At 60.7% G+C, this 50623-nt stretch carries 40 protein-coding genes and 8 pseudogenes; 24 read left to right on the top strand and 24 right to left on the bottom strand.

From position 1 onward, the window contains the following. Positions 1-90: 90 nt before the first annotated feature. The 4 genes and pseudogenes from ATB1_RS05025 to ATB1_RS05010 form a co-directional block, all read right to left on the bottom strand. Entirely contained in the window at positions 91-1026 is a 936-nt protein-coding gene (locus ATB1_RS05025; protein ID WP_042662530.1) for an ABC transporter permease, read from the bottom strand. Continuing rightward, positions 1023-2042, bottom strand: coding sequence for an ABC transporter permease (locus ATB1_RS05020; RefSeq protein WP_042662529.1), 1020 nt, complete (start codon positions 2040-2042; stop codon positions 1023-1025). The genes ATB1_RS05025 and ATB1_RS05020 overlap by 4 nt, the downstream gene beginning before the upstream one ends. A 25-nt stretch (positions 2043-2067) precedes the next feature. Continuing rightward, positions 2068-3793 (bottom strand): annotated as a pseudogene (locus ATB1_RS05015) (ABC transporter substrate-binding protein). A gap of 148 nt (positions 3794-3941) precedes the next feature. Continuing rightward, a complete protein-coding gene (locus ATB1_RS05010) occupies positions 3942-6644 on the bottom strand; it encodes an ABC transporter ATP-binding protein (protein WP_042662528.1) in 2703 nt (900 codons plus the stop codon). Positions 6645-6811: 167 nt separating this feature from the next. Here ATB1_RS05010 and ATB1_RS05005 point away from each other — a divergent pair, with 167 nt between their 5' ends. Then, positions 6812-7321 (top strand): hypothetical protein, encoded by a 510-nt coding sequence (locus ATB1_RS05005; protein WP_042662527.1) that lies wholly within the window; start codon positions 6812-6814, stop codon positions 7319-7321. 55 nt (positions 7322-7376) lie between these two features. Here the strand turns inward: ATB1_RS05005 and ATB1_RS05000 are convergent, their stop codons facing one another. Together ATB1_RS05000 and ATB1_RS04995 are read right to left on the bottom strand one after the other, a co-directional pair. After that, positions 7377-7832 carry a BBE domain-containing protein gene (locus ATB1_RS05000; RefSeq protein ID WP_052367739.1) on the bottom strand — a complete coding sequence of 152 codons (456 nt, stop codon included), beginning with the start codon at positions 7830-7832 and terminating at the stop codon, positions 7377-7379. Between the two features lie 96 nt (positions 7833-7928). Then, positions 7929-9185, bottom strand: a complete 1257-nt coding sequence (locus ATB1_RS04995; protein ID WP_042662526.1) for an RNA-guided endonuclease TnpB family protein — start codon at positions 9183-9185, stop codon at positions 7929-7931. A 338-nt stretch (positions 9186-9523) separates the two neighbouring features. Here ATB1_RS04995 and ATB1_RS04990 point away from each other — a divergent pair, with 338 nt between their 5' ends. Next, entirely contained in the window at positions 9524-9835 is a 312-nt protein-coding gene (locus ATB1_RS04990; RefSeq protein WP_042662525.1) for a YdhR family protein, read from the top strand. Positions 9836-10004: 169 nt separating this feature from the next. On the opposite strand, the gene ATB1_RS04985 is transcribed toward ATB1_RS04990, so the two are convergent. The 5 genes and pseudogenes from ATB1_RS04985 to ATB1_RS04965 all read right to left on the bottom strand — a co-directional run bounded on the left by ATB1_RS04985 (position 10005) and on the right by ATB1_RS04965 (position 14500). Further along, on the bottom strand, positions 10005-10376 hold the full coding sequence (locus tag ATB1_RS04985) for a type II toxin-antitoxin system VapC family toxin (RefSeq protein WP_042662524.1): 372 nt from the start codon (positions 10374-10376) through the stop codon (positions 10005-10007). 54 nt (positions 10377-10430) lie between these two features. Continuing rightward, positions 10431-11651: an RNA-guided endonuclease TnpB family protein gene (locus ATB1_RS04980; protein WP_042662523.1), complete on the bottom strand. Its 1221-nt coding sequence runs from the start codon at positions 11649-11651 to the stop codon at positions 10431-10433. A gap of 153 nt (positions 11652-11804) precedes the next feature. After that, positions 11805-12004 (bottom strand): annotated as a pseudogene (locus ATB1_RS24295) (antitoxin VapB family protein). A 185-nt stretch (positions 12005-12189) separates the two neighbouring features. Next, positions 12190-12666, bottom strand: a complete 477-nt coding sequence (locus ATB1_RS04970) for a maltose:maltodextrin transporter permease (protein ID WP_042662522.1) — start codon at positions 12664-12666, stop codon at positions 12190-12192. A gap of 133 nt (positions 12667-12799) precedes the next feature. Continuing rightward, positions 12800-14500 (bottom strand): alpha-glucosidase, encoded by a 1701-nt coding sequence (locus tag ATB1_RS04965; protein ID WP_042662521.1) that lies wholly within the window; start codon positions 14498-14500, stop codon positions 12800-12802. 270 nt (positions 14501-14770) lie between these two features. Between ATB1_RS04965 and ATB1_RS04960 the strand changes: the two genes are divergently transcribed. The 6 genes and pseudogenes from ATB1_RS04960 to ATB1_RS04935 all read left to right on the top strand — a co-directional run bounded on the left by ATB1_RS04960 (position 14771) and on the right by ATB1_RS04935 (position 20709). After that, positions 14771-16249 (top strand): extracellular solute-binding protein, encoded by a 1479-nt coding sequence (locus ATB1_RS04960; protein WP_042662520.1) that lies wholly within the window; start codon positions 14771-14773, stop codon positions 16247-16249. 6 nt (positions 16250-16255) lie between these two features. Further along, entirely contained in the window at positions 16256-17218 is a 963-nt protein-coding gene (locus tag ATB1_RS04955) for a carbohydrate ABC transporter permease (protein ID WP_042662519.1), read from the top strand. Beyond that, a pseudogene (locus ATB1_RS04950) lies at positions 17219-18149 on the top strand (carbohydrate ABC transporter permease). Positions 18150-18155: 6 nt separating this feature from the next. Beyond that, positions 18156-19338, top strand: a pseudogene (locus tag ATB1_RS04945) (ABC transporter ATP-binding protein). 2 nt (positions 19339-19340) lie between these two features. Then, entirely contained in the window at positions 19341-19541 is a 201-nt protein-coding gene (locus ATB1_RS04940) for a hypothetical protein (protein ID WP_042662518.1), read from the top strand. Between the two features lie 88 nt (positions 19542-19629). Next, positions 19630-20709 (top strand): TrmB family transcriptional regulator, encoded by a 1080-nt coding sequence (locus ATB1_RS04935; protein WP_082256277.1) that lies wholly within the window; start codon positions 19630-19632, stop codon positions 20707-20709. A 105-nt stretch (positions 20710-20814) separates the two neighbouring features. Here the strand turns inward: ATB1_RS04935 and ATB1_RS04930 are convergent, their stop codons facing one another. After that, entirely contained in the window at positions 20815-21291 is a 477-nt protein-coding gene (locus ATB1_RS04930; protein WP_241768066.1) for a pterin cluster protein, read from the bottom strand. A 132-nt stretch (positions 21292-21423) separates the two neighbouring features. Here ATB1_RS04930 and ATB1_RS04925 point away from each other — a divergent pair, with 132 nt between their 5' ends. From ATB1_RS04925 to ATB1_RS04875, 12 genes and pseudogenes are all read left to right on the top strand, one after another. After that, positions 21424-22317 (top strand): UbiA family prenyltransferase, encoded by an 894-nt coding sequence (locus ATB1_RS04925; RefSeq protein WP_052367737.1) that lies wholly within the window; start codon positions 21424-21426, stop codon positions 22315-22317. A 114-nt stretch (positions 22318-22431) separates the two neighbouring features. Beyond that, entirely contained in the window at positions 22432-24213 is a 1782-nt protein-coding gene (locus ATB1_RS04920) for a histidine kinase N-terminal 7TM domain-containing protein (RefSeq protein WP_042662517.1), read from the top strand. A 227-nt stretch (positions 24214-24440) separates the two neighbouring features. Further along, complete coding sequence (locus tag ATB1_RS04915; RefSeq protein ID WP_394324764.1) at positions 24441-24878, top strand: hypothetical protein; 438 nt, start codon at positions 24441-24443, stop codon at positions 24876-24878. A 34-nt stretch (positions 24879-24912) separates the two neighbouring features. Next, a complete protein-coding gene (locus ATB1_RS04910) occupies positions 24913-26553 on the top strand; it encodes a hypothetical protein (protein ID WP_042662515.1) in 1641 nt (546 codons plus the stop codon). A 111-nt stretch (positions 26554-26664) separates the two neighbouring features. Next, positions 26665-26748 (top strand): annotated as a pseudogene (locus ATB1_RS24485) (hypothetical protein); the annotation flags it as partial. A gap of 22 nt (positions 26749-26770) precedes the next feature. Beyond that, positions 26771-27778 carry a hypothetical protein gene (locus ATB1_RS04905; RefSeq protein WP_052367735.1) on the top strand — a complete coding sequence of 336 codons (1008 nt, stop codon included), beginning with the start codon at positions 26771-26773 and terminating at the stop codon, positions 27776-27778. A 2-nt stretch (positions 27779-27780) separates the two neighbouring features. Further along, positions 27781-28878, top strand: a complete 1098-nt coding sequence (locus ATB1_RS04900; protein ID WP_042662514.1) for a hypothetical protein — start codon at positions 27781-27783, stop codon at positions 28876-28878. Continuing rightward, positions 28865-30897, top strand: a pseudogene (locus ATB1_RS04895) (VirB4 family type IV secretion system protein). Before ATB1_RS04900 ends, ATB1_RS04895 begins: the two are co-directional and overlap by 14 nt. Before the next feature lie 44 nt (positions 30898-30941). Beyond that, complete coding sequence (locus ATB1_RS04890; RefSeq protein WP_042662513.1) at positions 30942-31532, top strand: Rrf2 family transcriptional regulator; 591 nt, start codon at positions 30942-30944, stop codon at positions 31530-31532. Between the two features lie 5 nt (positions 31533-31537). Beyond that, on the top strand, positions 31538-32017 hold the full coding sequence (locus ATB1_RS04885; protein WP_042662512.1) for a hypothetical protein: 480 nt from the start codon (positions 31538-31540) through the stop codon (positions 32015-32017). 151 nt (positions 32018-32168) lie between these two features. Further along, entirely contained in the window at positions 32169-33626 is a 1458-nt protein-coding gene (locus ATB1_RS04880; protein ID WP_042662511.1) for a lamin tail domain-containing protein, read from the top strand. Then, positions 33623-33919, top strand: coding sequence for a DUF3006 domain-containing protein (locus tag ATB1_RS04875; RefSeq protein WP_042662510.1), 297 nt, complete (start codon positions 33623-33625; stop codon positions 33917-33919). The genes ATB1_RS04880 and ATB1_RS04875 overlap by 4 nt, the downstream gene beginning before the upstream one ends. A 31-nt stretch (positions 33920-33950) precedes the next feature. Here ATB1_RS04875 and ATB1_RS04870 read toward each other — a convergent pair whose 3' ends face one another. From ATB1_RS04870 to ATB1_RS04835, 8 genes are all read right to left on the bottom strand, one after another. After that, the gene (locus ATB1_RS04870; protein WP_042662509.1) at positions 33951-34880 is read right to left on the bottom strand and encodes a transcription initiation factor IIB family protein; all 930 of its coding nucleotides are present in this window, start codon (positions 34878-34880) and stop codon (positions 33951-33953) included. A 112-nt stretch (positions 34881-34992) separates the two neighbouring features. Then, on the bottom strand, positions 34993-35217 hold the full coding sequence (locus ATB1_RS04865; protein WP_042662508.1) for a hypothetical protein: 225 nt from the start codon (positions 35215-35217) through the stop codon (positions 34993-34995). A gap of 48 nt (positions 35218-35265) precedes the next feature. Further along, positions 35266-35742 (bottom strand): SWIM zinc finger family protein, encoded by a 477-nt coding sequence (locus ATB1_RS04860; protein ID WP_042662507.1) that lies wholly within the window; start codon positions 35740-35742, stop codon positions 35266-35268. A gap of 213 nt (positions 35743-35955) precedes the next feature. Further along, complete coding sequence (locus ATB1_RS04855) at positions 35956-36828, bottom strand: ImmA/IrrE family metallo-endopeptidase (RefSeq protein ID WP_082256278.1); 873 nt, start codon at positions 36826-36828, stop codon at positions 35956-35958. A gap of 176 nt (positions 36829-37004) precedes the next feature. Next, a complete protein-coding gene (locus ATB1_RS20325) occupies positions 37005-37631 on the bottom strand; it encodes a metal-dependent hydrolase (RefSeq protein ID WP_082256276.1) in 627 nt (208 codons plus the stop codon). Positions 37632-37694: 63 nt separating this feature from the next. Then, positions 37695-37976, bottom strand: a complete 282-nt coding sequence (locus tag ATB1_RS21380) for a hypothetical protein (protein WP_128081393.1) — start codon at positions 37974-37976, stop codon at positions 37695-37697. A 515-nt stretch (positions 37977-38491) separates the two neighbouring features. Next, positions 38492-40960 carry a tubulin-like doman-containing protein gene (locus tag ATB1_RS04840; RefSeq protein WP_042662503.1) on the bottom strand — a complete coding sequence of 823 codons (2469 nt, stop codon included), beginning with the start codon at positions 40958-40960 and terminating at the stop codon, positions 38492-38494. A 176-nt stretch (positions 40961-41136) separates the two neighbouring features. After that, the gene (locus ATB1_RS04835) at positions 41137-41535 is read right to left on the bottom strand and encodes a hypothetical protein (RefSeq protein WP_128081392.1); all 399 of its coding nucleotides are present in this window, start codon (positions 41533-41535) and stop codon (positions 41137-41139) included. 389 nt (positions 41536-41924) lie between these two features. On the opposite strand from ATB1_RS04835, the gene ATB1_RS04830 reads away from it, so the two are divergent. Further along, entirely contained in the window at positions 41925-43679 is a 1755-nt protein-coding gene (locus ATB1_RS04830; protein ID WP_128081391.1) for a hypothetical protein, read from the top strand. 22 nt (positions 43680-43701) lie between these two features. Here ATB1_RS04830 and ATB1_RS21950 read toward each other — a convergent pair whose 3' ends face one another. Further along, positions 43702-44853, bottom strand: a complete 1152-nt coding sequence (locus ATB1_RS21950) for a M48 family metalloprotease (RefSeq protein ID WP_157837714.1) — start codon at positions 44851-44853, stop codon at positions 43702-43704. A 722-nt stretch (positions 44854-45575) separates the two neighbouring features. Beyond that, a pseudogene (locus ATB1_RS04820) lies at positions 45576-46962 on the bottom strand (ATP-binding protein). Between the two features lie 169 nt (positions 46963-47131). Between ATB1_RS04820 and ATB1_RS22895 the strand changes: the two are divergent. Further along, complete coding sequence (locus tag ATB1_RS22895) at positions 47132-47749, top strand: winged helix-turn-helix domain-containing protein (RefSeq protein WP_042662499.1); 618 nt, start codon at positions 47132-47134, stop codon at positions 47747-47749. Between the two features lie 355 nt (positions 47750-48104). Here ATB1_RS22895 and ATB1_RS04810 read toward each other — a convergent pair whose 3' ends face one another. After that, the gene (locus tag ATB1_RS04810; protein ID WP_042662498.1) at positions 48105-48956 is read right to left on the bottom strand and encodes a DNA-binding protein; all 852 of its coding nucleotides are present in this window, start codon (positions 48954-48956) and stop codon (positions 48105-48107) included. 478 nt (positions 48957-49434) lie between these two features. Here ATB1_RS04810 and ATB1_RS04805 point away from each other — a divergent pair, with 478 nt between their 5' ends. Further along, the gene (locus tag ATB1_RS04805) at positions 49435-50001 is read left to right on the top strand and encodes a helix-turn-helix domain-containing protein (protein ID WP_042662497.1); all 567 of its coding nucleotides are present in this window, start codon (positions 49435-49437) and stop codon (positions 49999-50001) included. Next, positions 50001-50201, top strand: a complete 201-nt coding sequence (locus tag ATB1_RS04800; protein ID WP_042662496.1) for a hypothetical protein — start codon at positions 50001-50003, stop codon at positions 50199-50201. The genes ATB1_RS04805 and ATB1_RS04800 overlap by 1 nt, the downstream gene beginning before the upstream one ends. On the opposite strand, the pseudogene ATB1_RS20320 reads toward ATB1_RS04800, so the two are convergent. Further along, positions 50195-50623 (bottom strand): annotated as a pseudogene (locus ATB1_RS20320) (zinc ribbon domain-containing protein); the annotation flags it as partial. The gene ATB1_RS04800 and the pseudogene ATB1_RS20320 sit on opposite strands and share 7 nt — an antisense overlap.

The raw sequence follows: 50623 nt of genomic DNA, 5'->3' as shown, positions 1-50623 counted from the left end.
GCGAACGCGAATCGCCGCCCGTTCGCGTATGGGGGGCGCGTCCGCGTCCGCGTCTGCGTCTCTCGGCTCCGGTGGCGCTGCCACGGTCGATTAATCGACCGCTTCGCGCATCCGCGGGTCGAGCGCGTCGCGCATGCCGTCGCCGAGGAGGTTGAACCCCAGCACGGTGAGCGCGAGGAAGAACCCGGGGAAGAACGACCACCACCAGACGCCCGTGAGCAGGCCCTGACTCACGCCGTTCGAGAGCATGAGCCCCCACGAGGGCGTGCCGGCCTCGGCACCGAAGCCGAGGAACGACAGCGCCGCGAGGTCGATGATGGCAAGCCCGAAGTTGAGCGTGCTCTGGACCGTGATGGGCGCGAGGCAGTTCGGCAGGACGTGCCGAACCAGCACCCGCGGGTCGGCCGCGCCGAGCGCGACCGTCGCGTCGATGTACTCGTTTTCGAGCACGGTCAGCGCGGCCCCGCGGACGACGCGGGCGAACCGCGGCGTGTAGACGAGCGTCAGCGCGGCGACCGCCCGCCACAGCCCGAGGTCGTCGGGGAAGATGGCGACGAGCGCCAGCGCCAACAGGAGCGACGGGAACGCGAGCAGCACGTCCATCGTCCGCATGATGACGTTGTCGGTCACGTCGCCGTAGTAGGCCGCGACGATGCCGAGGCCGACGCCGAGGACGGTCGAGGCGGCGACCGTGACGGTGCCGAACAGCATCGCGTACCACGCGCCGTACGCCACCCGCGGCAGGAGACTCCGGGCCTGTCCGTCGGTGCCGAACGGGAAGTCGAGACTCGGCGCGGCGCGGTTCGGGTTCGTCCCGAGTTGCGACTGCGTGATGACATCGAGGTCCAAGAACAGCCGCGCGTACAGCGCGATGACCACCATCGCGACGATGATGGCGATACCGGCGAGCGCGAGGCGGTTCGACAGCAGGCGGGAGACGAACGGCGACGCCGTGAGGCGGTCGATGAGCCCGCGCTGGTCGACGTCCGCCGCCGTCTCGTTCGTGGTCGTGGTTTCCGTGCTCATTGTTCGATCCTCGGGTCAAGGATGGAGTAGGTGATGTCGACACCGAGGTTGACCAGCGTGAACAGGAACGCGAACGTCAGGACCGTCCCCTGTACGATGGGGTAGTCGCCGACCTTGATGGCCTCGACCAGAAGCGTCCCGATGCCGCCGATAGCGAACACCGTCTCCGTCAGCACTGCGCCGCCGAGCAGGCCACCGAACTGGATGCCGATGACCGTGATGACGGGAATCATCGCGTTGCGGAAGCCGTGTTTCAGGACCGTTATCTTCGCGCCTTGGCCCTTCGCGCGGGCGGTGCGCATGTAGTCCTGCCGGATGACCTCCAGCATCGACGAGCGCATCATCCGGGAGATGAGCGCCATCGAGTAGACGCCGATGACCGACGCCGGGAGAATCATGTGGCGGACCGCGGAGACGAACATCTCCCAGTTGCCCGCGATGAGGGTGTCGACCGTGACGAGCCCCGTCACCCGGATGGCCTCGACGTTGTACAGCACCGAGATGCGGCCGCTCGTCGGGAGCCAGCCGAGCACCTGCGCGAACAGCAAGATGAGAAGCGGGCCGCTCCAGAAGATGGGCACGCTGATGCCGGCGAGCGCGCCGATGCGGGTCAGGTGGTCCGTGATACTGTCCTGCTTGACGGCGCTCAGGATGCCGAGCGGGATGCCCAGCGAGATGCCGATGAGCTGGCCGTAGATGGCGAGTTCGAGCGTGACCGGCAGCTTGTTGGCGAGCACCTCGCGGACCGCGGTGTTCCGCTGGATGATGAAGGACTCGCCGAACTGGAACTGCGCGGCGTCGAGGAGGAACCGCCCGTACTGCACCCAGATGGGGTCGTTCAGGCCGAGGCTCTCTTCGACCTGTCGGACGAACTCCTCGCTGGCGCGCTCGCCCGCGATGGTGAGCGCCGGGTCGCCCGGCGAGAGGTGCAGGATGGAGAAGACGAGCGACGCCACTCCCACCAACACGGGGACGAGCAACAGCAGCCGCTTGAGTACGAATCGTGTGGAAATCATGAAAGTCGAAGACGCGGTCAGTGCCTCAGTTCAGGCTGACCAGGTTGAGGTACGGACCGCTGATGGCGGCGATCTGGAACCCGCTGACGCGGTTGGAGACGCCGCGAAGCTCGTCCGCGTAGTCGAGGTAGACCCACGGGGCCTCGTCGTGTGCAATCTGGTTCGCCTCGTTGTACAGCGACTCGCGTTCGGCCTCGTCGTAGGTGCTCTGGCCCTGTTCGACGAGGTCCATGTAGTCGCGGTTCGCCCACGCCGAGCGGTTACTGGTGTTGTAGCCTTCGGCGTCGAAGCTGACCCAGTCCTGTCCCTCCGTGAGTTCGCCTTCCTCTACCTGCGGGTGCAGGAGGACGTACATGAAGTTGTCCGGGTCGGCGTTGTCGGTGTACCAGCCGAGGAAACACGCGTCGTGGCGGCCCTGGGCGGTGTATTCGAGGAACGGCCCGAACGACTGCTGGTTGATGTCGACTTCGATGCCGACGTCGCCGAGGTTGGACGCGACGGTCTCGGCGGTCTGAATCGGCGACGGGTTGTAGCCGCGGGGGTTCTGGAACGTCGCCAGTTCGAACGAGAAGCCGTCACCGTAGCCGGCCTCTTCGAGGAGGCGCTGGGCCTCCTCGGGGTCGTACGGGTACGGGTCGATGTCGTCGTTGTGACCGAGGACGTTCGGCGGAAGCGGCTGGCTCGCCTGCGTCGCGAAGCCCGAGTAAATCTCGTTGACGATGGCTTCGGTGTTGATGGCGTGGCTGACGGCCTGCCGGACGCGGCGGTCGCGGAACTCCTCGCGGCTCGCCATGTTGAACGCCATGTAGCCGATGTTGATACCCTCGGTGCGGACGAGGTTCGCGTTGCTGGCGTTTTCGACCTGGACGGACGACTGCGCGCCGAGTCCGTCGATGATGTCGAGTTCGCCCGACGCGAGCGACTGGGCGCGCGTCGAGTTCTGTCCGATAGTGACGAAGACGACCTCGTCCACGTTCGGCCCCTCGCCCCAGTACTCGGAGTTGGCTTCGAGGCGGATGAGCTCGTTCGCGTCGTCGAGGTTGCTCAGTTGGAACGGGCCCGTACCGACGGGGTTCGAACTGAGTTCCGTGCCGTACTCTTCGATGGCGGCGAGGGAGTGCACCGACGCCGCGAACATCGCCAGGTTACGCAGGAACGGCGCGTACGACTGGGTCAGCTGAATCGTCATCGAGTAGTCGCCGTCGACCTGAATCTCGTCGATCCACGAGCCGAGGGTGAACGGCCCGTACGCCGAGACGTAGTCGTCGCCGGCGTAGTACTCGTAGTCGCTGTCGACGAAGCGGCGATACGTCGCCACGAAGTCCTCCGCCGTGAACTCCTCGCCGTTGTGGAACATCACGCCCTCGCGGAGCGTGATGGAGGCCGACTGGCCCTCAAGGGAGTACTCGGTGGCGAGTCCCTGCGTCAGCGTGGACTGGCCCGGCTCGAAGTTGATGAGCGTGTCGTAGATCTGTTCGGTCACCTTCGCGACCTCGCCGCTCGTGCTGTTCTGGAAGTCGAGCGTCGGCGAGTGACTGCCGCGACCGTAGCGGAGGGTCGACGTCGAACCGTCGTCTTCGGTCTCCGTCTGGGTCTGGTCAGTCTCGCCGTCGCCGGTCGTCTCGCCGGACGTCGGTCGTGGTGTCTTCGCCACCGCCGCCGGAACAACCTGCGAGTCCGGCCGTCGCCGCAGCGGTCCCTGCAGCCGTCAGGAACCGACGACGCGAAAGTCCATTGCCATCTTGTGACATACGTGTACCTATCAATGGCCCCCTATAAAAATAACGAAGCGCTGAAAGCAGGAACGAGAGACACCGCCGACCTGTTCCGGTAAAAATACGAGACAATCAAAAAACGTCGGATCGGTGACGAGAGGCCGTATAGCCCCCGACGCGCCGTCTATTCGTCTACGAGGTGACACGCCGCGGGGTGCGTCTGCTCGCCCAGTTTGGGGGCGTCGCGCTCGCAGACGCTCTCGAATCGCTCGCGGAGTATCTCGCTCGCTTCGTCCCAGTCGTCGGCGACGACGCGTTCGAGCGCGCGGTCGACGACGCCCCGGAGTTCGGGCGACAGCGTGTGCGACAGGTGGGATTCGCGGAGTTCGTCCACGACGGCGTTCGCGTCGGCGGTGCCGCCGTCGGCGCTCACCGTCGCTTCGGCGCTCGGGTCGCTCGAATCGAGCGCCGCGTCGCGGGCGGTCTCGACGTCCAGCGACTCACGCTCGACGCGCTGGCGGAGGTCCATCACCTCGCGGTAGGCCGCCTGCTCGATGTCGAGGTCGTCCGGGGGGATGACTTGCGGGCACCGCGTCCGGAAGTGACAGCCCGACGGCGGGTTGATGGGGCTCGGCACGTCGCCTTCGAGGATGATGCGGTCGTCGGTCTCGGCGGCCGGGTCCGGCTCCGGAATCGCCGACAGCAACGCCTGCGTGTAGGGGTGTCGCGGGTCGTCGAACAGTTCGTCGGTCGCCGCGACCTCGACGATTTCGCCGAGGTACATCACGGCCACGCGGTCGGAGATGTGGCGAACCACCGAAAGGTCGTGGGCGATAAACAGGTACGTCAGCCCGAAGCGCTCCTGGAGGTCTTCGAGCAGGTTGAGAATCTGCGCTTGCACGGACACGTCGAGCGCCGAAACGGGTTCGTCGGCGACGATGAAGTCGGGATCGACCGCGAGCGCCCGAGCGATGCCGACGCGCTGGCGCTGGCCGCCCGAGAGTTCGTGCGGGTAGCGGTCGTACTGGCCGACTTCGAGGCCGACCGCGTCGAGCAGTTGGTGGACCCGGCGACGCCGGCGCTCGCTGGTGGAGTCGCCCGGCGTGACGCGGACGGTGACGCCCGAGACGACATCGCCCTCGCGCTCGACTTCGACCTCGGCGCGGAGGCGCTCTTCGACGGCCACGTCGACCTCGCCGTCGGCGACCGTGACAGTCACGGTGGCGGTGGCGACGCCGTTCGAGGAGCCGACGATGGCGTCGATTTCGTCGCTCGCGGTGACCGAAACGCGCCCGGCGTCGATGCCGGTCACGGTGACGTCGGTCTCGCCGCGCACGTCAGGGTCTGACTCGGGGAGGTCGTGGACGTCGAGCGGCTCGCGGATGGTCTGGCCGACGGTCATCCGCGGGTCGAGCGACGACAGCGGGTCCTGGAAAATCATCTGCATGTCGCGGCGCATCGCGCGGAGTTCGTCGCTGTCGAGCCCCGAGAGGTCCGTCCCCGAGAAGACGACGCGCCCGCCGGTCGGCGGCGTCAGATGCAGGAGGCTCCGCCCGGCGGTGGACTTCCCACAGCCCGACTCGCCGACCAAGCCGAGCGTCTCGCCCTCGTAGACCGTGAAGTCGATGCCGTCGACCGCCTTCACGCTCCGGTCGTCCGCCCCGAGGAACCGGTCGAGGATACCGTCGGCCTGTTCGTAGTATTTCTGCATGCCGTCGACTTCCAGCAGCGGCGTGTCGGAGGGCTCGGTGCCCGTCGAGGACTCGATGGCGTCGCCGCCGTACTCGTCGGTGTCGAAGTCGTCGAGGACGCACTTCGAGCGGTGGTCCACGGCGTCGTCGCCGTGTTGCTTGTACGGTATCTCGCCCGAGGTACACTCCGGCTGAGCCCACGGACACCGAGGCGCGAAGTGGCACCCCGCGGGCATGTCGATGAGGTCCGGCACGTTGCCCTCGATGGGCGTCAGGCGCTCTTTTTCCTCGCTCGGGAGCGATTCGAGGAGCGTGTACGTGTAGGGGTGCGAGGGGTTGTGGAAGATTTCCTCGACCGGCCCCTCCTCGACGATTTCGCCGGCGTACATGACCGCGACCCGGTCGCACGTCTCGGCGACGACGCCGAGGTCGTGGGTGATCATGAGCACCGACATGCCGAGGTCCTCCTGCAGGTCGTCGATGAGGTCGAGAATCTGCGCCTGAATGGTCACGTCGAGCGCGGTGGTCGGCTCGTCGGCGACGAGCACGCGCGGCTGGCAGGCGAGCGCGATGGCGATGAGAACGCGCTGGCGCATCCCGCCGGAGAACTCGTGGGGGTACTCGTCGACCCGCGCGCCGGGTTCGGGGATGCCGACCGATTCGAGCACCTCGATGGTCCGCTCGACGATTTCGTCGTCGATGTCGCGGCTGATGCGGGGGAGCAGTTCGCGGACCGCGTTGAACCACGAGTCCTTGCGGCGGCCGCCGTACTGGTGGAGTCGCAGGCTCTCTGCGACCTGCTCGCCGACCGTCAGCGAGGGGTTCAGCGAGGTCATCGGGTCCTGGAAGATCATCCCGAGTTCGCGCCCGCGGACGGCCCGCAGCGCCTCCTCGGGGGCGTCGACGAGGTTGACCACGTCGCCGTCGACGAAGGCGGGGTTGTTGTACTCCTCGCGGAACTCCTCGGCGAGCCGGGCGCTTTCGAGTTCGACCGACCCGGAGACGATTTCGCCGGGGTCGTCGACGAGTCCCATCGCCGACAACGCCGTCACACTCTTTCCGGACCCGGACTCACCGACCAGTCCGACCGTCTCGCCCTCGCCAACCGTGAGGTCGAGGCCGTCGACGGCCTTGACCTGACCCCGGCCGGTCGAGAACTGGGTGCGGAGGTCCGAAAGAGAGAGTAGATTCCTCATTGAATGGGAATGACCTGCATGGAGTGAAATACCTTTTCAATTTTTGCCAATTGATAGATAGCGGTCATAATGGTCATTGGCCTGCGGTCGCCCGCGTGACGCGCGAAAGCGGGCGACGGCGGCGGGAGAAGCCAAAGTTTAGGTAGCGGACTCCGACACCATGCCGCATGGAAGAACATCCGCTCTCGGACGAGTCGGGCACGTGGGAGACCGTGGTCGAAGAGTGCGAGGCGCTCGCCGACGACTATCGGGAGCGAGACTGGACCGTCGTCGTCGCCCTGCCGGGTGACGTGGTCCCGGTCCCCGGGACGGGCGATGAAGTGGTCGAGCACGTCGGCCTCGACGTGGTCGTCGGCGACGACGTGTACCCCGACCTCGAAGCCGCCGTCGAGGGCGCGACGTTCGACGAGTACGAGGCGTTCCGCGCGGTCACCGGCGGCCTCGTCTACCTCGCGCTCGTCGTCCGCGCCACCGACGACAAAGTCGCCGTCTGCCTCCCGCTGTACTACCGCCTCGCGGAGTCCGAACGCATGTTCTCGCTGCTCGACGCTGGCGAGACGATGCGCACGAAGGTCCACCCGCTCGACCCCGACAAGGGCGTCGAGTTCGTCCACGAAGACCCCGACCCGCTGCTCCCGCCGGACTGGGACGCCGACCTCTCCGACGAGTTCGCGTAGTCGTCGCGTCGCCGACGGTCGAAGACGCTTTTTGGCGCACTGGAATTCGGCGCTGTCAGGCCTGTGGCTCGATATTCTGATTCACCCGGAACAGGTTCTCCGGGTCGTACCGGCGTTTCAGTTCGACCAGCCGGTCGTAGTTGTCTCCGAAGGCGGCGCGAACGCGCTCGTTCCCCTCGCGACTGAGGAAGTTCACGTAGACGCCGTCGGAGAGGTGGGGCGCGATCGCCGCGAAGAACGCCCGCGTCCACGCGATGTGTTCGTCGTCCTCGTCGGCGTCCGCCCACCGCGTGAAGATGTTGAACGAGTAGCCCGCGTCGCGGTGGGGGTACGCGGACGCGTCCGAGTCGGGGCGCGAAATCGCGCCTCCCAGATGCTCGATGACGATGGACGTGTACGGCGACGTCACCGCGTTCGCGTACTCGACGAGCGTCTCGATGGCCTCGTCGGAGAGCCCGGCCTCGCCGACGAACTGTGATTTCCAGTAGTTCCGGTAGCCCGGCGGGTACACGTCGTCGAAGAGTCCGTAAACTACCCTACCCTACTTCGCTCACCCCATACGGGGTTCGCTCGTTGAGGGTAGGGCTTTGATGTGGACTCCCGGCAATCAGTCGCCAGCAATAGGCTGGTGACTCCTGCCGTTCAACGTTCCACCATTTATACGCACGTCTACTTGTGCGTCTCCGTTCTCCGACTTGGGCGATGAACGGAGTCTGTGTGTCCGCTTTCGAGCGTACCGGAGCCCGATGTTCTTCGCCGCGTTGTAATCCGCGTTCACTTCGTACCCGCACTTCTGGCACTCAAAGTGTTCTCCCTGGCGGTTGTTCGGGTGCGTAAACCCACAGTCTGTCCGAGAACAACGTTGGGACGTGTGGTTCGGCTCGACCTGTTCCACGGAGACACCCTGTTCAGGGGCTTTGTACGAGACATACTCAAACAGGCGTCGGAACGCCCAGACGTGGTGCCATTTAGCTTGCGGAAGCCCCTCTCGAATGTCGCTCAAGTCCTCAAACACAATTACGTCGCAGTCGTGTTCGACAGCTTCCGAAACGATCTCATTGGCGATCGTGTGGATGTACTGTTTGCGCCACGCTTCTTCGCGCTTCCCGAGGCGAAGAAGGGCCTTGTGTGCGGCTTGTGTCCCGCGCTGTTGCATCTCACCACGCCGCTTCTCGAACTCACGACACCAATGGTCGTAATCGTCTCCCTGCCAGAAGCGCCCCGTTGAGGAAACGGCGAGGCTGTTAACGCCGAGGTCGATACCGAGAACTGTTTGGTGCCCGGTATCTTCCGAAACCTCGGACGAAGCACTGTCTTCTTCGGAGTCGTCCTTCCGCGTGGTGATGTGGAAGTAGAACTCGTCGGTCGCCTTATCATATTGAAGCGTACTCGCCCGGTACTCAAACTCATCGGACAGCACGTACTGTTCGTAGGGCGTCGGGCTATCCGAGGGGAGTTCAAAATCGCACTCTACACGTCCGTTGATGGTTGAGAGAGAGACTTTGTTCCGATAGAATGTGGCGCTGCGCTTGTCGTAGAGCATACTCCACGAGGTAAACTCCGGTTGGCTCACTCGCTTCCCTTGTTCCCACCGTTCGGCGCATCCTTTCGTCGCTTGCACGGCGCGTCGGATGGCCTCTTGGACAAGGTTCGCGGTGAGATCGGTTTCCTCACGGAGTTCATCGTAGAGCGCGTCTCGTGCGGTCGTGTTGGCCGTGACACAATCAGTGTAGGAGTCGTCGGACCAACAGAACTCGGCAGCACGGTTGGCGCAGTGAAGGAACTGCCGGGCGGATTCGTGGAGGTCGTCGCGGCGCTCGTCGGGAACGACAAGTTTGACCGGTGCAGTACGTCGGACCTCCATATTTCAGATGTAGTTCTAACGCTTCTTAAACTCTTGGGAGTCAGGTAGTCGGAGTATGTCGGTTGTGTCGTACTATGTCGGTTTCCTCTCCGGCCTACTCACTCACTCCGTTCGCTCCTTGAGGCCGGAGGCTCCACCTCGAAAATGCTGAAGCCGCGACGGCACCGCTAGAAGACGTGCTCGCCCAGGTCTGCGGCTGAGCGCACCGACCGCTCGCGACCAGCGGTCTCGACTGTCCCGCAGCGAAACGCGAGTCGCAGTCGAGGATTTCACCTAGTGAGCACCGCTCAGCAGGAATCATGACAACTGTTCGCACCGAATAGACCGGTCGAAGCACCATGGAAATCGTCTTCGCCACGTTCGAATCCGAACTCAACCACGACGCAATCGAGGAGACCATGCGCCAGCGGGCACAAAAGTTCCGGGAGGTGCCCGGGCTCGTACAGAAGTACTTCGTGCACGACCGAGAGAACGACCGGTACGGCGCGTGTTTCATCTTCGATTCGGCGCAGTCCCGTGACGCGTACTTTGAATCGGACCTCAGCGCCGGCGTCGGAGCGGCCTACGCGGTGACGGGCGAGCCAGCGGTCACGAAAGCTCACCTCCTGTTCCCACTCCGCGAGGCCGACGGACTGCCAGACCCCGCGTGACTCGACTACGAGAGGCGACTCAACACAGAACGTGGCGTTGCGAGTCCACCCCGCCCGCCGAACTCGAATCCACCGTGGCCGCCGTCGGTTCCAAGGGATCTCGTGTACTCGCGAATCGGATTCTCGGTGCGCGTTGTCGCGTCGAAGCCGTCCGAATCAAACACCAAACTCAATACGGTCCGAGTTTCCGGACAGAGAGTAGTTCACGAAGTCCTTCTGTATCGAAGTCAGCGTCCGAGACGACCAGCTCTTTGCCTTCCGATCTAGCTGTCGCCGCAATCATGAGGTCACGTGGTGACATCGGGTCGCCTGATTCGAGAAGGCGGTTCTGCATCCGGGCCGCTTCAAATGCGGCCTCTTCGGTGAAGTCGAGCGCGGTGACTCGTCCGAAGTTCTCACGCGCTCCGACGAGATCTGTCCCACCTGCGGTAAACGCCTCTCCAGCGAGCACTTCGTAGACGCAAATACTGGAGGTGACTATGACCGGTTGTTCATCGACGAACTCAACGACTTCCTCGATACCATCGAGGTAATCGATGATAACCGGTCAACTGCCTCGGGGTCAAGCCCCGAGGCTTGTCAGTGGACTCCCGCTCTAACTGCGAAGGGCAGTAGGTCGGAATCGACCATTCGCGTTCAACGTCCCTGACTTCAGAGCCAGTTGACTCGTGGCTCGTCCAGCACCAGACTTGAGCCAGTGCTGAACAAGACGCCACCCGATATTCCGAGCGGCGTTATAATCGCTGTGCAACCGTTTCCCGCACTTCAGACACTCGAACTCGTCACCATCTCGATTATCTTCGTGGGTGAATCCACATTCACCATGACTGCATCGCTGAGAAGTGTACGCAGGGTTCACGTCGTCCACGTCGATACCGTATTCTTCGGCTTTGTATTCGACGTGCCGTTGGAGTTCCTTGAACGCCCACTGCTGAAACTTTGAAGCGTTCGAGATACGATTCCTGATGTGTTTCAGGTTCTCGAACGCGATTGCCGTACAATCGTTCTCCACGGCGTCCTGCACGATTTCTTTGGAGATGCAGTGAAGGTAATCGGCACTCCACCGAGCGAATCGGTCGCCAATCGACTGCATCGTGAGGTGGGCCGACCGAGTGCCTGTTTGTTGCAGGTTTCCACGCCGACGTTCGTACTCATCGCGTCGGTGGTTGAGGTAGTCTGCGTTACCGAGGAACGCTCCTGTACTGGTGACGGCGACGTACCCGTCCACGTTCAAGTCAACACCGAGAACCACTCCGTTCTCGGATTCTTCGTCGCAAGAGGTGTCAACGTCTTTCTTCACGGCGACGTGGAGGTAGTACGTGCCATCGCGTTTGTGGAGCGTTGCTTCGGCTTTCTCCCATTCATCCGTCCAGTAGTCCTCGAACGGCGTTCCTTCCTCGTTGACGGGCGTGACGTATTCAGCGGTCACGCGGTCGCCTACGGTGGCGAGAGATACGTGGTCGTCGTTGTACGTGATGGTTCGACCATTGTACACAACGACGCTTCCTCGGAACTCCGGCTTGCTTGCTCGTTCGCCGTCAAAGATTCTGTCTTTGCAGTTGCCGAGTGCGGTGGCCGCGAGGTTTCGGGCGGATTGGACGAGACTGGATTGCAGGGAGAGTTCATCACGAACATCAGAATACGTCTCTTTGTGGAGTGTGTTCTTGGTGTCCGTGATGTTGTAGGGGTTGTCGTCCCATCCGTGGTCTGCGACGTGTTGGGCCGCGTGTCGGAACTGCTCGAACGTCTCATCGAGGACTTCGGCGTCCTCTTTGGAAACGTCGAGTTTGACTTGGATGTTCCGAACAACCTCCATACTTCATTAGTATGGTGAGAGATACTTAAAACTACATAATTGAGTGGGGAGTCGGGCCTGCTATCGAGCGTGGTTTGTGAGGGGTAGTGTCGGCTTCCTCCCCGAGGTCAAGCCTCGGGGTATCCGCCTTGAAATCTGATGAATCGAGAAAGGTCACTTCTCGTAGCTCTCTCGAGAACGCTTGATCGCCTCGCGCGCCTGTTCGGCTTTGTCAGTTCCCTTCCACGCGCCAGCCTTCATCCCTGACCCTTCGTTCGCCAATCGGTCGAGAAACTCATCCCAACTCTCATCTTCACGCTTCAGCCTCGCCAGTTCTCTTTTGTCTCGTCAGAGACGCGAATTGACGTGCTCATGCGCATACATTGCGTATGCAATCGGAAGTAGTTTGAGGACCTTGGTCTCGATGGACCACGAAATCCGAGTTCAAGGCTGCTGAGTCCGTCAATTTCAGGGAGGACCACATCAGTTACTCCCACACTCTCGACGCCGCACGACGCCCAGAACAAAACCTTCCCAACGGACACTCGACTCTTCGCGTCTATCCCTCGTGTTCCTCGTGCTCGTCGTCCTGCTCCTCGCTGACCGAAATCTCCGTCTCGTGCTCTCGGTCGGCCTCGCGCTGTAACTCCTCGGCCCGGAGTTCGGCGCGGGTGTAGGCGTCGTACACCGCGTAGAGCCACACCGCGGGCGCGAGGAGGAAGCCGATGATGACCATCACCGAGACCGAGGCGACGATGAAGCCGACCGCGAAGACGAGGCCGCGTTCGAGTTCGCGGTTGTACAGCTGTCCGAGACCGGGGAAAATCGCCGACAGCACCGCCGCGACGAAGGGGTTACCGCCTTCGAGCAGGTCGTCGAGCGCGGAGTCGACCGACGACTTCGGCGGGTCGCGCTGGCGGACCCCGCATTCGGGGCAGATTTCTGCGCGCGCGTCGATGACCGCGCCGCAGTCGCGGCAGAACGCCTCGTCCGGGCCGCGCTCACGAGTCGAGTCGTCCGTAGAGGGCGATGACATACCTGTCTTCTGTCGGCCGAGGACGTTAGTCCTGCGGCGGTCGGACAGCGGGGTGGGACGACACGGTCGAACACCGAGGACCCGGCGCCGCATCACCCGCCAGACTGGGACGCCGACCTGTCGAGTGACTCCGTTACAGCCGATAGAGAACTGCTTCGTACGGCCGGAACTCCCGTTCGCGTGGGTTCTCCGGTGATTGTTCGTAGTTAGAACGCAGTATCTCAGCACGACTGGGGTCGATGTCCGCAGCGTCGAACGTCGCCGGTTCGTCCGACCAGTTGAGAACGACCAGTACTTCCTCGTCACCGAGCGTTCGCGTGTAGGCGAAGAGTTGCTCGTGGTCGGGCAGTAAGAGTTCGTACTCACCATAAACGAGCGTGTCCAGCTCGTGTCTGAGTGAAATGAGCGACTGATAGTGGCGCCAGATGGAGTTCTCATCAGCGAGTGCCGCATCGACGTTGATGTCGCGGTAGTTGTCGTTGACGCCAAACCACGGCTCACCGTCGGTGAACCCTGCGTGAGGGTCGTCGGACCACTGCATCGGTGTCCGTGCGTGGTCGCGGCTCAGGTAGTTGACCAGGCCACGTACCTCCTCGAACGAGTCGATAGCACCCGCGTCGATGAGTTCTTCGACCTTCCCGATAGTCATCACGTCGTCGAGTTCGTCGAGCGTGTCGAATTCGGCGTTCGTCATCCCGATCTCCTCGCCTTGGTAGATGTATGGCGTTCCACGCAGCGTCAGCAGGAAGGTAGCGATGAGTGCTGCGCTCTCCTCGTGATACTCTTCGTCATCGCCAAAGCGAGAGACGATTCGGGGAACATCGTGGTTCCCAAGGAACAGTGCCTCCCAGAATTCTGCGGCGAGTTCGTCTTGTGCGCGGGTGACGATTTCTTTGAAATCCGTGAGTTCCCACTCTCCCCACCCATCGAGACTCCATGGTCCGTTCGGTCCATCGTCGACGGCTAGGTGGTTGAACTGGAACATCATGTCCAACCCACTGTTTCCCTCACCGAGGTACTCGGCGATTTTGTCGATACTCGTCCCGCCCATCTCGCCGACGGTCATGGTGTCGTAGTTCGCGAGGGTATCGTCGTACACCGCTTGAAGGTATTCGTGGATGTGTGGGCCGTGAGCGTAGTGTTCGTGACCGACGAGTCGCGCGTCAGGATCGCCGTCCGGGAGACCCTCAGGTTTCGAGATGAAGTTGATCGCGTCCATGCGGAAGCCGTCGATTCCCTTCTCCAGCCACCACGTGATCATCTCTTTGACGTCTTCGCGGACATCGGGGTTGCGCCAGTTCAGGTCGGGTTGATTCTCGTCGAACAGGTGGAGATACCACTGCTCGCGCTCGTCGTCGTAGGACCATGCTGGCCCGCCGAAGATTGACTCCCAGTTGTTCGGTGGTTCGTTCGGTGAGCCGTCGCGCCAGTAGTAGTACTCCTCGTACTTCCCCTCGCGCCGTCGGGAGCGCTGGAACCACTCGTGTTCGCTGGAGGTGTGGTTGACCACGAGGTCCATGATGAGTCGCATGTCTCGTGCGTGGAGTTCGTCCAGCAGTTCCTCCCAGTCGGCCATCGTCCCGAACTCGTCCATGATGGCGCGGTAGTCGCGGATGTCGTACCCGTTGTCGTGGTTCGGCGAGTCGTACACCGGACAGAGCCAGACGACGTCCACACCGAGGTCGTCGAGGTACTCGACCTTCTCTGTGATGCCGGGGATATCGCCGATTCCATCGCCGTTTGAGTCGTTGAAACTGCGCGGGTATATCTGATAGACGACCGCTTCTTTCCACCACGATTGCGTGCTGTTTTCGACGACTGCGGCCCCGTTCATTGTCCCTCACCGGCATCAAACGACAGCTCGGCTGCAGCGCCGTCGGGCTGGTCTGTTCGCGGCGAGTTCCATGTGGACTTCGTCGGCGATGCTGTCTGCGGCTGTCGGCGTCGGGAGTGTCGTCTCATGATCGGGAGATCGGTCTGGAGCGAGTGTTGCTCTTGTTCGTCAAAGCCGAAGAGAGGCGACCACTTAATTCTAGCTAGAATCTTAATCAACTGCTTGATTCAGAATCTTTATTGTGCCATCTATCACAATCGTAGATGCACCATGGGAACCAATAGCAACGAGAACACAGCGCAGTCACCGGTTACGCGCCGCCGATTCGTCAAAGCGGTCGGCGCGGCGAGCGGCGTGACGGGGCTCGCGGGATGTCTCGGCGGCGGAAGTGGAGACAAGCCTGAGAAGGCGAGTTCGGACCAGACAGTCGTTCGCCAGTACGCTGGCGTGGGGTCCAACGAATCGCCAGCGGTCAAGGACCAACTTCGCGAGGCGCTGTGGAACGCGGGGCTCTCGGAAGATATCTACGTTGAAATCGTGGACGGTCCGTCGACAACAGACCAGTTGCTCAGTCAGTACCGCACGTGGCTCTCCGCAGGCCGAGAAGAACCGGACATCTTCACGATGGACTCCGGATGGACGATTCCGTTCATACAGCGGGGGCAAGTACAGAGTCTGGAAGAACTGTTGGACAGCAGTACGGTCAGTACCGTCAAGAACGACTTTTTCGAGGCGAGCGTCGCGTCCGCAAGTGCTCCTGACGGGACCCTGTACGGGGTGCCGGAGTTCCCGGATTTCCCGACGATACAGTACCGGAAGGACCTCGTCGAGGACGCTGGGTACGACACCGACGGCTGGCAAACCGAACCGATGAGCTGGCAGCGGTTTGCCGAGATTACTGCTGACGTCAAAGCGCAGAACGACATCAAGTACGGCTACACGTTCCAAGCGGACAGCTACGGGGGACTGGCCTGTTGTGACTTCAACGAATGGATGACGACGTGGGGTGGGGCCTACTTCGGTGGGTCCGAGAATCTATTCGGACCGGTAAACGAACGCCCGGTCACGGTCAACAAAAAGGGAGCCGTGGACGCGATCAAGATGGTTCGGTCGTTCATCCACGGCGAAGACGACAAACACGGGATGGACATTCCCGGAAACATCGCTCCAGCCGCGACACTCGGCTGGACCGAGGAAACGTCCCGGAAACCGTTCACCAACGGCAACGCGGTCATGCACCGCAACTGGCCATACGCGATTGCGATAAGCGGGGCAGAAGATGCGCTCGGTGACAAACTGGGCGTGATGCCGCTGCCGTACGGTGTCAAAGAGAGCGAGGCCGAGTACAACGGGACTGGCGGAACCGCATCCGCGCTCGGCGGGTGGAACTCCGTCGTGAACCCGAACTCACAGAAGAAAGACGCGGTGGTGGAAGTGCTGAAAGCGAAGATGTCCAAAGAGTTCACGCTGTGGCAGTTCGAGACGCTCGGACTCTTACCGCCGAATCCGGAGGTGTTCAACTCCGACGAAGCACGGAACGTCGACGTCATGGGACGCTACATGGACGCCTTGCAAACTGCGGGCAGCAATGCGGTCCCACGGCCGGTGACCACCGCCTGGCCAGACCAGTCTGGTGCGATTGCCAGCGCCGTCAACAAGGCCCTACAGAAGGGCAGCGGCGAGTCACCACAACAAGCGATGGACAAGCTCGCGGGCAAGCTGACAGAAATCGAGGAGCAGTCGGTCTGATCGCCTATGGCAACTGAAAACAAGCAATCGAGCGGCTTTCCACGCCCGGATTACGTCATCGCCAACAAACTCGAGGGCCTCCCCGAAGAGCTGTACGCGTACCTCCTGCTGGTGCCGGCGTTCTTCATGGTGGGCGCGGTTGCACTCTGGCCGCTGGTAGACACGTTCACCATGTCACTTCACGCAGACGCCCTCACCGGCGTTTCCGTCGGTGATTTCATCGGCATACAGAACTACGTGGACGTGCTGACCGGCCAACGCAACGCGGTGCTACCGGGGTCCTTCTGGTACGCCGTGGGCCTCACGGTCGCCTTCACAGTCGGGAGCGTCACGCTCGAGACAGTCGTTGGACTCGCACAAGCGTTAGTCCTCGACCAAGAGTTTCGTGGCCGTGCGTGGGTCCGGATGGCGATCATCCTTCCGTGGGCCGTCCCCGTCGTCGTTCAGGGGATGATGTTCTACCTCCTGTTCGAACCGAGCATCGGGTTTCTGGTCGCTCCGTTGCAGGAGCTTGGCCTCTTCTCGTCGACACCGCTGTCGAACACGCAAGATTCGCTCATCTTAATCACGCTCACGGACGCGTGGAAGACCTCCGCGTTCATGGCGCTCATCATCCTCGCCGGGATGCAGAGCATCGACCGGAGTCTCTACGACGTCAGCAAAGTCGCCGGGGCAACCGCCTGGCAACGATTCAAGCTGATCACGTTCCCGTTGGTGCTCCCGGCCGTGCTGGTCGGGATGCTCTTCCGCACGCTGGGTGCGCTGAAAGTGTACGGCGTCATCGAGGTGCTGTCGGGGTGTCGCACAGTTCCGTCGATGACCTGTCTCGTCATCTCGGCGTTCCGGTCGAACCGCTACGGGACGTCAGCAACGCTCGCCTTCCTTACTGCACTGATAATCAGCGCGTTCATTCTCGTGTACCTGATAAAGTTCGTGGACAGTCTCAGGGGAATCGGAGGGAGCGCATAGATGACGACCGCACAGAACACCGACGCCGAAGACGGTGGGGGGCCCTTCACCAACTGGGTCAAAAGCGCGATCGAGAACCCCGGGAAGGTACACAGAGCGATGTTCTACGTCGCGCTCATCTTCTTCATGTTCACGACGCTCTTCCCGATTTACTGGCTCGTGGTGTTGTCACTCACGCCGAATGACCTCATCGTGAACATGGGTCCGATTCCACGCGGGTTCAACTTCTCCGTCTTCGTCGAGATGTGGGAGACGGTACCCCTCCATCAGTACATGTTCAATAGCTTCGTGATTGCCATCACGACGACGGCCTACGTCCTGCTCGTCTCGAGTCTGGCGGGATACGGCGTTCGGACGGCTCGAATTCCGCGGGAAGGGTGGGCTCCTGCTGTTGCTGTTGATAATCTCGTTTTTCCCACCAGCGGCGTTCATCCTCCCGTTGTTCAAGCTCTTCACCGGGAACGTGGTGCTCTTCGGGCTTCACAGTCCGGACCTGTTCAACACGGTCGGCGCGATCATCGTTCCGTTCAGCGGGCTCTTCCTGCCGTTGTCAGTCTTCATCCTGACGACGTTCTACAGCCAGATTCCGGACGGACTCGAGGACGCAGCGCGCGTGGAAGGGACGACGCGTATCGGCGCTCTGTTTCGCGTCATCATGCCGCTCTCGGCACCCGGGTTGTCGACCGCCGGGATTCTGACGTTCATCGCCGTCTACAACGAGTTCTTCTTCTCGTTCCTGATGACGACGGGACAGCCCGAGAACGGAGCCCCACTCGTGTGGGGCATTCTGGCCTTCCAGAGCCAGTACACCAGTCTGTACAACTACATGGCGGCCGCGAGCCTCATCGGGATTCTCCCGGTCGCGCTCATCGTGGTCGTCGCACAAGAGAAAATTGTCAGCGGTCTCACCGCCGGCGCAGTCAAGGAGTGATCCACTATGGGAAATGTTACACTTGAACACGTGACGAAGCAGTACGACGACGTAACGGCAGTCAACGACATGAATTTGGACATCCAAGACGGCGAGTTCGTCTGTCTCGTCGGGCCATCGGGCTGTGGGAAGTCGACGACGATGGAGACGATTGCTGGTCTCACGCTCCCGACGGAGGGCGAGATTACGATCGCTGGAAAGGACGTCACGAAGCTCCCACCGAAAGACCGGGGCATCGCGATGGTCTTCCAGAACATCGCGCTGTTCCCGCACATGGACGTCTACGACAACGTGAGCTTCGGGTTGCGACTCCGTGACTTCGAGACAGAGGAGATCGACCGTCGAGTCGAACGAGCGGCGGACATCCTCCAGATCGGTGAGCTGTTGGACCGGCAACCCGCAGAACTGTCCGGTGGGCAGCGCCAACGCGTCGCCATCGGACGCGCGATCGTCCGAGAGCCAGAGGCGTTCCTCATGGACGAGCCGCTCGCGAACCTCGACGCGAAGCTCCGCGTCCACATGCGAACCGAACTCCAGCGCCTGCACAAGGAACTGGACACGACCATCATCTACGTCACCCACGACCAGGCGGAGGCGATGACGATGTCCGACCGCATCGCGGTCCTCAACAACGGTCAACTCCAGCAAATCGCACCACCGCTAACCTGTTACAACGAACCAGCGAACCGCTTTGTCGCCGGGTTCATCGGGTCGCCATCGATGAATTTCATCGAGGGTGAAGTCAGCCGCGACGGCTTCGAGTCGGCGTTCATTTCCGTCGAGTTCGACCCGACCGAGTTTGACGTCTCCGTCGGTGACGCGGTAACGCTCGGGGTTCGACCAGAAGATGTCCATCTCACCGGCGAAGCCGGTAGCATCGCTCACCCGACGAAATCAGTCGACACGGTTACTGACGTCATCGAGCCGATGGGGAACGAAATCTTCGTCTACCTTGACGCACGGCTCCCGTGAGCGCACGACCATGGACGAGGGGCAACGGAAGGGAGACCAGTTGCTGATGAGCGTCGACCCCGACGTCGAACTCTCGGAGGAAGAACCAGTCACGGTTCGCTTCGACCGTGCGAATCTCCATCTGTTCGACCGGCAGTCGGGCGACGCGCGCTGTCACGGCCTCGTGAGTTCCCGCAGTATAGCGACGGACGAACAGCGCACCACCGTCGAGGACTGACGATGCTCGAGACACTCACTATCGTGTACGTCAGCGCGGTTACGGTGCTGTTTTTCTTCTGGGTCTACGGCATCTACGCGTTCTTCCGCGACTGTCGACGGACGTACGTTCCGAAGAGTCGCCAGATCCTTCGCGGATGGCGTTCGATACGGACCGAAGCTGACGAACAGGAACTCGACGAACGCGAGAAACAGCTCCTCTAAACCGGCGAAACGGACATCCACAGACAGCCTCTCCGAACCTTGACAGATGAACAACCAAATAAATCGATGCCCCCAACCTACCACTATCATGTCTCAGCGCGGTGAGGAAAGCGACGCGATGCTCAGAGAGGAACTGGGTGACTTCGGATTCTCGGACAAAGAGGTCGATGTCTACCTCGCGTTGTTGTCCTTAGGCGAAGCGACGACAAGTGCGATTTCGGAAGCGGCGGATGTCTCTCAACAGGCGGTCTACACCATTACTGACCGACTCGAAGACCGAGGCCTAGTCCGTGTCAACGACCACGCCTCACCGAAGACGATTCGCGCAGTTCCCCCGAAAGAGTCGATGGCCGCGTTATCGAGTCGAATTGACTCGATTACGCCGGTTCTGAATACCCGGTTCAACGACACGAAGCCACAGACGCCTGAGCTCAAGATGGTGAAATCCCACGAGACGGCTCTCAAACGGCTTCAGGAGGCGATCGCACAAGCTCAACGCGAGGTCATCGTTGCGATTCCGGAGCGCGTCTATCCAGATATCGAACACGAGCTACAGGCTGCCAGAGAGCGGGGCGTGCTCATATTCCTGTTAGTGCAAGGTGTTGACGACCTCACGAAAGCAGGAGACCGTTTCAGCGGTGCCGCGGATATCGTTCGCTGTTGGAGCGAGAACATCTTGTTCATGTTCGCGACGGATACGCAGTCGACGAATCCGTCGGTCCACCAGTCGGCCTTAGTTGGCGACGCGCTCTTGCTGTCCGGCACACACGACGTTGGAGACGGTGTGGCGGTCTCTGAGAAACACCTTGCAGGTTCGATTCATGGCATGTTCTTCAGTGCCTACTGGCCGGCCGGAACGGAGGTGTTCATCACCGACCCGGACCCACTCCCGAAGACGTACGACTGGTTCCGACAAGCAGTCTTCCACGCGATGCTCCACGAGAAGGCTGGGACAGCTATCTGGGCAGACATCGAGACAGAGGACGGAGAGACGGTCTCCGGACGGGTCAGCAACATTAGCCAAGCGCTCGTCAACCCACCGACGAACGAATACACGTTGCAGACGAGTCTGACCCTCGAGACCGACGAGGGCGAGGTGAGCGTCGGCGGACAGAACGCGATTCTCGAAGACTACGAAGCGAAATCCGTCACGCTCCGAGCTGATTGACGCTGCTGTGCGAACGAGGGCAACGCTCTCGGTAACGCTACTCGGGCATCGGCCTGCGTTGCACCGTGAGGGCGGCTGCCGCGCCTGCATTTCGGCAACTCCCGCTCACACACAGTACAGAAACGGCTTCATGAGCGCGACGCGGTCGCCGTCTTCGAGTCGCGTATCGAAGCCGTCGAGGTTCTCGTTGAACACGCCGTTGACGAGGACGCGAGCGTAGGGGCGCGTCTGCTCCCCTTCGGGGTTCTTTCGCCACGTGCCCGGGGGTTGTTCCACTCGTGCCCACCCGCGCGTCGTCGCGTCCGCCTCGCGCTCTGCGATGACGAGGTCGCGCACGTCGTACGCCGCGAAGAACGCGTCGAGGAACGCCCGGAGCGTCTCGCCCGCGAAGGTGAACTCCACGCGATGAGTGCCTACGGCCGACCTGACGTGGCCGGTCAGTTTGACCTCGACCGTCGTTTGTGTCGTCTCTGTGGAGTCCGTTGTCTCCGCCGTCTCCGACGCCGCGTCTGTCGCTTCCTCTGCCGCTCCCGCCGCTCCCGTCTCTCTCCGCTCTGCCTGTTCGGCTATCCCTGTCTCCATAGGTCCCGCTACGCGCCGAAGCCGAATGAGCGGGGTCCCGAACACGTTCGACCGCGAGCGAAAACCAGATAACCGGAACAAACTGTTGTCTGGCGCACAACTAATCCACTCGCGCCACGACACGAAGGCGCAATGCGAATTCTTCCACCCCGCCTGTACGGTGCGGTCGTCCACAGTTCGGTGTTTCTCGGCGCGTCGACCATCGCCGAGGTGTTCGTCGCGTCCGCGCTCGCCGGCATCGCGCCGAACGCCGCCCTCGCCGTCGGCTTTCTCGTCACCGTCGGCGTGTACAACTTCGACAAACTCGCGGACCTCGACGCCGACGCCGAGAACTACGCGGAACGGACCGCCTTCGTGGCGTCCCACCCGCGACTGTACGCCGCCTGCTCGGTGGTCGCCGTCGCCGTCGCGATCTGGCTCGCCGTCCGGCACGGCGGCGTCTACGCCTTCGGGCTGACGCTGTTTCCGGGCGTCGTCGCCGCGTTCTACAGCGTCCCGCTCGTTCCCCTCACCTCTGTCGACCGCCTCAAGGACGTCTTTCTCGTCAACACCGCGACGGTGTCGCTCGCGTGGGCGGTGCCCGTGGCGTTCATCCCGCTCGCGGTCGCCGCGACCGCACCCGAGTACGCCGCCGGCGCGGCCGTCGCGGCGCTGTGGTTCTTCTTCCGCTCGGCCATCTCGGTCGAAGTCCACAACGTCCGCGACGTGACGGGCGACGCCCGGAACGGCGTCGAGACCCTGCCGACGGTCGTCGGCGTCCGCCGCACGCAACTGAGCCTCTACGGGTTAGAACTCGTCTCGCTCGGACTCGTCTGGGCGGCGTCGTGGGTCGGCGTCGTCCCCGCGTGGGCTCCGGTCGCGCTCCTTCCTTCGGTCGCCTATTCGACGTGGATTACCCACGCGCTCACCGGGTCGTCCCGGTCGGTCGAACGACTCTGTACGCTCCGCGACGGCGAGGGCGTGCTGATGGCCGTCGGCGTCGCGGTCGTCGCTTCGGTTGCCGGTCCCGCCGGCGCGTTCTTCTGACGCACACCGGACCGAACGCCCGTTCGGAGTGATGCCGGCGTCGCTGTCGACCCGAGGCGGTCACCCCGAATTCTCGAATACCCTTTTGTCACTCGATGAATAACTACCGGGATAGTGATTCCGAACATCGAGTGGCCCCCGTTCGAACAGTTGGTGTTCGGGGGAACCGCCGGTGCGCATTTCCTCACGCAACCGGTGCCGCTCGTCGTCGTCATCGTGGGGCTGATGATACTCACCGCAGTGATAAGTGGCTACGTCGTCCTGTTCGCGTGGCGGCGACGGCCGACGCCCGGTTCGACCGGGCTGGTCGCGTTCGGCCTCGCCAGCGGGTGGTGGTCGGCGGGCTACCTCTTGGAACTCCTCGTCGAAGACCTGACGCTCAAGCTCGCGCTCGCGAACCTCCAGTGGATCGGCGTCCTCGCAGCCCCGCTCGCGTGGGTTCTCTTTTCGTTTTCCTACGCCGGTCGAGACCGCTACACCGCACCGGCGTCGCTCCTCGCGCTCTCTGTGCTCCCGCTAGCTAGCCTCGTCGCCGTGTGGACCAACCCCCTGCACCACCTGATGTGGGGCAGCGTGACCGTCGTTCCCGCCGTCGGCCGGACGATTACCGTCCTCCAGACCGAGTGGGGTCCGCTCTACTGGGTCGTGTTGGGATACAGCTACCTGCTGTGGCTCGCCGGCTCGGGCGCCATCTTGCGGACGGCGCTCGACATGCCGACGATCTACCGACTGCAGGCCGCCACTCTCATCGTCGGGTCGGTGATGCCCGTCCTCGGAAACGCCGCCACGACGCTCCTCGAACTCTACGGCCCGGCCATCGACATGACGCCCGCGGCGTTCGCGTTCGCGGGACTCGCCTGTACCGTCGCCATCAGCCGCTACGAACTCCTCGAAGCCCGGCCGGTCCCTCGGTGGGTCGCCCGCGAACGCGTGGTCGAGACGATGGCCGACGCGGTGCTCATCACCGACACGAAGTGGCGCGTCACCGACGTGAACCAGTCGGCCGCGCGGATTCTCGGCGAGACCGCCGCCGAACTCAAAGGCAACCCCGTCAGCGACGTCATCGAGGAGTTCTCGGCCGACCAGCGGAACACGGACCAACTCACCGTCAGACTCGGATCGGGACAGCGCTACTTCGAACTCCGGACGAGCGCCTTTACCGACCACCACGGCCGCGACATCGGCCACGCGCTCGTCTTCCGCGACGTGACCGACCGCCGGCTAAACCTCCAGCAACTCGAGGTGATGAACCGCGTCCTCAGACACAACCTCCGGACCGAAGCGAACCTCCTCGAAGGCTACGCGAACCTCGTCTTGGACGACATCGACGCCGGCGAACTCGACGACGCGCGGGACCACGCCCAAACCCTCCACGACCACGCGTCGACGCTCGTCAACATCAGCCAGAAGGCGCGCAAACTCGGCGTGGCCCGCGATAACGACGGGAACGGGGACATCCGCCTGCTCCCCGCGGCCGTTCAGATACGGGCCGCCGCCGACGCCGTCCGAGCCGACTCCCCCGGTGCGAACATCCGGCTCTCGTCGCTTCCCGACGCCGAAGTCGTCTGTGCGCCCTCGCTCGAACCCATCATTCGCGAACTCGTCGAGAACGGAGTCCAGCACGACCCGGCGTCGACGCCGGTCGTCTCGGTGACGGCGACCGCAGACGAACGCGAACTCGTGATTCGCATCGAAGACGACGGCCCCGGCATCAACGCGAGCGAACTCGCCGCCATCGACGCCCACGGCGAGACGCAACTCAGACACGCCAGCGGCCTCGGTCTCTGGCTGGTGAAATGGGGCGTCGACCAACTCGGCGGCACCGTCGCCTTCCACCCCCGCGAGGAGGGCGGGACCGAAGTGGTGCTTCGGCTTCCGGCGTTGCGGGAGGAGTGAGGGGAGTTGACAATATCAGCTTTGAGTACGTACTGTAGTACTGCGCCAATAGCTCTTTTCACGGCTGTTCTGACCATTTATGAATATCATAGCTGATAACGCTGCGCTAGCTTTATAGCTAGCTATCGAGAAAAACGAGCGATAGTCTCCGACTCCTACCCAATCGGTGACAGTTCAGTGGCAGCTGCCACTCGAACGCGGTGAAAGCCCGTTCTTACCCAAGACCCATGACTCGACTATTCGCTCGGGTCCGAAGAGCAGCAGCACACGCTCGCGCTTCGGCCCACACGCACGCTGTACCGACGGTTAGATATCTCGCTCGACACGGGCTGATTGGGTTCGTCTTGCTCAGTCTCATTGCTGTCGACCCGGCACTCGCCCAAGAGAGCGTCATCTGTCAAACGGATCGAATCCCGACGATGATTTCTGGGTTCTTCCAGCTCACGACGACGATTGGACTCATCGGACTCGTCGTCGTCTGGCAGGGGAACTCGTTGTCCGAGATTTTCACGCTCAGCCCAGACCAACGAGAGAAGATTAAGCGACACAAGCGAACCGCACTCAAATCGACGCTCACACTCGTCTTACTCGGCCCGCTCTACACCGTCGCTGGTGGCACCATGGGCCTCCCGCTCGCGACGTGTATCGACCTCGTCCCCATCTAGCGGTCACGTGACGTCTCACGCTTCGGTCCGTAGTGTGACCTGCATCCTCGCCGCTGTGGCGCTCCTCGCTCTGGCTGGAGGTGGAGCAGCAGTACCCGAAAACGCCTCGCAACCGGGCCCTCACACAAATGCGACGCGCTGGTCGGACGACCCGGACGACTGTCTCACAGCAGATGGCTACCGCGAGCAGTACGGACGCGACCCGCGACCAGTCGAGTTGCTGGCAACCTGTACGGACTTCACCTACGAGACACCGCCCAATGTGACGGCGGCAAACGACCGCCTTCGGCAGTCGATTACGCCGGGTGACGAAACCACGTCGCTCGGCCCATCGTCGGCCCCTGTCGGCTCCGATGGCCGACTCCAAGACGTTCGGGTGTCGTTTCTGACGGTGTCGCCGTCGACGCTCGTCCACGAGACCGCGACGACGACGCGATTCGTTCGACCAACCGGGTCCGTCGTTGGCTATGTTGATTATCGAGTCGACACCACGCCGGTCACGACCGGCAACACGACCGTCTCCTGGCGACTGCGTTCACACCGTGTCGAATCAGTCTCGCTTGCGACTGACCGCGGCGTCCTCGGAACCGCGAGTCGCACACAGAAGCCGACGTTCACCTATCAACAGGTACCGACGGGGCGAACGCAGTTCCGGCTCACGGCAACCGTCACCGCCGCGTTCGAACGGACGGTCACAGTTACCGCAAACGGCACACGCGAGACGACGACCGACCGTGTTACTGCGAACGTCACCGTCACTCAGACACAGACTGTCGTCGTCACACGCCCGACTGCAGACACGGCCGTCCTCGCGTACCACGACGGCACCCGCCGAGTTATCCTCTCGAATCTGACGCCATGGAGTCGCTATGGACTTGCGGGGACATCCGACCATGCAGTCCAGAACGTCTGGCAGTTCTACACCGCCGAAGAGCCAGCGTGGCAGACGCTCGACAAGGCAACTGCGACGACAACGACGGTGGTTCGACCGACAGCACGACCACTCGTCGTTCACGCCGTTCCAACACGCTCGCGTCCGGAACCAGAGCTGCCGTGGGGGCCGCTCCAGATTGAAGACCGAACGGGCGCGAAGCACGCGCGCCCACAGTTCGACGACTCGAATCTCACGAGTACACCGACGGCGTACCAGCACGTCGATAGACTTCGCCTCCGGCAGCCGGCGGCCGCGTCGGTGACGCTCCACGGTCTGGTTGCCGGTCCGCCGACGACACGCTCGCTCCCAACGACGCCACAACGCGCTCGGAACGCTACCCTTACACTCACGACCGCATCACACTCGCTGACGAACGCGACACTGCTTGTAACCCTCACCGACGACGCAACGGGCGAACCGCTGTCGACGGGGGCAGCCGGCACAAACCACGCCGATGGCTCGGTCGTCGTCGCTGGAACCCCGGTGTCACTCAACGAAACCGGGCAGGCGACGGTCGTCGTTTCTGAACCCGGCGTCTATCGGGCGGCGTTCCGTCCAGCGGCGTGGCGACCGGGACAGCCTGCCTACGTCGCGACCGAAGCGACTGCCACCTGGCACCCGCTCACGACGTTCCACGGTCTGACCGATGCGTTCTGGGACCTCCTGAAACTCCTCCTCGCCGCCGGTACCGTGGTGTACGCGAGTCGCCAGCTTGCCCGCCTCAGATCTCCACACCCATGATACGACGCAGTACACAATCCGTTTCACAGTTGCATCGACGACGAGTCGCGACACCGACCCCGCTGGTGGGGATGGTTCGAAACCGACCCCGGCCTCGAACCCGGAGGCGGCATGGCTGACTCAACGCTGTCTGAACTCGGCAGCGAGTGGTTTGCCGACATTCTCGCCGCCATCACCGGCTGGTTTCAGCGCGGCATCACCGACGGGCTACGAGCAGTTGAGCACGGCCGCTTTCGGAACCCCAACCCCGAAGACGGGGAGCGTCCTCGGCATCGGCGTCCCGACGAACGAGCCGTGGCAGTCACTCCACGAGACGCTCGTCGCTGGCGAAACCACCTTCCTCGCGCTGTTGCTGCTCGTGATGGCCGTCCAAGCGAGGAACACGATTCGCGTCTTCAATCTCGGAAATCCCTTGGTTGCGAGAGCGACATCACGGTCTGCTTGGACAGGTGGCGTCCTCATCGTCTGCTGGTATTGGATTGCCGCGGCGTCGCTCACGCTCGTCGATGCGGTCACACTCCTCTTTTTGCCGCCGGTGACGAGTGTCGGCACGCTCCTGTCCGACCTGCTGGTCGTGACGATTACGAACCCGATTCTCGCGGTTGGGCTCAGCGGACTCGGGGCGCTCGGCATGTGGGGCCTGCAGGCGCTGTTTGTCGTTCGCGATCTCCTGTTGTTCGGGTACATCTTCGCGATGCCGTTCGGGCTCGCAGTCACGTACGCCAACCTCCCTGTCGTCTCGCGACTCACGGCGTCGCTGTGCCGACGGTTCATCCCGCTGTTGATTCTTCCCCTTCCGATTGCCCTGCTCTTTGGCGCATACGACCTCGTACTCACACCGCTCACGACAGTCGGGCTGTTGCCAGCGGGTGCGTTCGCCCGATATCTGCTTGCAATGTCACTCCCGCTCGTATCGGTCTACATCGCATGGCGGCTCTTCCGTGACGTCATTCCGCGAACGACGCGGGCAGTACAACGGACCGGACGACTCGCAACCACCGCTGGTACGGTTGTCGCTGCGGGTGCCGTCAGCGGACCGGGCGGGGCCGCCTCGGTTGCGAAACTCGGTGCGCGGTCCGCAGCGGCCCGCGCTGTCGAAAGCACACTCGAACCCTCGTCTCCCCCAGAGACGGCAACGCAACACGACCACGTCGCCGCCGACGCGAACGGGCAGCGCGGCGTCCCCACGTATCGCCGAACTGAGAACGACCCCGGCTACTACTAACCATGTCACAAGATACACCTGCAGAACGACGACTCTTGAAAACGCTCGGCGAAGAGGTTCGAATTCCGGTCCTCAACATCGAGGAAGGCGACCTCTACCCACTCGTTGGCTTCCCAATCGTGGGCGTCTTCATCGCTGGGCTGACCGGTATCGATTCGCTCCTCTGGCCGCTCGGCCTTGGCGGCTTGTGTTGCGGCTTGCTCACCGTCTACGCGACGCCATCACACCGAACGACGACCGCCTGGCTCGGCGACCTCGTCCACTACTATCTCGGCCGGCCGTCGCTCTCGACGGCGTACGCCGACGCCGAACCGACCGGGAGTGACGCACAGACGCTCGGCGATTACAACCCCTTCGTCCCCGCCGAGGAGACACAAGACCTCACCAACATCGCCGCAGCGTGGCCTGGTGCAGGCGCACTCGAACGGAGTGATGGGACGATGGTCGGGATGGTCGAACTCAACCCGTCGAACATGGATTTCGCGATGTCCGGCGACTGGGCCCAACGACAGCACGTCGCCGAGACGTTCGCGAACAACGAACTCGACTTTCCGCTCGTCCTCCACGCGACGACGCGACCGTTCCCCGTCGACCGACTCATCGACCGCATCGATGACCGACTCACCGACGAAGACGTGGCCGAAAGCCCGGCGTTCGAGCGACTCCTCTCCGAGTATCGCGACACGCGGCCCGAAGAGATGGCTGGGACACAGGAAATCTGCTACTACCTCGGCGTCGAAGTCGACCCGTTCGAGGTCTACAGCGATCTCAACGAAGAGGAGACACCGCTGCAGCGACTGACCGCGCTGCCGCTCGTGGGGGTGTTGTTGACGCCGTTCGTGACGCGGCGTGAGAAACTCACCGAGGCGGAGGTCCGCGCTCGCCTGTTCGACGCCGTCGACACACGCTGTCGGACGCTCGAAACGGAACTCATCGGGAAACAACGCGGCTGGGCAGCCCGCCGGCTCTCGACGACAGAGCAGTTCCTGCTTTCGGTCGAGTTCTGGAACGGAGCCGTCCACGAGTACGGCGACCCGGATGCGAGTCTCCGAACGGCACCAGCGCTCGGACACAGCCAACGGGAGGATGCCGATGTTTGAGGCGGCTGTGCTCCAGTCGGCACTCGCGTCGGCGTCGACGCCCCTCCTGTGGGCAGTTCTTGGGGGTGGCCTCGCGTTTCTCGCAGGTGTCGCGCTCACTGTCGGATGGCAACGTATGCACCACACAACCGAGGCGTTCGACCCAACGGCCGTCTTCGACGAGTCGGTGTTGGAGCAGGCGGCAGCCGACCGCTCGATTCTAGAGGCGATTGATGCTGCACACGCATCGATGGCCGCGCCCGCTGCAATCGAGTGGGACACCCGCGCCGCGCGTGTCGGCGAGCAATGGACGACGACGCTGTATCTGGCGTCCTACCCGGACTATCCCAAAGACGGCTATCTGAACGAGCTGTTCAACCTCACTGATATCGAGTTCGACTGTACGGTTCGCTTACAGCCGAAAAATCAAGCTCGGGCTCGCGACCAACTGCAGACGCTCGCCGATAACCTCCAAGTCGACGCGAAACTCGAACAGACCGTCCGTGGCTCGTATCTCCAGACGCGGGCTGACGAAGCAACGGCGACCTACACCGCCGTCGAAGAAGGCCAACACGTCTTCTCGCAGGCGATGTTTCTGACCGTTCGTGGCGACACTCGAAGTGAACTCCGCAAGGCAGTTCGAACCGTCAAGCGACGCCTTCGAGACCACCCTGCAAATCTCACACCGAAGACGGCGACGTGTGCACAGGACCGCGGCCTCCAAGCAGCCGCGCCGCTCGGTCCGAATCCGTTCGACGAGGACGTGGTTGCACTTGGTGGGGCTGTGGGGGCGTTGCTTGCGTCACCACACAACCCGACGATTCTCGAACCCGACGGCGTCGAAGTCGGGATTCACCGCCACAACGACAGCCCGGTCGTTATCGACGCATTCGCCCGCGAAAACGGGTATGCGATGTTCACCGTCGGCGACCCTGGCTCCGGAAAGTCGTTCGGCGCAAAGCAGAACTTCATCCGCTCGATTGCGAACTCGAAAGACCGCATCGGCATTATTCTCGAACCGCTCAACAACTGGGCCGGCGTCGCCGAAGCCTCAACGCCCATCGGATTACGGTGGGTGGGAAGATGGGACTCAACCCGCTCGAAATCAAACCGATCCCGCCGCGCGTCCAGCGAACACTTGGCGACGACGCCAGTCCGTTCAACGAGAAAATCGATAGCGTGCTGAGCTTCTTGACGAACTTCTTTTCGCTCCGCGGCATCCACCTCGGCGACCACCGAACGACGCTCGAACTGGCCATCACCGAAGCGTATCACGAACAGGGAATCACTGACGACGTGGCGACGCATGACAACGAGAGCCCGACGATGCGTGACGTCCTCGACGTGCTGACGACGATGTCCGAGACGCCCGAAGACTTTGTCGTTCGCAGCTCTGTCGAGACGGCGAAGCTCGAAGCCGACGCGGCGTGGCTCATCGACCAGCTTCGTCCGTTTGCGGCCGGTGGCCGATACGAGAATCTCGGCCGGGAGACCGAGTTCGAGATTCGCGACGAGAAGCTCATCTATCTCGACCTCGGCCAACAGGAAGGCACCGTCGGTGGGAGTACGAGCCTGCTCATGCAGTTGCTCATCGCCGCCGTCTACGAGCGAGCCAAAGAGACGGACAAGGAGGTTGTGTTCGTCATTGACGAAGCCCGCTACATCATGCAGGACACAGAGAGCCTGTCGTTCCTCGAGACGGTGTTCCGCCACCACCGTCACCACGACCTCTCGATTCGGCTCGTCACCCAGACTGTCGACGAATTCTTCCAACACCCGGAGTCGGAAGCGATTCTCGACCAATGCGCTATCAAGCAGTTCCACCATCTCGACGGGATGGACGAGACGTGGGCGAACGAGTTCGGCCTCAACTACGCCCAGATGCGATTCGTCCAAGACGCCGTCCCCGGCTCTGACCGACTCGGCTACTCACAGGCCCTCGTCGGCCTTGACGGCGAGTGGCGCGGGATTGAGGTGCGGGCGATGCCCGACGAGACCGAGGTCATCGATTACGACCCGGCTGATCAAAAAGTAATATAGAGTAGGTGGAAACTACTATATTCCTGTAGTCTGTTGGTGAGGATATGAGTGATCGTTTCCCACCGACTGAGTTCGAGGATATTAACGAGGCTGTGGGTGAAGAATGGGAAGCAGAGACGACACCCCACGAGCGTATTCGACGGGTTATTTCCCACACATATACGCCTGTCTCGGCAGAGACTGTCGCTAAGTACGCACGAACGGCTCCGAAAACGGCACGAAAGCATCTGAATGCACTCGCGGAAGAAGGATTCGTCAGTACTGAAACCGGCACCAATGGTGGAACTGTCTATCGTCGCTCACCTGAGTCGCTCGTTGTCGAACAGGCTGCAGATATCCTTGCACACGTCTCAACCGATGAACTCGTCACGCGAATTTCCGAGATGCGCGAGCAACTCAACACCTATCGGGCTGAGTACGACGTTGACTCTCTCGAAGAGTTGACTGTGTCCCAAGCAAACCAAACACTCGCTGAGTCCACGGCGGAGCAACAGGAGATTGATGCGGAGACGATTCAAACGTGGCAGACGACACGCCGAAACCTCGCATTTGCGAACGCAGCACTTTCAATCGCAAATGCCGAGCGATTTGTTGATGGCGACCGCCATTCGGCTGGTGGGAGTATCTCGGCATAAGACAGATGGAAACCATTGAAGCCAACGAAACCCACTCGCTTCGAGGAGCGATTGACCGAGGTGCCTTACTCGAAATTCGTGAGGTCATTGAGCGAGAAGAGCCACTTGCAACGCCGACACTAGACGACTTTCTCAATCCGACTGTTCTCGAAGTCACATTCGAGGATGGCTTCTGTGGTGCGGCTTCTAGCCGGATCGATATCCAGTGGACAGTCGATGGAGACTACAAATTCCACTACACCGATGCTGAAGGCGTGAATCTTCGGTGGGGGTCACATCCGCACGCTGGAGACTACGTGTCCGTTTCTGGGTGTGAGCACTACCATCCACCACCTGATGCGACTGCGGACCCGGAGGCTGTCGAAGACTCCTGCATTACGCAGTCACCACAAGTCCTTGTCACTCGCGCTGTGCTCAAACTCTGGCGAGTCGCGTATCACACCGGTTCGTACGAACCGCTCAACGCCGCGAGCAATCCGCCGTGACATCCTCGAAGGCAACTGGCTCGAGACGCAGATCGTATCGCCATCGTGAGATACCGTCGCTCTTTCAAACGACTCCGCTCACTCGTTGAACACGGGTCTTAGCGCCTACTTTCAAAAAAGCAATTAAACCACCTGCCGGCGATGTCGTCGTATGACGCTCCAGGTCCGGACGATTGCAGTCGTCCTCCTCGTTTTCATCGCCGGCTGTACTGGTGCCGGTGGCCCCGCACCCGACACAGGAACAACTGCGTCGCCGACAGCAACGCCCACGACAACACCGACTGCGACGACACAATCATCTCAGACTGTCACGTCGGTCAACGGCACATTCGACGTCCACTTCATCAACGTCGGCCAGTCAGTCAGTACACTCCTCGTCGCACCCAATGGTGAGACAATGCTCATCGACACCGGTGATTTCCGAGACGATGGCGAACACGTGCTTTCGTACCTCCAAGCACACGATATCGATCGCATCGACTATCTCGTGACCTCACATTCCGATGCGGACCACATCGGTGGGAACGCGGCCGTTATCGACTACTTCGAAACGCAGGCAGACGGTATCGGTGCGGTGTACGACCCCGGCATCACCTCTACCTCCCAGACGTACGAGGCGTATCTCGACGCCATCGAACAACACGACGTGCCGCTGTACCGCACGCAGGCCGGCGACGAAATCCAGATGGGTGCCGTGACCTCGCAGGTGCTGTCGCCGCCCGAGGGCTATCTGGCAAACGAAGACCGCAACGAGAACAGTATCGTCCTCATGACCCAGTTCGGAACGAGTCGGTTCCTGTTTACCGGGGACGCCGAACACGAAGCCGAAGAGTACCTCGTCGAGACGTACGGCTCGCAGTTGCACGCGACGGTGCTCAAGGCGGGCCACCACGGCTCGGGCGGCAGTACGACGGCCCCGTTCCTCGAAGCGGTCCAACCGAAGGTCGCCGTCGTCTCGAGCGCGTACGACTCCCAATACGGCCACCCGAACGAAGAGACGCTGTCCCGGCTGGCAGCGCAGTCCGTCCCGACGTACTGGACGGCAACCCACGGCACGATTGTCTTCGAAAGCGACGGCCAGCACGTCACCGTCCGCACCCAACGCGATGCACCGACCGAGCCGACACAACTCCGCGAGGGGACAGCGATTGAACCGGGGACGACCGGGGAGGTGACCGCCCGGTCGACCATCACGACGAACGGAACGGTCGCGACGCTCACACCGGTCGCAACCGACGGTGGGACTGAACCCGAGACTGAGACCGAGACGCCCACTTCGTCGCTCGCAGTCTCGGACGTCCACGCCGACGCCGCGGGAGACGACGCGGACAACCTGAACGACGAGTACATCGTCTTCGAGAACACGGGAAGTGATGCCCTCGATATCTCCGGGTGGACAGTCGCCGATGCCGCAGGCCGGACCTACACCTTCCCATCGGATACGACACTCGCCGCAGGTGCAACGCTCACCCTCCACACCGGAACGGGGACCGATACGTCGACAGACTACTACTGGGGCTCTGGCTCGGCCATCTGGAACAACGGTGGCGATACCATCACCGTGACGGATAATACCGGTGCGGTCGTACTCGAAGAGACGTACGCATGATTCCAGACGGGACATACACGGCGACAGTCGACCGATTCGAGGACGACCGCGCGGTGTTGCTCGTCGAAGCCGACGGTCGGGATATCGACCAACTCGTCGTCGACCGCGACGAACTGCCGTGGCGAGCGAGAACCCAAAACGCGGTCTTGACGATTACCGTCGCTGACGGCGCATACGACGGTGGCCAGTACGAACCCGACGAGACCGAGGCGCGAACCGAGGCCGCTCAGTCACGCTTCGACCGACTCTCGCGACGCCCGCCGTCTGCTCCCGACGCGGACGACGACACCTGAGCAGACAGCAGTCGACTGTCGCCGCCGTTTTTTACGCCAGTTCTGTCAGTTCGACATACCGCGCTCTGAGCGTTGGGACCGACACGTCTGCGAGTGCGGCGAGGTCGGTTTGTGTCGGGTCCACACCGAGTTCCGTTCCCGCGAGATAGAGACACGCTGCGGCGACGCCAGCCGGATTCCGCCCATTTGTAATCCCGCCCTCGTCGGCTCTCGTCGCGAGTTCGTACGCCCGCGACTGCACCTGCGAGGAGAGGCCGCTGTCCGACCCGAGCCGAGTGACGTACGTCCGCGCGGTGACGACCTGGGCATCGATTCCTAACTCGCTGTTGAGCGCCCGATAGCCCGTCTGGACTTGATCACACGAACAGCGCGCGACGCTCGCGATTTCATCACGTGGGCGCGGCAGGCCACGACGACGACACGTCGCATACAGGCTCCCCGCGGCAATCATCTCGACTGACCGCCCTCGGATGAGGTCCGCGTCCTGGGCGCGTCGGTAGAGCTGACTCGCCTCTTCGATGAGACTCCACGGAAGGTCGAGTGCGCTCCCCATCCGGCTGATTTCACCGAGCGCCGTCGCGAGGTTTCGCTCCGCTTTCGACTCGAAGCGTGCCCGCCGATGCTCGCGCCGAAGCCGGTAGAGTTGCCGTCGTTTCTTACTCGACACCGTCCGCCCGTTCGCATCTCGGTTGTAGCCGATTTCCGCGGAGACACCTCTGTCGTGTCGCGCCGGGGTGAGCTGGCCACCCGTTCGGGGAACTGAGTGGGGGTCCTCGTCGAACACGCGCGGTCCGTGCGTGTGGTCGAAATAATACTGGTCGACGATGAGGCCACATTCCTCGCAGGCCGTTTCACCGCCGTCCGTCGTGAGTCGCCCGTCACATTCGGGACACTCGCTGGCGTCGATGGATTTGCCGCACGATTCGTCGAAGGTTCGGTCGTAGATTTCTCTCAGAGACATTGTTGTCGGTCGTGAGGTGGCTGCTTCGCCACCCCGCACCCCTCAGGGGGGAATAAAATTGGCAGGCGGTGCGCCTCGGATTGTAGCGTGTCGTCGTCGCGGCGATCGCGACCTACACCGGTTGGTTCGGACAGCCCTGCTCGAACCCGGATGGCTCGTTCCGTTCGTCTCCGCAGTTCACACAGCGCCAGACGCGCCGCCGGCCCTGGTCGAACTGCGCGAGTGTTTCGAGCGACGGTGTTCCGTCGTCGTCCCACTCGGTGACGACGAGAATCTCGTGTCCGGTCGGTGTGCGCTCAGCGATGCCGCTGTCGTGTTTGGTATGATTCGTTGCCATTGGAACTACGAGGGAAGTTCCCCCGCACCCCTCAGGGGGAGATAACACTCACCGCGATTGCTCGAACGCACTCGTCTCTCGTCGCGACTCCGCCACACACCGTGCGAAGCGCCCGTCCGGCTGAGGCAGGATGCGCGTCCGGAGTTCGAACAACACCCGTCTCAGGTGCTTGCACTCGACACCGCGTTTCTGGTGGTCCGGGCAGCTACACGTCCCTGCCGCGATATCGACCTCGTAGGTGTTCCCGCTCGACGACTCGACGTCGTAGCGCGGGCCGACGGTCCCGAACCGGACCGTCATCGCTTCGATGAGTGCTTTCCATGTCCGCGAGTCTTCGACTGCGTAGCCGCCGTCGCTCACGAGCGGGCGGCCGGGTGTCGAACGACACGGTTCGCGGAACTCGTCGCGCCGGTTTCGCTCGTGACCGCAGTTCCGACAGCGCCAAAACCGCGTTCGATAGCCGTCGCCGTCGGAGAGTTCGAGAGCGTAGTCAGTTGGCTCGCTTCCCGGCAGCCACTCGGTCACACGGACGAGGTCGTGACCGCGGTGGGTCGATGTCGCTACGGACCGTCTGGTGGGTGGTCGTTTCGGAGTCATTGGAACGGCGAACGCTCGTGGTGAGCCCCCGCACCCTGTGTGGGGGCGATAAACTCTCTCGGCGATTGCTCACAGGCAGCGAGTCAGCGACGTCTCGGTCGTCGCTGAACGAGAGGCGACTGTCGCGCAATCGCAAGCGAGCTAGGGACGACCAGCCGAGTCACCAACCGCCCCAAGTATCGACACCGTCACCGACCGAATCCGGTTGAGACGTTCGAGAACCGACGCGGCGTCCTCGCCCGCCCAGGCAGCGAGGTAGAACGCTGAGTTACTGACATCCAACCCGAACTGTCGACCGACGAGATACGCGACTGCTTCTGCTTCGACTTCGCGCAGCGACCGCTCTGGCAGGCTCGTCCGGTCTGCATGCAACAGCCCATGAGCGAACTCGTGGACGAGCGTCGTCGCCATATCCGCCTCGTTCGGCCGCTGTCTGACTGCGACGCTCGGTCGGTGTCCCTGCGGGAACTCACACACGCCGCGCGCAGCGCCGTGGGTCCACTCACTCGGAGACACGAGCGACACGTCCACCCCGAGTGACTCCGCCGCGGCACAGAGCATGGGAACGAGGTCGCTCGCGTCACCGTGTGTGGCGGTCTCCAACGACGGCAGCGGCTCGCCCGTCGTCTGTGACACATCAAACACGGGAACCGGCTTGAACGAACGCAGTTGACTCGACCACTCCGAGTATGGCACACCGTCGCTCTCGCAGTCGTCGTCGTGGGTGGACTTCGGTTCGCCACAAGCCGGACACACTTTGGCCGTGATCGGAGCCCAGATCCAAATCGCCGACTCACCTTCCGAGACCTGTCTGTCGAACTCGGTTTGCCACGTCCGGTAGCCTGCGACGTGCGTCGCGTCCGGACATTGCAACGAAATGAGCAGGCTGTTCCGCGCTGAGTAGTCGTGAAACCGGCTCTGGACGTCAAGCCACCGCTGGAACGCCTCGCTTGCGTGTGCGGTGGTCATCTCGGCAAGGAGGTCTTCTAACCATTCCTCGACGGCAAGTTGCATCTCGTCGGCACGGGTGGGTGCGTCGCTGAACGTCGCTGTCTGCATGGCTGTGTCTGGCTGTGACATTTCGAATCAGCAGGGCGAGGTGCCGCCCCGCACCCGAAGGGGGCCGATAAAATAGTACAGTTAGCCGAGACAGGCGTGGAACGTGGGTCAGGCGAAATATCCGAGGAGATCTAATCTTCCTTCGTCTGTATACGTGCCACGATTGAGAATCCACGGTCGCTCAGTAGTCCGTCGGCTGCGAGGTGACTCACAACCCCAAGAAAGAACCCAAGCGAACAGACTGCAATGAGGACAAACTCTCCCTCGGTGAGCGTGCCATCACCGCCAACGAGTAAGCACACAGCTGTCGCGACACACATCGCGGCGACAATACCGGTCGAAAGACGGTGCGTGATCGTCCGATGTGGTGGCCGAAGCAGCGGAAACAATGTCCGTATCCCTTCCCACGATCCCCACGCAGCAGAAGCGACAAAAAACCCACTCACGAAGGCACCAGCGCCACGCGCATTAGTGTCGACGAGCGCTACTGCAATAGGGTGTCGGTAGCGGAGGCCGATCACCGTTACAAGAACAGCTATGAACACCGGTAGGTAGCGTTTTCCACACCGGTATGGGATCGAAGACGGATGGTCAAGATCTGGAAAGAGCGCACCAACAAGGGTTACTGGAAATACTGCGGCGGTGAGCGCAACCACACCAAGGTCCCACAGCCCAACCAGATACGCGAGTGTCGTTCCAACGACGAGCACCACGTGAGCGACGGACCCATATCTGAGATGGCGTTCGTATCCTGGCATTAGCTACTCCGGTGGTGACGCCACGGTGTGCATTGGCGCTGTGCAACTCTCGTCGAGAGACAATCACTCATCGAAATCGAAGAGTGGCTCTTCATCCGAGGTTTCGGGCGTCGTAGTGTCGAAGTCAGCCGTCGACGACGGTGGATCTCCTCCAAGCTTGGCGAGTGTTTTTTCGATGGCTCGCTTTGTGCCGCTACTAGCTGCTTGTTCGTGCGCGGACCGGAGGAGGCCACAGAGCGTCTGTCGCCGTTGTCGCCGGTAGACGAGAGCGATACCCAACGTACCGACAGCAGCGACTGTCGCACCGATCCCACCAGCTTGAACAGGTGAGATTGGCGGTGTCACAGCGTACCCCGCATCCGATCGATCCACAACGGGTACGACAGGCGTTGTTTCAGACGCGACACGCTGGGTCTGGGTAAACTGGGTTTGTGCGGAGACTGTTGCGAGCGTCTCTCCTGCAGGGAGTACTGCTTTCGGGTACACACGGAACGAGATTGTAACACGTTCCCCAGGCTCCATTCGGTCCAACTCGAACGCAGTAGGTCGACTCCGATTTTGTCGCAGGACCTGTGCACCTCCCGTCGTCTCGTTCGTCGAGATACTCGATGGGTCAATGAACGACGTATCCTCGGTGTTGATCGTGATGGCAGTATTGTTTATTGGACCGGTTTTGTCGGTCGGTGAAACGATAACCGTTACGACGACAGCGTGTTCGCTCGTCTCACTCGTTCCCACGAAGGTAGTGTCGACAGTCAGTGGCACGGCAGGACTACTCGAACCAACAGCCGCAACGGGTGCGGTGAGTGCAGCAACGAGTACAAGCGCCGCAACGGAGAGGACCCAAATAGGCGTTCGAGTCATCGGTCTTCACCCCACTTGGGGAGGTCGGCATTGTCGACCTGACTCTGCAGCGACACCGGATGATCTTCTGGCAGCAGTTCAGGATACGCGTAGCAGTCCGCGAGGTCGATGCGCTCTCCCCAGAGACTGGGCCGGCCACGGTGGAGCGAATCTCGGAGTTGGCCATGGTCGAAGTTATCGAGTGCAAGTTCACCATGAACTGCGAGGAGACCGATACGGTGGTCGTCAGTACACAGAACCGTCTCTGGTTGTTTGTCGAATTCGTCGCTTGCAATCGTCTTGGGCGACGTCCCAGACGGAGCATCCTCCCAGATCAACTCCCGAGCGGGCTCCGTACAGAACACGACTGGGCGGCTCTGGCTTGGTGCACGTGACTTCGCACGCGTTTCGAGACAAGCCCCGAGGACGCCGTCCTCGTAATCGTAGAGTGTCTCCTGGAGACGGTTCACAACCACCTCGCGGTCGAGAACACCGTCTTCGATGAGTTCCGTGATTCCCGGATTGTTCTCGAATCGTGATTCGCTCAGCTCAGCCCCTGATGCGACTGGCAGGGTAACGAACCGTCCAAGCGGAGAACTCTGGATGGCCTCCGTGTGACGGTCAAGAGAATGCTTCGATGCCCGCTTTCGCTGCTGGCTCGTGTTGAGTTTGCTTTCGGCGTGTTCTTTCGCAGCGACGAGTTCGCTTCGCGTTGATTCGAGTGCTTCATTTGCAGCGTCTCGCTCATTCTCGACCGATTCAGCGAGTTGCGCGATCTGGTCACGCTCATCGAGTGCATTCCGAAGTTCCGTGAGCGTCGACCGAAGTTGCTCAATCGTCTCTTTGGTAGAGGTGTACGTCTCTCGCTCTGTGAGCCGGCCAGTAAGGCCCATACTGTCGAGTTCAGACGAGAGCGCCTGAATACGGTTCGTGAGCATTGGCTCAATTGTCTGCAGGAACTGAGCTTTGGGATCTGCCGTCGACGTGAACGACGGGTCTGCCTTCTGGATCTGGCTATCGTGGCGCTCGACGAACTCGTGTACAAGCGTGTCGAAGCGGTGGCTCCGAAGTGACGATTTCACTTCTGTAAGGACGGCAGACATGAAGATTGCGCGTTGGACAGTATCTCCATCTAGCGACGCATGGAACGAGTACGTCCGACGGTCCTGGAACTCGCTCAGTTCGTCTTTGATCCCGTCGATTCGCGACGCCCGCGGTGAAAGGTTACTGGCGACTTGCTCAGCACGCTTGAATGCGGTCACCATCACTTCGGGCGCGACACGACCCTCATCGTCAGCCCCGCGAGCATCATGATCCGCAGCGACAAGATCACCACTTCGAATGAGTGACTCCGCATCAAGCGCGATATCGAGCTGTTCGAGTGCCGCTTCGATGTCACGTTGCTCGTCAGTAATCCGTGCAACGTCTTGGGTGGCAGTTTGGTACTGCTTTTTCACCTCCAAGAGTTCTCGAACACGCTCGTTGGGGACCTCGAAGCTGGCACCTCGAACCTCGTAGAACGTATTCGTGAGGTACTTTACCTCGTTTTCGAGGTCCTCGAATGGGTCTTGGTTTTTCCGCATCCACTCGACGACGAGTCGGGCAGTCGTGCGGCCAACTCCTTTGCGGTACGTACGGTCTTCAGCTTCGTCTTGATTGTAGCGGAGCAAGAACACCCCAGAGAAGGGGTTCTCATCGATGGAATATGCCGACCGGCGGTTGTTCGTTCGATCTTGAGACGACAGCAGCGGAATTCGTAGTGGGTAGTCGACGTCATCGTACCCAGTAATCGCCCGGAGTTCGTCAAGGAGTGCGAGTGAGTTCGCTGGGAACCGCCAATGGATGTCGGGTGCATCCCCCCCACCGTCGAAGTCTGACGTCGTCGCAAGGCTACAGACCGCCCAGTGTTCGAACCCGGGTTGGAGCGTATTCTCGAGTTCGTTGAGAATGTTATGGAGGAGCCCGGTGATGAGCGGCATGACGCCAGAACCAGTTCCACCACCTGCTCCAACGAGCTGGAAGATGTTCACGCCTTTTGGCCCGTCAACGTCGGGGTCGTTTTGGAACTGTTCGACAAACTCAACAATCGTCCGACGAATCTGATCGTGGTAACTCCCGACCCGCTCTGGATTATCGAAGTGGTACCGTCCGATGCGTCGAATGCGGCCACTCCCATGGGCTCCTGAGATGATGTCCGTTGGTTTGAGGTAGTGCCGCTGTTTCTTATCATGTTCGTGGAAGCGCCGCTCTGGCGTTCGTAAGGTGACCGTTTCGGCATCATCGGGAAGGTCGCCAAACTTTCCGGACCCCGAATTGATTGCAACCATCTTCACTCGGTCTTCGATTCCTTCTCGCTTGGCGAGCGCGAGAACTGCTTTTCCTTTTTCAATTCCGCCGTCCCCTTCACACACGATGAGCGTCGGCGTTTCAGTAAGTGCCGCATCATCGTTGTGCTCCGGCATCGTGACTGCATTCGTTTCGGTCATGGTGGGTTAGTGGACGATGTGATCCAACAGACCCAATCCGTCTGTCTTCACCATCCTCACCCACAACAACGCAGCACATGTATCAATAAGTTGGCAATTTTCATGCAGTAGAATGAGTCTCGACTGCTGGAACAGTTTCTACTCGTAGAAACAGGCCGTGAGAAGAGCAACGACCGCTAGAACGGCGAAGATGGCATGAACCCCGGATTCTTCGAGATCGCTGTACCCACGTCATCAGGGCCAGTACCGCCTGCACCAGGGAGAAGTGACGTAAACTGCGACCACGACAGGACCCATGCCGACGGATTCTCGTCAGTAAGCATCTCTGGGCTGGCAAGGTACACCATGTAGGTACCTTCGATTTCGAACCGCTCGCGGATTTGTACTGGAAGTGCCGCAGGTGCACGAATCTTCGGCCACTCACTCATCGGCTCTTCGACGACGTTCCGGTCTGCGTACGTATACCCTTCCTTGTATGCTGGTGCTTGAGAAACGAACACAAAGCCAGAATCCACATCGTAATTCCAGTGAACTGCGACACCGTCTTCGAACCCGACAAGATATTCTTGCGCCATCGACGGAAAGCGGAGCTTCCGATTGCTCAGAACTTCGCGTGGTTCCTGCAAGGGCCACGGCTTATCAAATTCATCTGCGCTCTGTTTTCGAGACACGGTCATTCAGCTAGTCGACACGTTCGCCACAATAGAATATAGCTTTGGGAGCAAGTTTCGTATCAATCAAATGATTTGAAACCCATCAAGAATAGTTGCTCGGACGAGAGTTGGAGTTTGTGCTCACAATAGACACATCACGCTGGGTCAAGTGGATTCGGTCGTCTGTAACATCGCCACACCGTGCGTACGAAGTACGATGGGCAACGCAGACCCCCACCCGAACTGCACTCGAGAACCAACTTGACGATGCGTATGAACGTGTTGTGTCTGAGAGCGGACGTATAGAGTGGGTGGCAAAAAATCGGTTCGTCCCAAACGAACGATTCTCCATAACTAACGAGAATGAAGTTCGTGTCGAGCGTTGGTTACACGGATCTATTCAGTCGCTATTCGTTGCGCTCGTCGTCTTCGCTCCCTTTTTGCTGACTACTGTTTGGTCGCTTCCGGGCTACCTCGCCGCACTTGTGCTTCTTGAAGGCAAACATAATACGGACGCACCAGTCAGCGTCTGTACCGAGATTGTATTCGAAAATAAGAGTGGGTTCGTCTCAGTAATGGGCTTGTTAGCGCTTGCAACCGTAATCAATCACCTGCTCAGTATTACCGACTACTGGCCTGTACTCGTATTCTGTGCCGTTGCAGTCGGTATCCAGTTAATGTTATTCTATTTGAGTGACGAGCTCCCGTTTGTTCGTCCGGATCTCGCAAAACGACCAATGGCGATTCCGTACTCAATGGCAATAACATCGTTTGGAACCACGCTACTGTTTTTTCCAGCGGTCCTTGCAGCAACGTATGTCGCGCGGCTTGGGGCGGTTCTGAGTACGTACGCAGTCGGTGAGACCAGCCGTGGGACAGCCTCGATACTTTCGGACTTCACGGGCGGACAAACAGCAGCACCTGAGACACTCTCTCCAGCAGTCGTCCGAGAAGCAGTCTTTCAGATTGCGACCCCGCTATTCACGCTCGTTTTTCTGTGTGCACTCGTCATGTTCGGACTCTGGGTTTGGGACTGCAGATATACTACGAGCGTCCTGCACGACTACCGGCTCACCCCATTTGAGTCAGCCACACAGCGATTCGGGACGTTTGTCGGGTTTGTTATATTCTCGGGCGTCATCTATGCAGTAACGGCTGTTGCGATCTCGATTCTTCTTTTCGGTATTACGGGGACGTACTATCTCCCGTCGTCAACCCTCCAACCACTTCTTGTGATACTGCCGGCTGAACTCACGACGTCAGTACACGGGTTTCTCACGAGCATGTACGAGACGCTTGATCACGCGTTTGCGGCGTTCCCTGGGTCAGCACGTCTCGGGAGTCTCATATTCCTTAGTGGATTGCTTTGGCCGTTCGTGTTCGTCGCGGTTGGGACAGTTACAGAGATTCTTGGGCGACCGTATCGGGCGCTCCGCGTACTCGCGCGGTCAACACCACTTACGGACGACGCTGGCCAGTCGTTGGTTCCGCCCGACGTTCAAGTTCGTCGGATCAGCTGTGACGGCTATCCAGATATTCGTCCGTTGTCGCTACTATTCGGTGTGCGAAACTACATCATCGTGAGCGATATCGTGGTTTCAGAATGTTCTCGCGATGAGTTACAGGCATTGTTGCAGCATGAACTGTATCACATCCGAGAGCGACGGCTTGGCTACGCGACGGTGATGCTGTCGTCATTCCTCGGTGGAGCGAACGCGTTACCTGCGTTCTTCGACTACCGAAAAAGCGAGCGAAACGCGGATGCCGCAGCTGCAGCGGTTGTTGGCGCAAAAACAGTACGGCATGCAATCCGACGAATGTACAGCCTTCGGGCACGTACGACGCCGAATACGATTGGACTTCAACATCCAGGAATCATCGGGTCTGAGAGTTTCTCGATGAGATACCAACGTCTCACTTCGGATGCAGCCAGTCGGGTTGCATTGCTTCGTGCACACGCCCAAATGTTTGTAGCAGCCCCGTACAAGCTGTACTTTGGATCTATCTTGGTCGACACAGCACACATGGACAAAGACGAGCGACTGGCTGCACTCTTCGAGGAGTGAACGACTACTCCTCAAGAACGGTCTAGTCACGACGACGAACTTCACAGATCCGTTCGTGGTTTGATGGATGGACCGCACCAGCGAAGTGACCGTGAAACACGGTGAACGCACGTTCAGCCACACCCTGCGCCGTTTCGGTGAGCGCGGTTGTCTGTAATGTTGGAAGGAACGTCAGAACAGACCCCTCCAATACTGTGGTCTCATTTTTGAAAAACCGTTGTAGGAGTCCAACCATCACGTCGGCCCCGCGGTTGGTGCCCGTGGCGTCGTTTAGGCGTCGGACAGCATACTCATCCGCGGTGAACTCTCGGGCATGGAAGTCATAAATGCTGTACACGACGTTCTTCCCCATGAGTGCGAATGCAGGTAGAAATGCAAACATAAACTGTAGTTTTGCGCCTCGATGCTCGAAGTGGCTCTCTTCATGGGCGATGAGAGCGGCAATTTCGAGATCATCGAGATGTTCCAACGCACCTGTCGAAAGGACGATTGCATGGTCAAATGGGTCCCAATATGCACCTGCATAGAACCGCTCTTCCGGCAGGACCCACACCGGAACGGTGGGTTCAAACGGGATGGCGTATGGCTCTAAATCAGGGTGTCTATCGCACCGCGTCCGAATCTCTCGAACGAGGAGTGCTAACTGACTAAGTTGGTAGCACGAACCCATCAGTAAGTATCCAAATGGAAGCGCGAGGCTGCCCCCAAGCAACCAAACAACGAGTGAGACGCCCTGTCCGAGAAGTGACCAACTGACATAGGCCACGAGTATAATCGAACACAGAAAGACCCCTGCAGTAGTAATCATCAGGTACGCCGCAACTGCTGCCTGTCGTGTCGATATCTCACGACCAGCCTCCAAGAACTGCGCTCGGGTTCTGGACTGTTGTCCGAAGAGGAACAACCAGAGACTGCCCCAGATCATAACAAGGAGTGCTGCAGTAACCCCGAGACCGAGATAGCTCTGTAGTGAGTGAACTGGGAGTGGCCGAATTCGGACTGAAAACTGGGTGGGGAGCGAAAGGACAACCAATCCAGAGAGCGCTGCGGCGGCGATGACTGCACCCCTAGCCTGGCGTCGTGAACCAATCGAGGACAAGAGCCACACGACGAGACCACCAGTCACACCGACGATAATGGTAGTCTGCAATGGAGATCTGATCGAGATCTGCATATTGAGTAGACTAAAAATCACGAGTCCAACCGCCGCACCCGCCATCGTCAGAATGTATCGACTCGGGACTGCCGGAAGCCTCCAGTAGTACGTTGACAGGAAACGGCTCAGACGCTCGAGAGACGTCTCAACTCGGGGAGACTGTCCGTGGATCAACCACATGCCGACGAGCCCAGTACTACACAAGAGGCCATATGCTGGGCGAAGAACCGTCGCCCAGAGTGTCATAGCCCAAGCGATACTTAGGGGACCGAACTGCGGACTGGTAAACGAATCAAGCTCAACTTGCTGACGTGGAAGTGTCGTCTCTCGAAACAGGAGACTAGACGCAAACAACAACAGAAGAATGCTGAACGCAGTCACCGCTGCGGCAACCCCAGATGCACCACTTACCGCGAGTCCACGACCGACCAGCCCAACACAGAGACCACCAAGAGCGAATCGATACCACGTGTGGCCGTATGTGATTGATTCGGAGATCCGTGTCCCATCCTCCGTCCGTGTGAGCTGCCAGTCGCTTTGACAAGCGATGTGTGTCCGAAACACCGGTCCACAGTCAAAGCTGAATTGAGCGCCGTCTTCGGTTTGTTGACACGCTTCCTCATCAAACCGGTTTACAAAGAGGTTCGCTGGAATGGTCACCCGACCTGTGTGTCTCGAAACGACGAATCGACGACGCATGGCAACAATACACATCAACCAACGAGATGTGCCTAGTTAAATCATTCAGACACGATCTCACTCGGGGTGAACAACGATACATCCGACCGATTAGATGCCACTTCTCGCAGGCCGTCAGAGAATCCTGAACGAGCGAAGCAACAGTAGTGGTACGTCGGATCTCCACCCTCCGGTGGCGTCCAGTCGACCTGCGCAGCGCTCCGCTCTAGGTCGGCAAGGTCACCTTCGTTCATTTCTCGCTGCGTGTACTTGCATTCCCCAGCGACGAGTGTGCCGTCACTCGCAAGGCCGACAACATCCAGTTCGTGATGCTTGTGCCACCAGTAGCCAATCCCGTGGTAGGTCTTGGGAACTAACGACGAGAGCGCATTCTGACAGACGAGTTCGAACATCGAGCCCATGTACTCCGAGAACGAAGGTGCGACCAACTCCTCGAAAGCATTGTCACCGAGCTGGGCGAGTGTCCCTTCTGCCGTACACATAACGGAACCAGAACCGAAACAGCGGTTCGTTCAGTCGATACCGGCTCTTTCGCGTCGCATTGGGATTCGCCGTGACCGGGATATCCCGTGTGACCAGGCGCAGTCGACGGAGCTTCGCGAGATACGATCCGAGTGCGTTCGAATCGATACCGGCGAAGTTAGCAATCTCACTCGCCTCGCGCTTTCCTGTCGCAATCGCCCGGAGAATCGTGTAGTACGTCTGTGGCTCTTGAATCCCGAACTCTGTCCGGAGGAGGAACTCTGGCTCGTTGTGGAGCACACCGTGTTCGGAAAGCACGTGTGTCTGGATGTTCTCCGCGAGCGATGCCGTTGGGGTGAGTGCCTGAAGATAGTACGGCGTCCCACCGAAGACGCTCCACGTCTCAATCGTTGTCTCTGGGTCGTCTGTGGGGTACAGCTGTCGTGCGTCGGCCAACGCAAGTGGTGGCAAGTCAATGGTTCCGGTCCGGCGTCCGTACAGCGGGCTCCCACCCCCGAGCACTTTCTCTTCCATCACGCTGATCGACGACCCGACGAGTACCAACGACGCCGCCGTCTGTTCGAGATGGAGGTCCCAGACCCGCTGTATCTTTGAGGGGACTGCATCGTCGGATTCGATTAAGTATGGAAACTCGTCGATAACGACGACTGCGTCCTGCCGCCCAATTGTCTTGAGAATTGTCTCCCAGTCACGCTTGATATCGTCAACGACCGGGTACGTCTCGCGAGCGGTCTCGACGAAGCTTGCGAGCTGTACGTCCGGAGTCTCCTCGGTCGCCTGCCAGTACACCGCATCGTCTCGGTCACGAATTGCTTCACGGACGAGCGCGCTCTTTCCAAGCCGCCGGCGGCCATAGATGACGAGCAACTCCGCCGTCTCACGGTCGAACCGGGATCGAAGAAACGAGAGTTCGTCGTCGCGGTTGACGAAGGAAGGCCGAGACATAGTCCGTATTTGGCTTGGTAGATCATAGTCGTTCTGATTATCTTAATCGTGATTTTACTAATCGTGATTTTACTATTGCTGGATGACCTGCCAGCGCAGTTTGGCAGGGTAGACAAAATTAGCAATCTCCAGCAAAGCTATTTTACTCACTACGCTCGTACGACGACCAATGACCGGGGCAGACTCCTCCACAACACCGTGGCAGGGTAACGTCAACGAGGCAGTCATTGATGACTGGAAAGCAGACACCACGACGTTTGAGCGTATTCGACAGGTAATCGACGTTACAACGAACCCACAAACTGCCAGCGAAGTTGCTGAGCGTGCCCATGTGAGTGAACCCACTGCACGGAAGCACCTCTCAGCGCTCGCTGAGACTGGCCGTGTCAAAGTGATTGCAGCTGACGATGCCACTCGCTACATGCGCGCACCGCAGATGCTGGCGATGCGGCGGATCGCCGACATTCACCGCGAGCACACGAAAGACGAGATTCGACAGGCGATTCGGGAACTGAAAGAAGAACGGCAAGCGATCCAAGAACAGTACGACGCGACGACTGTCGACGAACTGACCTTGGAACTGGAGTCCGGTGCTGACGGATGGGCAGACCTCACTCGATGGCAGCAAATTGAGCAGAACCTTGAGATCGCCAAAGCTGCACTGATGCTCTACGACTTCGATCCAGATGATAGCCGGTCTGCAGCGGCTCGGCTCTCTGATCGTGAAAACACGATTCGCAGCCGCGGTGCACTACACGACGACGGCTCTCAATCCACGTGTGAATGACAGACGAGACGGACATTGAGAATATCGAGTTAGTAATTCGGCTGCCAGGGCTGGTTACAATTCGGGCACCGATCTGGGGCCGTTGCAATGTTGTTGTATGACTGGACGTTTCCGCAAGAGCTGCACTTCATTTCCCGTGCCATGGCCGCTGCTAATGTCAGCAATTGACTAAGTTCTAGGGTGGTTGATGAGTCGGTTCTGTACTGGTTGCCTCCCAATGAGGGAAGAGACCTGTTCCTGTTTTTCGAGGTCGTGGCTGCGCGCGCAGCACCGCAGGTGCGAGCACGGAGCGGTGGGTGGGGAGGTGGGGCCGGGTCGGTGGAGACGTAAAAAAGAACACACCCGCCGGCGACGCCTACTCAGCCCACCACGCCTCGCGCTCCGGGAATGACAGCTCAGACCATCCCGTCACGGCCACCGACACACGCCCACCGTACCAGCTCTTTGCGACGTTCCGCAGCGTCACCCGCTCGCCTTCTCTCACAGCCGGTTGCCCCGATTTCTCCCAGACCGTCACCTTCGTTCGTCCCGTCTCGTCTTCGATGAGTCCCACTTGTTGAATCGCCGGATCCGACGACTCCCACAACTGCGTAATCGTTCCTTCGATTGACACTTCTCGACGGCTGACCTCGCTGACCGCCGCAATCGGAATCACCGTCCCGGGTGCCTGTTGCAACTCCTCGAACACACCCACGACCGCGCTCATCATCGAGTTCCCGTCTGCGACCTCCTCGGCCAGCCGCCGACTGATCGCCGCCCGCGACCATCCATCGAGTTTCGATTGCATCCGTGCCGCCTCCCGGTTCACAACGCCCAACTGCTCACTCGTCAGTTGCACACGCGGGTCTTCCGCCTCGGGGTCGGCCCACCGATTCACACACCCGGCGCGTTGCTTGAACGCACGCGTTGCCTCGATACTCGACTGTTCGACCGCCGTCGCCGTCCGCGCTTCTCGACGCGACGTCTGTCTCCGGTCCCACCGTGCACGCGTCTGTTTGATCTCCCACTCCCGTGCAGCCATTCGCTCTTCTTCCGCGAGGGTCAGTCCCCGACCAACCGCTTCGGGATTGTTCAGGTCAATCTTAGCCTGGATCTCGAGTTCGACCGTGGGATGAAGCGCTGGCGTCTCATCGACCACGTCGTCGTCGACCGCTCGGGGGTGTTCGGAGTGCGAAACTTTAGTACTGAACTGCTTCTTACTACTCATTGCTGTTACCTGAAGGCGCTCACTCGGCGTCTTCTTCCGACACCACGACTCTCCAGCCGCGGCTCTCTCGTTCGACCAACTGGCTCTGCGCACGCCTTTCGCGCCTTCATCGCGCCCGGAGGGCGCGGAAGGCGTGCGCGCGACGACGGACACACAGCCAGCACCGCGCGCATAMGGGGCGCGAACGACGTGAGCGACCCGACGGCCCGGCCACCGCGAGCGGCCAGCACACAAGCCGGTTTCGCGTCCGCCGACCGAGCCTGCGAGGGCGGCGCGACCGACAGCGCGCTTGGTGCTGGCGCACCGGGAGGGTGCGAGCGATGCGACCCGCGACTGCAAAGAGCGGGTCGTCACGACCGGCGAGCAACGCGAGTCGGGCGCACGGTGGGCGGGCCGGCGAGCGGGGCGTGCCGATTCGTTGTGGGCCCTCCCCGACCGAACCAAGAATTAATACACAGTACATGGAATATGGAATACGATGTCGACAGATGACCGGGTTGCGACACCACCAAATCCGGAAGAAACATTCAACGACTTTCTCACGTACGCTGAGTTGCTGAATACGCCACCGCTCGCTCGGCTGTATATCTACATCCTCCAGAACGGCCCCGTCGAAATCGAGACGATCAAAGCGGATCTCAAGATGGCCCATTCGACGACGTACAAGTACATTGGTCAGCTCGAAGAGATGGGTATCTTAACCCGAGCTGAGGGGGAAAAACCAGCAAGCGTTACTGTCGACCCGATTCGTCTGCATCTCGAGACCGAGCATGGCGACGTCCTCGCGACACCCACGCTCATTGCTGCAATCGGACAACAGCTAGCGGTCGAAGACATCCGGGTGTTTGTCGAACGCCACGGAATCGCGAAGCTTGCTGCTGCACTCCACTACACGCTCCGAGTCATGGCCGGTGAACTCACACAGCGTACTGCAGCAACGAAACTCGGAGTGCACCCTGTCGAGGGGATGACCGTCTTCACCGCGCTTCAGGATATCGTCGAGGAGGCCACAACCTACGATCCATACCTGGAGCGCCCTGAGTGATGGCAGGTGAAGCAATTCCACGCGAGAGTACTGCAATCATTGACAGCAGTGTGCTGTTCGCGATGGGTGGTCCATCAAACGAAAAATACCAAGCCTTCGAACGCTTCGTCCGTCAGCAAGACCTTACGGTGACTGTTCCTGAACAGGTGGCCGAAGAACTAGGCGAGAGTCCCGGTGCGTACGAGTACCAGCGTCAGTAACCCACGACTGAAGTCGTGGGCTTGTCAGTGGACTCCCCTTCTGCCGTCGAGTCGACGGAGGCGTGGAAATCGCCATTCAGGTTCAGCGTCCCTGACGCAAGCGCACACTGACAGGGTGCGCCTCCACTCGAAGACGTCTGCCCCGAGTGGAGTCTCTTGAGTAGTTTCCGAGCGATGTTCTTACTCGCGTTGTAGTCCGCGTTCAGGTCGTACTCGCACTTCTGACACACGAACTGATGCTTCGTCCGCCGATTCGATTCGTGCGTAAACCCGCACGACGAACACCGTTGACTCGTGTACGCAGGGCTCACCTGCTCAACCTTGATCCGAACATCTCCGCCTTGTACTCAACGTACTGGGAGAGGCGTCGGAACGCCATGCGTGGAATCGCTTCGCACCAGCCATCCGTTTGCGAATATCGG

The sequence above is a fragment of the Haloferax sp. ATB1 genome, assembly GCF_000730175.1.
Note: the sequence above shows the minus strand (reverse complement) of the source record. Positions and strands in the feature narration are given on the sequence as shown.

What these genes read in the sequence shown, in the direction of transcription:
- ATB1_RS04865 (WP_042662508.1), bottom strand. Translation starts at nt 35,217, where the DNA reads ATGGCAACGAATCATACCAAACACGACAGCGGCATCGCTGAGCGCACA.
- ATB1_RS04810 (WP_042662498.1), bottom strand. Translation starts at nt 48,956, where the DNA reads ATGAGTAGTAAGAAGCAGTTCAGTACTAAAGTTTCGCACTCCGAACAC.
- ATB1_RS04960 (WP_042662520.1), top strand. Translation starts at nt 14,771, where the DNA reads ATGGGAACCAATAGCAACGAGAACACAGCGCAGTCACCGGTTACGCGC.
- ATB1_RS04885 (WP_042662512.1), top strand. Translation starts at nt 31,538, where the DNA reads ATGGAAACCATTGAAGCCAACGAAACCCACTCGCTTCGAGGAGCGATT.
- ATB1_RS05020 (WP_042662529.1), bottom strand. Translation starts at nt 2,042, where the DNA reads ATGATTTCCACACGATTCGTACTCAAGCGGCTGCTGTTGCTCGTCCCC.
- ATB1_RS04925 (WP_052367737.1), top strand. Translation starts at nt 21,424, where the DNA reads ATGCGAATTCTTCCACCCCGCCTGTACGGTGCGGTCGTCCACAGTTCG.
- ATB1_RS05025 (WP_042662530.1), bottom strand. Translation starts at nt 1,026, where the DNA reads ATGAGCACGGAAACCACGACCACGAACGAGACGGCGGCGGACGTCGAC.
- ATB1_RS21950 (WP_157837714.1), bottom strand. Translation starts at nt 44,853, where the DNA reads ATGCAGATCTCGATCAGATCTCCATTGCAGACTACCATTATCGTCGGT.
- ATB1_RS04940 (WP_042662518.1), top strand. Translation starts at nt 19,341, where the DNA reads ATGCTCGAGACACTCACTATCGTGTACGTCAGCGCGGTTACGGTGCTG.
- ATB1_RS04880 (WP_042662511.1), top strand. Translation starts at nt 32,169, where the DNA reads ATGACGCTCCAGGTCCGGACGATTGCAGTCGTCCTCCTCGTTTTCATC.
- ATB1_RS04835 (WP_128081392.1), bottom strand. Translation starts at nt 41,535, where the DNA reads ATGGCGCAAGAATATCTTGTCGGGTTCGAAGACGGTGTCGCAGTTCAC.
- ATB1_RS04955 (WP_042662519.1), top strand. Translation starts at nt 16,256, where the DNA reads ATGGCAACTGAAAACAAGCAATCGAGCGGCTTTCCACGCCCGGATTAC.
- ATB1_RS22895 (WP_042662499.1), top strand. Translation starts at nt 47,132, where the DNA reads ATGACCGGGGCAGACTCCTCCACAACACCGTGGCAGGGTAACGTCAAC.
- ATB1_RS04855 (WP_082256278.1), bottom strand. Translation starts at nt 36,828, where the DNA reads ATGCAACTTGCCGTCGAGGAATGGTTAGAAGACCTCCTTGCCGAGATG.
- ATB1_RS04890 (WP_042662513.1), top strand. Translation starts at nt 30,942, where the DNA reads ATGAGTGATCGTTTCCCACCGACTGAGTTCGAGGATATTAACGAGGCT.
- ATB1_RS20325 (WP_082256276.1), bottom strand. Translation starts at nt 37,631, where the DNA reads ATGCCAGGATACGAACGCCATCTCAGATATGGGTCCGTCGCTCACGTG.
- ATB1_RS04990 (WP_042662525.1), top strand. Translation starts at nt 9,524, where the DNA reads ATGGAAATCGTCTTCGCCACGTTCGAATCCGAACTCAACCACGACGCA.
- ATB1_RS04980 (WP_042662523.1), bottom strand. Translation starts at nt 11,651, where the DNA reads ATGGAGGTTGTTCGGAACATCCAAGTCAAACTCGACGTTTCCAAAGAG.
- ATB1_RS04875 (WP_042662510.1), top strand. Translation starts at nt 33,623, where the DNA reads ATGATTCCAGACGGGACATACACGGCGACAGTCGACCGATTCGAGGAC.
- ATB1_RS04915 (WP_394324764.1), top strand. Translation starts at nt 24,441, where the DNA reads ATGACTCGACTATTCGCTCGGGTCCGAAGAGCAGCAGCACACGCTCGC.
- ATB1_RS05010 (WP_042662528.1), bottom strand. Translation starts at nt 6,644, where the DNA reads ATGAGGAATCTACTCTCTCTTTCGGACCTCCGCACCCAGTTCTCGACC.
- ATB1_RS04800 (WP_042662496.1), top strand. Translation starts at nt 50,001, where the DNA reads ATGGCAGGTGAAGCAATTCCACGCGAGAGTACTGCAATCATTGACAGC.
- ATB1_RS04965 (WP_042662521.1), bottom strand. Translation starts at nt 14,500, where the DNA reads ATGAACGGGGCCGCAGTCGTCGAAAACAGCACGCAATCGTGGTGGAAA.
- ATB1_RS05005 (WP_042662527.1), top strand. Translation starts at nt 6,812, where the DNA reads ATGGAAGAACATCCGCTCTCGGACGAGTCGGGCACGTGGGAGACCGTG.
- ATB1_RS04930 (WP_241768066.1), bottom strand. Translation starts at nt 21,291, where the DNA reads ATGGAGACAGGGATAGCCGAACAGGCAGAGCGGAGAGAGACGGGAGCG.
- ATB1_RS04840 (WP_042662503.1), bottom strand. Translation starts at nt 40,960, where the DNA reads ATGACCGAAACGAATGCAGTCACGATGCCGGAGCACAACGATGATGCG.
- ATB1_RS04935 (WP_082256277.1), top strand. Translation starts at nt 19,630, where the DNA reads ATGTCTCAGCGCGGTGAGGAAAGCGACGCGATGCTCAGAGAGGAACTG.
- ATB1_RS04970 (WP_042662522.1), bottom strand. Translation starts at nt 12,666, where the DNA reads ATGTCATCGCCCTCTACGGACGACTCGACTCGTGAGCGCGGCCCGGAC.
- ATB1_RS04805 (WP_042662497.1), top strand. Translation starts at nt 49,435, where the DNA reads ATGTCGACAGATGACCGGGTTGCGACACCACCAAATCCGGAAGAAACA.
- ATB1_RS04870 (WP_042662509.1), bottom strand. Translation starts at nt 34,880, where the DNA reads ATGTCTCTGAGAGAAATCTACGACCGAACCTTCGACGAATCGTGCGGC.
- ATB1_RS04900 (WP_042662514.1), top strand. Translation starts at nt 27,781, where the DNA reads ATGTCACAAGATACACCTGCAGAACGACGACTCTTGAAAACGCTCGGC.
- ATB1_RS04995 (WP_042662526.1), bottom strand. Translation starts at nt 9,185, where the DNA reads ATGGAGGTCCGACGTACTGCACCGGTCAAACTTGTCGTTCCCGACGAG.